This is a genomic window from Pseudoalteromonas undina (assembly GCF_000238275.3).
Taxonomy (GTDB): domain Bacteria; phylum Pseudomonadota; class Gammaproteobacteria; order Enterobacterales; family Alteromonadaceae; genus Pseudoalteromonas; species Pseudoalteromonas undina.
Window position 1 is genome coordinate 1,730,143 of the sequence record NZ_AHCF03000003.1, and the last position, 57,671, is coordinate 1,787,813.

At 41.1% G+C, this 57,671-nt stretch carries 38 protein-coding genes, 11 tRNA genes and 3 rRNA genes (2 of these 52 only partly in view); 11 read left to right on the forward strand and 41 right to left on the reverse strand.

Annotated features, from left to right (window positions below; translation table 11 throughout):
- Nucleotides 1-357: the 3' portion of a hypothetical protein gene (locus tag PUND_RS11595; protein WP_010392834.1), read on the forward strand. The gene continues 240 nt to the left of window position 1, outside the view; only the last 357 of its 597 coding nucleotides appear in the window; its start codon lies off the left edge, out of view; its stop codon occupies nt 355-357.
- A gap of 47 nt (nt 358-404) precedes the next feature.
- On the opposite strand, the gene PUND_RS11600 is transcribed toward PUND_RS11595, so the two are convergent.
- Together PUND_RS11600 and PUND_RS11605 are read right to left on the reverse strand one after the other, a co-directional pair.
- The gene (locus PUND_RS11600) at nt 405-956 is read right to left on the reverse strand and encodes a flavodoxin family protein (RefSeq protein WP_010392837.1); all 552 of its coding nucleotides are present in this window, start codon (nt 954-956) and stop codon (nt 405-407) included.
- Between the two features lie 111 nt (nt 957-1,067).
- Entirely contained in the window at nt 1,068-2,774 is a 1,707-nt protein-coding gene (locus tag PUND_RS11605) for a cyanophycinase (protein WP_010392839.1), read from the reverse strand.
- Nucleotides 2,775-3,126: 352 nt separating this feature from the next.
- Here PUND_RS11605 and PUND_RS11610 point away from each other — a divergent pair, with 352 nt between their 5' ends.
- The 3 genes from PUND_RS11610 to iadA all read left to right on the forward strand — a co-directional run bounded on the left by PUND_RS11610 (nt 3,127) and on the right by iadA (nt 8,786).
- Entirely contained in the window at nt 3,127-6,063 is a 2,937-nt protein-coding gene (locus tag PUND_RS11610; protein WP_010392841.1) for a TonB-dependent receptor domain-containing protein, read from the forward strand.
- 140 nt (nt 6,064-6,203) lie between these two features.
- A complete protein-coding gene (gene yfcC / locus PUND_RS11615) occupies nt 6,204-7,607 on the forward strand; it encodes a putative basic amino acid antiporter YfcC (RefSeq protein WP_010392843.1) in 1,404 nt (467 codons plus the stop codon).
- 12 nt (nt 7,608-7,619) lie between these two features.
- Complete coding sequence (gene iadA / locus PUND_RS11620; RefSeq protein ID WP_010392845.1) at nt 7,620-8,786, forward strand: beta-aspartyl-peptidase; 1,167 nt, start codon at nt 7,620-7,622, stop codon at nt 8,784-8,786.
- 50 nt (nt 8,787-8,836) lie between these two features.
- Here iadA and PUND_RS11625 read toward each other — a convergent pair whose 3' ends face one another.
- From PUND_RS11625 to PUND_RS11635, 3 genes are read right to left on the reverse strand one after another with little or no spacing between them, the layout of a single operon-like run.
- Complete coding sequence (locus tag PUND_RS11625) at nt 8,837-9,142, reverse strand: DUF3240 family protein (protein ID WP_010392847.1); 306 nt, start codon at nt 9,140-9,142, stop codon at nt 8,837-8,839.
- Nucleotides 9,135-12,206: an efflux RND transporter permease subunit gene (locus tag PUND_RS11630; RefSeq protein ID WP_010392849.1), complete on the reverse strand. Its 3,072-nt coding sequence runs from the start codon at nt 12,204-12,206 to the stop codon at nt 9,135-9,137. The genes PUND_RS11625 and PUND_RS11630 overlap by 8 nt, the downstream gene beginning before the upstream one ends.
- Nucleotides 12,207-13,283, reverse strand: a complete 1,077-nt coding sequence (locus PUND_RS11635; RefSeq protein WP_157600350.1) for an efflux RND transporter periplasmic adaptor subunit — start codon at nt 13,281-13,283, stop codon at nt 12,207-12,209.
- Nucleotides 13,284-13,441: 158 nt separating this feature from the next.
- Here PUND_RS11635 and PUND_RS11640 point away from each other — a divergent pair, with 158 nt between their 5' ends.
- Complete coding sequence (locus PUND_RS11640; protein ID WP_010392853.1) at nt 13,442-13,969, forward strand: helix-turn-helix transcriptional regulator; 528 nt, start codon at nt 13,442-13,444, stop codon at nt 13,967-13,969.
- Nucleotides 13,970-14,291: 322 nt separating this feature from the next.
- Here the strand turns inward: PUND_RS11640 and PUND_RS11645 are convergent, their stop codons facing one another.
- Nucleotides 14,292-17,195: a TonB-dependent receptor plug domain-containing protein gene (locus PUND_RS11645; RefSeq protein ID WP_010392856.1), complete on the reverse strand. Its 2,904-nt coding sequence runs from the start codon at nt 17,193-17,195 to the stop codon at nt 14,292-14,294.
- Nucleotides 17,196-17,805: 610 nt separating this feature from the next.
- On the opposite strand from PUND_RS11645, the gene PUND_RS11650 reads away from it, so the two are divergent.
- Together PUND_RS11650 and PUND_RS11655 are read left to right on the forward strand one after the other, a co-directional pair.
- Entirely contained in the window at nt 17,806-18,720 is a 915-nt protein-coding gene (locus PUND_RS11650; RefSeq protein ID WP_010392858.1) for a M14 family metallopeptidase, read from the forward strand.
- Between the two features lie 35 nt (nt 18,721-18,755).
- Nucleotides 18,756-19,172, forward strand: a complete 417-nt coding sequence (locus PUND_RS11655; RefSeq protein WP_010392860.1) for a hypothetical protein — start codon at nt 18,756-18,758, stop codon at nt 19,170-19,172.
- A 21-nt stretch (nt 19,173-19,193) separates the two neighbouring features.
- Here the strand turns inward: PUND_RS11655 and ccoG are convergent, their stop codons facing one another.
- The 10 genes from ccoG to PUND_RS11705 form a co-directional block, all read right to left on the reverse strand.
- Nucleotides 19,194-20,576, reverse strand: a complete 1,383-nt coding sequence (gene ccoG, locus PUND_RS11660; protein ID WP_010392863.1) for a cytochrome c oxidase accessory protein CcoG — start codon at nt 20,574-20,576, stop codon at nt 19,194-19,196.
- Nucleotides 20,577-20,729: 153 nt separating this feature from the next.
- On the reverse strand, nt 20,730-22,148 hold the full coding sequence (locus PUND_RS11665) for a sigma-54 interaction domain-containing protein (RefSeq protein ID WP_010392864.1): 1,419 nt from the start codon (nt 22,146-22,148) through the stop codon (nt 20,730-20,732).
- A 56-nt stretch (nt 22,149-22,204) separates the two neighbouring features.
- The gene (locus PUND_RS11670) at nt 22,205-23,506 is read right to left on the reverse strand and encodes an ABC1 kinase family protein (RefSeq protein ID WP_010392867.1); all 1,302 of its coding nucleotides are present in this window, start codon (nt 23,504-23,506) and stop codon (nt 22,205-22,207) included.
- 64 nt (nt 23,507-23,570) lie between these two features.
- Entirely contained in the window at nt 23,571-24,125 is a 555-nt protein-coding gene (locus tag PUND_RS11675; protein ID WP_010392868.1) for a YceB family lipoprotein, read from the reverse strand.
- 90 nt (nt 24,126-24,215) lie between these two features.
- Nucleotides 24,216-26,900 (reverse strand): DUF349 domain-containing protein, encoded by a 2,685-nt coding sequence (locus PUND_RS11680; protein WP_010392871.1) that lies wholly within the window; start codon nt 26,898-26,900, stop codon nt 24,216-24,218.
- Complete coding sequence (locus PUND_RS11685) at nt 26,890-27,171, reverse strand: YeaC family protein (RefSeq protein WP_008114080.1); 282 nt, start codon at nt 27,169-27,171, stop codon at nt 26,890-26,892. The genes PUND_RS11680 and PUND_RS11685 overlap by 11 nt, the downstream gene beginning before the upstream one ends.
- Nucleotide 27,172: 1 nt before the next feature.
- The gene (locus PUND_RS11690; RefSeq protein ID WP_008114079.1) at nt 27,173-27,499 is read right to left on the reverse strand and encodes a hypothetical protein; all 327 of its coding nucleotides are present in this window, start codon (nt 27,497-27,499) and stop codon (nt 27,173-27,175) included.
- A 123-nt stretch (nt 27,500-27,622) separates the two neighbouring features.
- Nucleotides 27,623-29,125 carry an alanine/glycine:cation symporter family protein gene (locus PUND_RS11695; protein WP_010392877.1) on the reverse strand — a complete coding sequence of 501 codons (1,503 nt, stop codon included), beginning with the start codon at nt 29,123-29,125 and terminating at the stop codon, nt 27,623-27,625.
- A gap of 372 nt (nt 29,126-29,497) precedes the next feature.
- Complete coding sequence (locus PUND_RS11700; protein WP_010392879.1) at nt 29,498-30,625, reverse strand: M14 family metallopeptidase; 1,128 nt, start codon at nt 30,623-30,625, stop codon at nt 29,498-29,500.
- Between the two features lie 192 nt (nt 30,626-30,817).
- Nucleotides 30,818-32,260, reverse strand: a complete 1,443-nt coding sequence (locus PUND_RS11705) for a glyceraldehyde-3-phosphate dehydrogenase (protein ID WP_010392881.1) — start codon at nt 32,258-32,260, stop codon at nt 30,818-30,820.
- A 173-nt stretch (nt 32,261-32,433) separates the two neighbouring features.
- Between PUND_RS11705 and PUND_RS11710 the strand changes: the two genes are divergently transcribed.
- Nucleotides 32,434-33,231, forward strand: a complete 798-nt coding sequence (locus tag PUND_RS11710) for a DUF2989 domain-containing protein (RefSeq protein WP_010392883.1) — start codon at nt 32,434-32,436, stop codon at nt 33,229-33,231.
- A 41-nt stretch (nt 33,232-33,272) separates the two neighbouring features.
- On the opposite strand, the gene ihfA is transcribed toward PUND_RS11710, so the two are convergent.
- From ihfA to PUND_RS11750, 8 genes are all read right to left on the reverse strand, one after another.
- The gene (gene ihfA, locus PUND_RS11715) at nt 33,273-33,569 is read right to left on the reverse strand and encodes an integration host factor subunit alpha (protein ID WP_008114070.1); all 297 of its coding nucleotides are present in this window, start codon (nt 33,567-33,569) and stop codon (nt 33,273-33,275) included.
- A 2-nt stretch (nt 33,570-33,571) separates the two neighbouring features.
- Nucleotides 33,572-35,959 carry a phenylalanine--tRNA ligase subunit beta gene (gene pheT, locus PUND_RS11720; protein ID WP_010392886.1) on the reverse strand — a complete coding sequence of 796 codons (2,388 nt, stop codon included), beginning with the start codon at nt 35,957-35,959 and terminating at the stop codon, nt 33,572-33,574.
- Nucleotides 35,960-35,974: 15 nt separating this feature from the next.
- Nucleotides 35,975-36,955, reverse strand: a complete 981-nt coding sequence (pheS, locus tag PUND_RS11725) for a phenylalanine--tRNA ligase subunit alpha (RefSeq protein ID WP_008468473.1) — start codon at nt 36,953-36,955, stop codon at nt 35,975-35,977.
- Between the two features lie 82 nt (nt 36,956-37,037).
- Entirely contained in the window at nt 37,038-37,748 is a 711-nt protein-coding gene (hda, locus tag PUND_RS11730) for a DnaA inactivator Hda (protein ID WP_010392888.1), read from the reverse strand.
- Nucleotides 37,748-38,803 (reverse strand): DUF2066 domain-containing protein, encoded by a 1,056-nt coding sequence (locus PUND_RS11735; RefSeq protein WP_041709573.1) that lies wholly within the window; start codon nt 38,801-38,803, stop codon nt 37,748-37,750. Before PUND_RS11735 ends, hda begins: the two co-directional genes overlap by 1 nt.
- Before the next feature lie 324 nt (nt 38,804-39,127).
- A 5S ribosomal RNA gene (gene rrf, locus PUND_RS11740) occupies nt 39,128-39,242 on the reverse strand.
- A gap of 137 nt (nt 39,243-39,379) precedes the next feature.
- Nucleotides 39,380-42,264: ribosomal RNA gene (locus PUND_RS11745) — 23S ribosomal RNA — on the reverse strand.
- A gap of 287 nt (nt 42,265-42,551) precedes the next feature.
- A 16S ribosomal RNA gene (locus PUND_RS11750) occupies nt 42,552-44,087 on the reverse strand.
- The 16S, 23S and 5S rRNA genes sit together here, the layout of an rRNA operon.
- A gap of 613 nt (nt 44,088-44,700) precedes the next feature.
- Here PUND_RS11750 and PUND_RS11755 point away from each other — a divergent pair.
- On the forward strand, nt 44,701-46,119 hold the full coding sequence (locus tag PUND_RS11755) for an alanine/glycine:cation symporter family protein (RefSeq protein ID WP_010391487.1): 1,419 nt from the start codon (nt 44,701-44,703) through the stop codon (nt 46,117-46,119).
- Between the two features lie 774 nt (nt 46,120-46,893).
- Here the strand turns inward: PUND_RS11755 and PUND_RS11760 are convergent.
- From PUND_RS11760 to PUND_RS11830, 15 genes are all read right to left on the reverse strand, one after another.
- A tRNA-Leu gene (locus PUND_RS11760) sits at nt 46,894-46,980 on the reverse strand.
- Nucleotides 46,981-47,017: 37 nt separating this feature from the next.
- A tRNA-Cys gene (locus PUND_RS11765) sits at nt 47,018-47,091 on the reverse strand.
- 18 nt (nt 47,092-47,109) lie between these two features.
- Nucleotides 47,110-47,185: transfer RNA gene (locus tag PUND_RS11770), tRNA-Gly, on the reverse strand.
- Between the two features lie 128 nt (nt 47,186-47,313).
- Nucleotides 47,314-47,400 (reverse strand) — tRNA-Leu (locus PUND_RS11775).
- A gap of 36 nt (nt 47,401-47,436) precedes the next feature.
- Nucleotides 47,437-47,510: transfer RNA gene (locus PUND_RS11780), tRNA-Cys, on the reverse strand.
- Nucleotides 47,511-47,528: 18 nt separating this feature from the next.
- Nucleotides 47,529-47,604: transfer RNA gene (locus PUND_RS11785), tRNA-Gly, on the reverse strand.
- Between the two features lie 128 nt (nt 47,605-47,732).
- Nucleotides 47,733-47,819, reverse strand: a tRNA-Leu gene (locus PUND_RS11790).
- Between the two features lie 39 nt (nt 47,820-47,858).
- Nucleotides 47,859-47,934, reverse strand: a tRNA-Gly gene (locus PUND_RS11795).
- A gap of 63 nt (nt 47,935-47,997) precedes the next feature.
- Nucleotides 47,998-48,084, reverse strand: a tRNA-Leu gene (locus PUND_RS11800).
- A 36-nt stretch (nt 48,085-48,120) separates the two neighbouring features.
- Nucleotides 48,121-48,194 (reverse strand) — tRNA-Cys (locus PUND_RS11805).
- A gap of 28 nt (nt 48,195-48,222) precedes the next feature.
- A tRNA-Gly gene (locus PUND_RS11810) sits at nt 48,223-48,298 on the reverse strand.
- Between the two features lie 141 nt (nt 48,299-48,439).
- Nucleotides 48,440-48,985, reverse strand: coding sequence for a CDP-diacylglycerol--glycerol-3-phosphate 3-phosphatidyltransferase (gene pgsA / locus PUND_RS11815; protein ID WP_036933597.1), 546 nt, complete (start codon nt 48,983-48,985; stop codon nt 48,440-48,442).
- A gap of 42 nt (nt 48,986-49,027) precedes the next feature.
- Nucleotides 49,028-50,851: an excinuclease ABC subunit UvrC gene (gene uvrC / locus PUND_RS11820; protein WP_010391485.1), complete on the reverse strand. Its 1,824-nt coding sequence runs from the start codon at nt 50,849-50,851 to the stop codon at nt 49,028-49,030.
- Nucleotides 50,852-50,860: 9 nt separating this feature from the next.
- Nucleotides 50,861-51,511, reverse strand: coding sequence for a UvrY/SirA/GacA family response regulator transcription factor (gene uvrY, locus PUND_RS11825; protein ID WP_010391483.1), 651 nt, complete (start codon nt 51,509-51,511; stop codon nt 50,861-50,863).
- A 167-nt stretch (nt 51,512-51,678) separates the two neighbouring features.
- On the reverse strand, nt 51,679-52,830 hold the full coding sequence (locus tag PUND_RS11830; RefSeq protein WP_010391481.1) for a dicarboxylate/amino acid:cation symporter: 1,152 nt from the start codon (nt 52,828-52,830) through the stop codon (nt 51,679-51,681).
- A 377-nt stretch (nt 52,831-53,207) separates the two neighbouring features.
- On the opposite strand from PUND_RS11830, the gene cysK reads away from it, so the two are divergent.
- Nucleotides 53,208-54,176, forward strand: coding sequence for a cysteine synthase A (cysK, locus tag PUND_RS11835; protein WP_010391479.1), 969 nt, complete (start codon nt 53,208-53,210; stop codon nt 54,174-54,176).
- 145 nt (nt 54,177-54,321) lie between these two features.
- Nucleotides 54,322-54,771 carry a hypothetical protein gene (locus PUND_RS11840; RefSeq protein ID WP_010391478.1) on the forward strand — a complete coding sequence of 150 codons (450 nt, stop codon included), beginning with the start codon at nt 54,322-54,324 and terminating at the stop codon, nt 54,769-54,771.
- 74 nt (nt 54,772-54,845) lie between these two features.
- Here the strand turns inward: PUND_RS11840 and PUND_RS11845 are convergent, their stop codons facing one another.
- Both PUND_RS11845 and PUND_RS11850 read right to left on the reverse strand, forming a co-directional pair.
- Nucleotides 54,846-57,122 (reverse strand): acyl-CoA dehydrogenase, encoded by a 2,277-nt coding sequence (locus PUND_RS11845; protein ID WP_010391477.1) that lies wholly within the window; start codon nt 57,120-57,122, stop codon nt 54,846-54,848.
- A 226-nt stretch (nt 57,123-57,348) separates the two neighbouring features.
- Nucleotides 57,349-57,671, reverse strand: the 3' portion of a protein-coding gene (locus PUND_RS11850; protein ID WP_010391475.1) for a putative porin. The gene runs 466 nt beyond the window's last position; the window shows 323 of its 789 coding nt (coding positions 467-789); its start codon lies beyond the right edge, outside the window; it ends in the stop codon at nt 57,349-57,351.

Genomic DNA, 57,671 nt, shown 5'->3' on the forward strand with positions numbered 1-57,671 from the left:
GAAGTAATTGACACTAAAGGTATTCAGCGCAGCTGGCGGTTGAGCGAATTAAATATCCAAAGCCAAGGTTTTTGCATTGAATCTATATCTAGCACAGGAATATTTTTAAAACCCACATCAGTACACAGTGAGCTTGATGAGTTGCAGAATATGCAATTTATTTTACCCAACGAAGCGGCGATATCATTAGATATAGAGCCGGTTAGGCAGAGTAAGTGTGGCATAGCAGCAAAAATTAAACACATTCACCATGGTAAAGAGCAGCTAAGAGCGTATTTATTTGAAGTTCATAAACGTCAATTTTCAAGCCTATACCAGCTAGAGCACAAACAACAAAAATTGGAATTATCAAACTAAAAAAGCCACACAATGTGGCTTTTTTAACTTATTTTATCGAGTGACTTTTACTTTAAGCGTTTGGCTATATCAGCTACACGTTCGCCGTATAAACGGGCCGTTTCTAAATCGCCTGATGGAATTGCAGATTCATCTGCATCAGTAGGTGATTGCACTAATACGCCAACTGAACCGCCTAAGTTATTGATGTCTTGACGAGTTGATTCCAGTTTATTGGCCGGTGGTAACCCTAGGCTTACCCAAATTCCACCATGTTGCGAAGCCAATGTTTGCATACTAATTAGAGTGACTTGTTTATCGCCATTTAGGCTGCCGCTATTAGTAAACCCGCCAAATATTTTGTCTTTCCACCCCATGGTAAACCATACTTTAGAGGTAGCATCAACAAACTTTTTAAACTGCCAAGGATATGAGCCCATATAGGTAGGTGCACCAAAAATAATGGCATCTGCATTGTTTAATGCATCCCAATCGGTGTCTTTTATGTCGCCATTCTCATCGATTGCAATAAGCTGAGCGTTTGCTCCATCAGCTACAAATTCAGCCACTTTTTTGGTATGGCCATATCCCGAAAAATAAATAACCGCTACTTTACTCATGAACCTTCCTTTTGTTGTGATTTAATAAACACGCTTTAAATATAGTATGGCCGCTAAAGTTAAAATCAACTAAGCAGTGTGTTTAATTAAATTAGCTTGCGTGGCATTAAATTAAAAGGTACTCACTGCAATTTCTAAATTACTCACCGCACAGCCATACTGCGCAGCACTAATACGATGATATGCCGACTCAGGCGTGGTAGATAAACTAATAATAAACTCATCTTGCTGGCCAACAGCCGTTTGTTCTTGGCTAAGGCACATGGCTTGCGTTAAAGAGCGTAATTTTGCATCCGTTAAAATGCTGCCAAAACGCTGAACTGGTAAAGGCGGTATTTTAATTGCTGGCAATGCTTGGCTAATACTGCGCTGACTTAAGGTAAAATCGTTATTTTTAATATCAATCACACTGCCCACAGGCCAGTAAGAGTAACTGTAGGTTTTAGTTTTAGTTTCAGCCTGAGCTTGCTCTGTTGATTTAACCATCACCACACCATTTTTACCAATTACGGTCATTAAATTGCCAGCTTCAGATTTAATCACCACTAAGGCTGTGGTTTCGTCTACACCAAAACCGAATGTCGGCTGATCTTGGTTTGCGCTTAAGTCGTCGAGCAAAGTGCCTAGTCTTAATGTACGGTTTCGCTCGCTAAAGTGTGTATCGAGTACACCGTAACTAAATGTGCCTAAACCCCCAAAGCGGTTGTAAGTTAAACTATCGCTGTTTGAGCGTTCACTTGGGGCATCAATGGCTTGTGCGCCTTCTTTCAATGCCGACAAGCTAGTGCCATTGGTGATCATCACCACATTCCCGGCGTGGGCTTGCCCACCACTTTGCACCGCGGTACCTGCACTTGTTCCAACAATAACAGGGCGAGACTGTAATGCTTTTGTCCAAGGGTAAGGCTGGTTATTTTCATCAAATAATACTTTTCGGGTTAAGCTTTGATCGCCACCATTAAACATCACACCGGTACTGTTTTTTATTAGCTCTACTAAAGCGTCGGTGCCTTTTTTACACAATTTATATTCAGCTTGTGTGCGATCAGGGTAAATATGTTCGCGTTGATATAGCCCCATTTCGGAGTGCCTAAGCGTGGTTAAATCATCACACTTGTTGGTGGTTATTGCTTTAGCAAGCGCAGGGGTTAATGCAAGCCATTGCGAATTTACATTAGGGAAGCTTAGTAATCCTTCGTAAAAATCAGCAGATTCATAAGGGTCTCTACTTGAGGCGGTAATGGCCAGTATACTCGGGTTGGAGTTATTAACTTTTAAACTACCAGATATAAACTGCAAAATCTCTGTCGCCGCCGATTCGCTATTAAGCGCAGTATTTACCTGCTCTTTTAGTCGCTTGTTGTCGCTTTGGATTTGCGCTACTTCAAGCATATCTATTACAAAATTGTATTCTTGATCCGATAAACTATTGAGCTGTTTACTATCAATGTCACGCCATAGCCATAACAACTCTTTTTTCGATAATGTGGGCGATGACTTAGCCTGCATTGTTGCTAAATTTTTAATAGTGTTATTTTTAGCTTGGCTATTTTTACTGGGCCATTGTTGCTTTATTTGGCTAATTTTAGTGTGAGAGAGCGCAAATACATTATGCGTTTTACCCGAGATCTGAGTATTTTTTTCACAGTTTTCAGGGCTTAAACTGGCACATGTTGTGAGAGCTCCACCCACTAAAACAAGAGTTTGACTAGGCTCTTTTGCGCTTAACTGTAGCGAAAAAGCAATTAAAATTGAGTAAAAAGCGGTTATTATTCGCGATTTAACTAACCGCTTGTTTGGTAAATTTATTCGTTCCATTATGTTACACTCATGTAAAAAATTATAAGAAATAACTTGCGAGAGCGTCTCTCACTTGCTATAAAAAAAAGGAACTTTAAAACGCGAGTAAGCTAGCACCCATTTGCTAGCTTTGTCAAAAACCTTTTTGGAAAGAGAATTATGTTTAAAAAAGCAACATTGCTTACAACATATTTCTACTCACCACACTACCTTTCGGAGTGGTTTGACGAGTAGCCCACCACCTCACTAATTTCTGTGAGGGGCTCAGCGTGTCATTTCACCATTGCCCTGTCTAAAAACCATAATAATTAAAGCCTTAAGAAATATTAAACCTATTTCTGCGCGCTTAAAAAAGACAAAAGGTACTACAATGTTTCGTCAACTAACTATTGCGGCCACAGTAAGCGCTTTACTGAGCCCTGTCACTTGTGTGTATGCACAAGAAACTCAAACTGATACCAACATTGAACGAGTAGAAGTAACAGGATCTCGCTTAAAAGGCGTTGATCTGGAAGGCACTATTCCACTAACCGTGTTAGACCAAGATGCAATCAAACGCTCTGGTGCTAATACCATTCATGAATTACTCAAAGATTTATCTGTATTTAAAGGCGGAAGCGGTACGTTCTCAACCTCTGAAAGTGGTGGTACGTCTACCTCTACACCAGCGGGTCAATCAGCAGCGAGCTTGAGAGGCATGGGGCCATCAGCAACGCTGACATTAATAAATGGGCGAAGAGTTGCGCCTAGTTCATTTGCTGCAGGTACTGAAAACTTTGTAGATGTGAATTCTATTCCTCTAGCGGCCATTGAACGTATTGATATTTTAGCCACCGGTGCATCAGCCGTTTATGGTGCCGATGCTGTAGCGGGTGTTATTAACTACATTTTAAAAGATGATTTTGAAGGCGCTGAAATCAATACTTCGTTTGCCGATAGCTTTGATCAACATGACGAAAGTAAAAAACAATTAAACTTAGTGTATGGTACAAAAATAGGCGAGAGTAACTTAACGGTATTTGCAGATATATATGACCGTAACGCTTTTAAAGCGACCGATCGTAATTACACGGCCTCTCCCTCTTTAGTGAATGGTTACTCCTATTTACCTAAGCTGGAGAACTCACCTAATATTTATTATTTCAGCAGCCGAGATGGTAACGAACTTCCATCACCAAACTGCAAAACCGAGTTAGTTACTACTGAACTTGATGAACAAATTTGTGCTTACTACCCTAATCAAGATGATTACCTAGAAACGCCATTTGAAAGCCTTTCAACCGGCTTTATGTTTAATAGTGAGCTTGGTGGTCTACAATGGCATACTGACTTTTTTTACAGCCAGACCAAGGCAAAAGCGTACTCATCGCCCTCACCTATTAACCAAATTAATGACGACGACGGCCCGTATGTTTTAGAAGACGCCTTATTTATTTACGATAATGCCGATGGTAGTAATGATTTATTAGATCAACTCTACATTGACCCATTTGATACCCAAAGTGGTCGAGAAGTGTATGGTTTTGCATTTGATGCGCGCTTTAATGCCCCAAGAACGGTGGAAGTAGAAACGAAAAACTTTCGCTTAGTAAGTAGCCTAAGTGGTGAAATTGGTGATTGGGGTTGGGAATCTGGTGTTACTCTTTCTCGCTCACGTTCAGAGCAAGAAGCGATTGCAGGGGTTTATAATCGCTACCAGTTCCATGGCGCGATTACAGGCGAGCTATGTTCAGACGGTACGCTGGCAAGTTATGACGGTACTGACTTAAATTGTGCATCTGGGGAGTTGCTACCTTTTTACAACCCTTTCCTTCAAGGCGACGCCGCTAATGATGCCGTTTTGGCAACAGCGCAAGCTCGCCCAACACGCAGTGGAGAAAGTACTGTTTACGGCTGGGATGCTAACTTTAATGGTGAACTATTTACCTTTAACGACCTACCAGCCTATGCCTCATTTGGGGTAGAAGCACGACGTGAAGAGCTAAGCGACATTCCTTCGCTTAATTCACAAGCTCAAGCAGACAAAGACTACCTTGTTGATGTATTTGGCTTTGGCTCTAGCTTATCAGAAGCCGATCGCACTCAATATGCCGCCTTTGCTGAATTAAGTATTTCACTGAGTGAGCAAATAGAGCTACAAGCAGCGGGTCGGTACGATCATTATGATGATTTTGGTGGCACCTTTAATCCTAAAATAGGTTTGAGCTATCGCCCTACTGACTCGTTAGTTGTTCGTGGCTCATGGTCAACCTCGTTTAGAGCACCATCGTTAACGCAAGCAGGGGTTAAATTAAGAACCACTCGTTCAACATTTGATTGTGGCGCTAACCAAGCGGTTTCAGAACTATACTGTGCAGGTCAAGGTACTGAGGTCAGTGTTAATTCACTTGAGTTGGGTAATAAAAGCCTAAAAGCTGAAGAGTCAGAAGCCATTAGTGTTGGTTTTGCGTGGAGCCCAAGTGTTGATACTAACTTAACCGTTGATTATTGGCAGTTTGATCACGAAGAAGTGATTGATACCAACATGACTGCAGTACTCGATCGCGCCATTACTGATGCATCACTGCGCCATTGCGGTATTGTCCCAGAAGGCGAGCAAGGTATTTCTTACGAAAATGAGTTATGTGGTATAACCGATGGAGAAAATGGTAGCGGCTTAACAATCGAGCAAGATGGCGCTAATTTAACTGGAATTTTAGATAACTATCTTGAAAAGTTTCCCCAACGTAAAGATGAAGAATACTTACCTTTATTCCGTGACCACGTCATTCAACTTGAAAACACTGGTACACAAACATTAGCTGGCATAGACTTTAAGTTTGATCATAGGTTTGTATTACCAAGCGGCGATTTAACCTTTGCCTTTGACGGTACTCATTACCTTGAGTTTGAACGTAATAAACCGGGGTCTGACTCGTTAGAGAAGTTGGTAGGAACTTATCGTTATCCTGAAAATATTGCGCGTATGTCAATAGATTGGGAAGCGCAAAATTACTACCTTAACTTAGGTGCAAACTACACCAGCAGCTACGAAGATGATATAGAAGGCCTGCGTAGCCGTGAAATTGATGAGCTAGATTCACTTGGCGTATTAGACTCAAAAGGTGAGCATCAGGTTGATGACTGGCTCGTTTGGGATTTATCAGCGGGTTACTATGTTAATAAATCGCTGACTTTGCGCGCGCGCATCAATAATATTTTTGATAAAGAGCCACCCACTCTTTATGGTTCAAGCCGTGGCTTTGATTCAATCAACCATAATGCCCTAGGTGCTAATTACAAATTAAGTATTAGTTACCGCTTTTAACCACTTAGCCGCAAAGCAAACGCTTTGCGGCATTCCTTTTATTACAGGTCATGGCTACAGTGACACTGCCTATTAAGTGCTAAAGTACGTTTAAGCGTTTTTTACGCATCAACACAATGACCTTTTATTAAAGTGAAATTATGAAACAAAAACAATTTTCTATGCCCGATGCCAGCATTATTTTGCTGTGTGTGGCAGTGATTGCCTATACAGCCACGGTATTTATTACCCCCGGGGTATTTAATGCAGAGCCTGACAGCCATACCGTACAGCTTTCACAATATCAAGCCGTTAACGACCAACAATCACCACCTGTTTTTGCACAAGGTGGCGACATTGGTTTAGCAAATGTATTGTTTGAAGGCTTAGTGTCGGGTGATAAATATGGTGCAGCGATTGGCGTAATGGCGTTTATTTTAATCACTGGCGGTGCCTTTGGCATTATTATGAAAACCGGTGCGATTAATAACGGCATTATGGCACTTATTAATAAAACCAAGCGGGTTGAATGGCTGTTTATTCCCTTACTGTTTTTACTATTTTCGTTAGGCGGCGCGGTATTTGGTATGGGCGAAGAGGCTATTGCATTTTGTATTGTGCTGCTCCCTATTATGCAACAACTTGGCTACGACGCTAAAGTCACTGTACTTACAACTTACGTGGCCACGCAAATAGGCTTTGCCACCTCATGGATGAACCCTTTTAGCATTGCTATAGCGCAATCGATAGCTGAAATCCCAGTATTTTCTGGTGCGGGCTTTCGTATGTTAGCGTGGGCTTGTTTTACCCTTGTAGGCCTCGTGTTTACAATGCGCTATGCAAAACGGATAAAAACACAATCCCAAAAAACGGGTGATCAGCCAACGATTAAACTCAGCCTAGCCGATGCACTCACATTATTAGTGTTTGTATTGGGCATAGCTTGGGTCGTATGGGGGGTGATGGCGCGCCAATATTATATTCCTGAGCTTGCTGCACAGTTTTTTTGTATTGGCCTTATCAGTGCAATAATTGCCATCGTGTTTAAAAAGCTAACCGCGAATGAGTGCGCGGATGCGTTTAAACACGGTGCACAAGAATTATTGCCAGCGGCGTTATTAGTCGCACTGGCTAAAGGCATTGTATTACTATTAGGCGGTAGTGATTTAACCACTCCCTCAACTCTCAACACCCTGCTTTATTACTGTGCAAGTAGCATAGCCAGTGTGCCAGATTACATTGCAGCTTGGGGAATGCTGGTGTTTCAAAGTGTATTTAACTTTTTTGTTTCATCGGGTTCAGGGCAAGCTGCCATCACTATGCCGTTAATGTCTCCACTTGGCGATTTGCTCAATGTATCAAGGCAAATTGTAGTATTGGCCTTTCAATTAGGCGATGGATTAACCAACATTTTAACTCCCACCTCAGCTAGTTTAATTGGTTGTTTAGGGGTCGTGAAATTAGATTGGGGAGAATGGGCTGCGTTTATTTGGCGCTTTGCTCTAGCACTTTTTGTATTAGCAAGCGGCTTTATATTTCTTGCTTACTTTATTAATTATCAATAAAAAGAATTTGTTATGTTAACTTTAATTCAAGGTGCAAACGTTTATGCACCTACCTACCTAGGCACACAAGATGTTTTAATTGGCGGTGGTAAAATCATTGCTATTGACGAAAATATAATCCTCGACAGCAGTGTACTCGTCAAACGAATTGACGGTAAAAATAAGCTTGTTACGCCGGGGTTTGTTGACTCGTTAGTGCATATTACCGGTGGCGGTGGCGAAGCTGGATTTGCCAGCCGCACCCCTGAAATGAACCTAACCGATGCAACCTTATCGGGCACTACCACAGTGGTGGGCGCACTGGGTACCGATTCAAGCTCACGTACGCTTACCAATTTGGTTGCCAAAGCAAAAGGCCTAAAAGAGCAAGGGCTGAATGTATTTTGCCATACCGGTTCGTATCATTTACCCGCTAAAACTCTTACTCACTCAATCACTGACGACATCATGTATATAGAGGAGTTTATAGGTGTTGGCGAAGTGGCTATTTCTGATCATCGCAGTAGCCAACCTACGGTCCAGCAATTAGCAGAATTGGCAGCCGAGGCCAAAGTAGCCGGTATGCTCAGTGGTAAAAAAGGCACCGTGAGTATTCATGTCGGCCCTGTTGATAGTCACTTGAGTATTTTGCATCAGGTGGCTCAGCAAAGTGATATTAAGCTTAAACAGTTTTACCCTACGCATATGAACCGCAATAAAGCACTTCTTGATGCCGGTATTCACTTTTGTGATCAGGGCGGTACTATCGACTTTACCACCAGCACCACCGACTACGATTTAGCACATGGTGAATATGCAGCAGCCCATGCCCTTGCCTACTGCTTAGAACAAGGCGTAGCACCAAATCAACTCACTATGAGCTCAGATGGCCATGCTAGTTTACCTATTTTTGATAAAGACTTTAATTTATTAGGGCTTGAGGTGGGCAAAGAGGCATCCCTACTGAGTTCGTTTCAGCAAGCAGTCAAAGAATATAACGTCCCTATTGAGCAGGCTTTAATGAGCATAACCAGTAACCCTGCCGATATTTTAGGACTTGATAAAGGCCGCCTTAAAGCAACAAGCGACGCGGATGTTGTGCTTCTTGATAAAGAGACCTTAACCCCTGAGTATGTATGGGCTAACGGCACTTTAATGGTGCAAAACACCCATGCAGTCATAAAAGGAGTGTTCGAGTAACACGCAATGCTGCTGAGAATGCTCAGCAGCATAAAATGCTAGATACTGAGTTATCCTAAGTGCCCACTTTCATAAATTGGGGTTACCCAATATTTTAACGGCGTGTACTTACAAACAGGACTTAGCGCCGTTTTTACTATGGCAAGTTCTGATAATAAAATATGCACCTCAAATTGATAAAAACTGCGATGCCCTTCTACTTGCTCGGCAATATCAAACTCGCTGTGCTCTTTGCTATAGCCTTGAATTTTTTTTAAGTTAAAGCCGGTTATACAGTCTATGCCTATTAATATATCAACTACGTCATCTTTTATATTTGTGGGTGCATTTAGGGTAAAAAGTAACTGTTCAGCCATGTTTCTTCTCCAACCAACCATAAAAGATAGGTAATAAATAAAGTGTTGTAATAGTGGAGGTAATTAACCCGCCAATAACTACGATAGCTAATGGCTTTTGTATTTCAGCCCCTGGACCTGTTGCAAACACCAACGGCAATAAACCAAACATAGCGGTTGTCGCGGTCATTAATACAGGGCGTAGCCGCCTACTAGCACCATCTAAAATGCACTGCGTTACATTTGCAGCAAACATTTTAGTTTGTTCAAAATAGCTGATCATCACAATCGCATTAAGTACGGCTACCCCCAATAGGGCAACAAACCCTACCGATGCAGGCACCGATAAATATTCATTACTAATATACAAAGCAATCACCCCGCCCATCAGCGCAAACGGGATATTGGCAATAATCAGCATTGATTTAGATAGCGATTTAAAGGTAGTAAATAAAATAATAAATATTAATATTAACGCCACAGGAATGAGTACTAATAAATTTTGCGTTGCGCGTTGCTGACTTTCAAACTCGCCACCAAAAGATAAAGTAAATCCACTGGGTAACTTTATATTACTGCTAATTTTAGCTTTAAGTTCATTCACGTAACTCACCACATCACGGTTATCTACGTTGACGCTAACTGAGGCAAAGCGCTTAGCCTTTTCGCGCTCTATTAACAATGGCCCTGTTTTAAAACCAATACTAGCAACGTCTTCAAGCGGCATTAAGCTATTATCTGGCATTAAAATAAGGCTACTTTTTAGCGCTTGAATAGAAGATAAATCCACTAATTGGTTTTTAGCTGTGGCACTATTAAATACAATAGGAATAACACGGTTACCCTCTTGCAGCGTAGACACCTGTAATCCTTCAAGCTGAGACTTTAAATACTCACTTAATGTTTGCGTTGTTAAACCAAATTGACTCGCAACCTCAGGGTTAAGCTTAATATTAACGTATTTGCCCCCTTCAATAAGCGCCATTTGCACATCACTTGCCCCCTCAATACGATTTGCAAGCGCAGTGATTTTTTCTGCAAGCGATGACAAGGTTGCAATGTCGTTACCAAACACTTTAATTGAAATATCGCCAGTGCCACCCGTTAGCATTTCTGATACGCGCATTTGAATAGGTTGAGTAAAGCCAATATTAACACCTGGAAATTGCGCAAGCGTTTGGCGAATATGCTCTATTAGTTGCGCTTTTGTAGCAAAGCGCCATTGCTCTTTTGGTGCCAGCTCCATAAACACATCGGTTTCGTTTAATCCCATAGGATCAAGCCCCAGTTCATCCGATCCAGTACGCGCGACAATTTGCACTATTTCAGGAGTGTTTTTTAATAAGGTTGCTTCAATCTGCTTGTCTATATCAAGGGAAGCTTGCAATGAAATACTGGGAGATTTTTCAAGTTGAACAATAATGTCGCCTTCATCTAGCACTGGCATAAAGCTTTTACCAAGTCCCTGAAATAACACGCCACTGAGGATCAGTACCATTATTGAAGTAACACTTATTAGCATTGGCTTTTTAATCGCCTCAGCAAGGGTTTTACTATAAAAGCCTTGTAACAACGTCACCATTTTAGGCTGTTTTACGGGTTCATTTTTCAACAATAGCGAGGCTAAAATAGGAATAACTGTAAGCGATAACAATAGCGCACTTAACATAGCAAATACGATAGTGAGCGCTACAGGGGTAAATAATTTCCCCTCAAGCCCGGTGAGCATTAACAGTGGTGAAAATACAATAATAATAATGATAGTGCCTGAAAAAACCGGTGCAGCAACCTCTTTACAGGCGCGATAAATAACATGTAGCCTAGGTAAATGTTGATTATTAGCCAGCCGATTTAAAATATTTTCAACAATGACAACCGATGAATCCACCAGCATACCAATTGCTATCACTAAGCCCCCTAAGCTCATTAGATTGGCTGATAAATTAAACTGTTTCATCATAATGAAAGTTAACAGCGCCGACATAGGTAATGATAACGACACCAATAAAGAGGAGCGAATATCCCCTAAAAACAACGCCAATAATATAATTACTAAAATGATAGCTTGGCCTAATGCGCCGGTAATTGTGCTAATTGCGGTGTTAATAAGATTAGAACGATCGTAAAACACGTTTATGCTGGTACCTTGCGGCAGTGAGGCTTCGATTTGGCGCAGTTTACTTTTTACCTCTGTCACCACTTGCGCTGTGTTACTATTTTTAAGCGCAATAATTAGCCCTTGAACAGCTTCTTCGCTATTTTTAGTCACAGCTCCATAACGAGTTAAACTTCCGACATCAACATTGGCCACATCGCTTAAGCGGATCACTTTATTTTGTGTTGATTTAACGACTGTATTTTTGATGGCCTCTAAATCGCTATATTTACCCTCAGTACGCAAAATTAACGTATCGTTGCCTTTTTCTAAGCGCCCTATGCCACCATTTTGATTGGTTTGCACTATCGCCTCTCGCAGTTGTAAAAAGCTAACTTGATGCTGCTGCATTAATAAGTTATCAGGGGCGATAGTAAACGTTTTTGCATAACCGCCTAAGCTATTTACATCGGCTACGCCACTCACGGTTCTCAATAATGGCCGTATTTGCCAATCAAGTAACTCTCTTTTTTCAATCAGCGATAAGTTAGGGCTTTCTATGGTAAACATAAACACTTCAGACAGCGGCGTACTCATTGGTGCCATACCACCACTAATATTGGCAGGTAAGCTAGGTAAAATATTTAACAGCCGCTCGTTTACCTGTTGGCGCGCCCAGTAAATGTCAGTACCTTGTTTAAAGTCAATGGTAATATCGGTAATCGAATACTTGGTGGTAGAACGCAACATATGCTGAGCAGGAATGCCCAGTAGTTCGGTTTCAATAATGCGCGTTACTTGGGATTCAATTTCAAGGGCGTTCATACCCGGTAATTTATAAACAATTTTTACTTGGGTAGGCGATATTTCAGGAAATGCATCCACCGGAATACTCAACCACGAGCGAGCCCCTATAACCATAGCAATAATGGCAAAAATACTAACAAACAATCGCTGCGTTAGTGAAAACTTAATAAGCAGGTTCAACATTTATTCTCTCCCTAAATGCAACAGCATTCCCTGCAATGCACTTACTGAGCTAATTAATACTTGTCGGTTATTTAAGGGGATATTGGCGCTAAAAATAAAATCTTGATTACGTGAACCAATTAACTGTACAGGCACAAACTCAAGGTGTTCGTCAGCTTTAATGGCAATATAATTGGTATTTTCAAACTCAAATAGTGCCGATTTGGCAACGCTGTAACCCGTTATTTTTTTAACCGGAACCGCTTTAATACTCTGCCCTATAGTTAAGTTACATTGTGCAGAGCTTGGTGATGCCCAAATAGTTTGATGGTACTTATTAGCAATATTGTCTACGCTTTTAATTTTGAGTTGGCACTGCTCAGAAACCCTAAAATAAGATACCCCTTTGCCCAAGCTAATAGGAACAGTAAACTTAACCTCAATACTATTAGGGTCAAGAATGTCGAATGCTCGTTCGCCTAACATACGATTTGCCGCTTGAGTAGGAAATTGTAATATCCCTGTTTTTGGGCTGATCAAGCTCACGTTTTCTTGCTCATCAACCTGCAAATAGCGCATTTGGTGATTTAAATGCTCAAAGCTCAGTTTAGCTGCATAGTAACTTTGCGTAATAGTGACCCACTCAGAGCTCCTAATAATTTTATTTTTAAGGTGCACCTTGTTTATATCATAATGGCTCTTAGCTACATTAAGCATGTCTTTTGCTGATTGGTAAGTGTCTAAAAAGTGCTGAACATCACTGCCTTGAACAGTTGCAACAATAGCGCCTTTTTTTACATGACTCCCGTTAGCGTATAGATAATTAATTTGCGCGACATCAAATGCAAACAATACCGTGTAATTTATACCCGGCTTATAACTCACTTCCCCCATTACACTTTGAGCATCAATAAAGTCTGTAGCATGAGTGGTGGCAAATTGAGTATCAAACCCGCTTAATTCGCTAATCGGAATGGGAGCAAGCGTTTGCGCGGCTGACACACGGCTAATAGTTAAACAGGTCAGCATAGCGATAAATAATAACGCGTTAGAGTGTTGAACAAAATTACATCGTATTTTTGTATAATTTAACTGCATTTGGTTTGTTCGCATGTGATTAATTTTATAGAATAACCATGCCTTTTTTACGGGGTTATCGCATCAGGCAAACGCCTTAACATGCCAATAAACCTTAATTTTTGTATCACAGTACATATGTCCATTGTAAATTTAACTTACTGATAATAGAGAATTTAATGAGAGATAAAATAATTGCAGCAACACTATTGATGATCATGGTGTTAAATTTTTTTGACGTGATCATGGATTTAAAATTAGGAGTGCCGCAGTGGCATATTTTTACTGAGAGTTTAATTGTGGTTATTTCTGGCTTGGGTGCTCTGTATTTAATTAAAGATATTAACGCACGAACCAAAAAAATTAATAACCTCAAGCGCGAGTTAAACAACTCTATGACTCAGCTAAACAATATATCGCAGGAAATGAAAGACGCGCGCCATCAATACAGTGGTGTTATACAAACTCAATTTTCTCAGTGGACACTCACTCGCAGCGAGCAAGAGGTCGCTATGTTATTACTCAAAGGACTTAGCTTTAAAGAAATTAGCGCACTTAGAAGCACTAAAGAAAAAACAGTACGCCAACAAGCTTCAGATATATATAGTAAAGCGGATGTAGAGGGCAGACATGAGTTTGCCGCATGGTTTTTGGAAGACTTTATGCAGCAAAGGCACTATGCGCATTCAAGCTCAGCCATTAACTAATGCAGTGACTATCGCATTTACTTGTGCGCTATTTTAGTCAGCATTAAAGTGGCAGCTAAATTTCGCCATTATGACTCAGGACTTTAAAGCTCAAGGTCATATTTTAGAAAATAGTAATTACGTTGTATTAGTAGTTAATTATATCGTTACAGAAACGATTATGTTTTTAATAAAAATGGGCCCAATTACAGCAAAGCCTCAATCTGATTTAGACTAATAATAACGCAGTTTTTAACAATACTCGTTTTTGAAAGTTACTTTTACCTATAAAAAAACGCCTTAGCTTAATAAACTAAGGCGTTTTTAGTGTTATACGCTTAAATTAAAAAGTATATTTTGCACCTAAAGATAGGCGGCGTCCTTTAACATCGAAAAATTCTCCATCGTCGTAAGTGAACGGGTTACGTGGTGGTTCACGGTCAAATATATTGTTAACACCAACACGTAACTGTAGCTCATCCATTAGATAAGTTTTGTACATGAAATCAAATGTTGTGTAAGACGGGATATCATTGTAGTTGTTGTCTTCAATGGTCCAGTCGTTATCATTAACAGTTGCATGACGATAGTTCATGGTTAGCACATACGCTGAGTCATCATGAGAATAAACGGCATTAAAACGGCCCTTCCAACGAGGTGAAGCTATTTCGCCTACATCAGTTCTAAAATCTTCAGCACGGCCAGTTGAATTACTATTGTCATCAATAAGGTACGTTGCCGTTAATTTTAGTGCTAAGTCACCAGAGAACAGTTCAGTACGGTATGCAGATTCAACATCTACGCCTTTTTTGTTAATAACAGCGGCATTTATAGGACGAGTAAAGAAGTTTTCAATTTCACCCGTTTCTTTATTACGCACAACGTTACTGCAGAAAGGGTTATCTAACGATGATGACTCATAACAAAGCTCAACACTGTTACGGCCAAAGTATTCAATAGCGCCTTCTACTTCGAATGACCAGTAATCAAGCGTTATATCTAGCCCTTCCACGAACTCAGGTGTATAAATTAAGCCAATGGTGTAATCGTTAGATGTTTCATTTTCAAGGTTTTGGTTACCTTGAATATAGCCTGGTAAGCTACCACCTGAAAGCCATTCATCTGATGGCATCCAGCCTTCAGGAAGCCCTGCTGCTTGGCAGTTTTTGATTACATTATCTTTATATTTACTGCCTGATTCAGCGATAGAGTCAGCTCTACACACATCCGCGCGACCTGAGCTAAACGTTTTTGAGTTAGGCGTGAATAAATCCCCTAGGTTGGGAGCGCGTACTGATTTAGAACGGTTTAAGCGTATACGTAACTCATCAGTTACACCCCAGTTTAGGGCTAATTTCCAGGCATTATCTTCACCCGTTACCGAGTAATCCATGTAACGAAATGCTGTTTCAAGGGTTAAATCCGTTGTTAGGAAGGTTTCTTCTAATAATGGAATTGAAATTTCAGCTGAGAGCTCATTTACATCAATCTCACCATCCATTGGAAGGCTTGAATTACCAAAAATTAAGCCTTTTTGCATATTTTCAGACGGTGTAATAGTTGCTGACTCACGGCGGTGCTCAGCGGTAAATGCAGCTGCAACATAACCGGCAGGTAGCTCAAATAAGGCGCCATCTAAAGTAACAGCAAACACGGCTTGATCGTGTTGTGCAAAGCGCGTTGCATCAGTCGCTATATAGTCTAACTGTGCTTGTGTTGCCGAAGTCGCGCCCATTGTGTTAAATGGTGTACAACCAGAGATAGCCCCAATAACTTCGCCGTCTGCATTACGCTTAGCACATACTACATTGCCTTGGTATTCAACGGCATCAATAGAGTTAGCCAAGTTTTGCGTTAATACTTCGCCAGTCCAAAGAGTATCTTGCTCGATGCGACCAAATTGTGCGTAAGCAGAGTAGCCCCAGTCATCACTTAATATACCTTCAGCGCCTATTGAAGTACGGAATACTTCACGCTCTTGGTTATATGCACGATCGCCCCATAAGTTTTCGTTAGCTTGGCGAAGTGTGACTGATGTCAGCCCATTGTCGTCCATTACTTTAGCCATATCGCTTTTTATAAATGCATTGTCGCGACGTATTGTATGGCGGAAGAAGGCTGGAGAGCTCTCTGTGGTTGCATCAGTTTTTGAATAAGTAAAGTCAAAAGTAAGTGCATGGTCGTCATTAAGTTCATAAGTACCATACGCTGAAGCAATCATACGATCTAGTGGCGTTTGAAAGTACTCTTTATAGCCGTGGCCAAAAACACCATCGCCTTGATTTTGACCATCTTGGAAGTAGCCTGTAGCGTCTCGCCCAACTCCTGGGTTTGGAATACGACCTAAACCATAGTCAAACGGTTTTAGGTTACCATTTGCATCAAAAGTGTAGTGGTGATTGTCATAGCCGTTATCAGCAAAGGCGTCTTTGGTAAAAAAGTCACCACCTTCTGAGTAGTAAGCAAGGCCAGTTGGTTGACCTAAAACAACACGTGAAGGGATACCGTCGTCACCACTTGTATTTGCAGGGTTTGCGAATGAGTTCACAGGGTTACGGTAAAAATCACGGCTCAGCTTGCCATAGCTTTTGTTTTCTGTGTAATTAAATGAAGCAATAAAAGAGAGTTTATCGCCTTCCATACCACCTGTAATTGAGAAGTTGTTTTGCTCGCCGCCACTTTGCTCTGGACGTACAGTAGAAACATCAAGTTCAATCCCATCCATTGATTTTTTAGTAATGATATTTACAACACCAGCTACAGCATCTGCACCGTAAACGGCTGCAGCACCACCTGTAGCAATCTCGATACGCTCAATCATTGTGGTAGGAATGTTGTTTAAATCAACTGCAGTGTCACCCACAGAACCAGGCACAAAGCGACGGCCATTAACAAGCACTAATGTACGCTCTGATCCCAAACCACGAAGATCGGTTGTGTTAAGACCTGACGCATAAATAGTGTTAGTCGTTGTTTCTGGTGATAGGCCAACCGTCGCTTGTGGCATTTCTGCAAGCAAATCATTAACGTTAGTAATACCTTGGTTTTCCATCTCAACGCCGCTGATCACAGTCACAGGCGTTGGCGAGGTTAGGTTAAAGCGCTTAATTTTTGAACCAGTCACTTGAATGCGTTCAACTGGTTTAGCATCTGCTGTTGACTGAGCGAATGCACTCGATGCGCCAATAGCACCTGTTACAAGTACTGTATTAACTGCTGCTGCGATAAGATTTATTTTTTTCAACATAACACCTTTCTTTTTACAGAGTGACTTAGTTTGTGATCTCTGCTAGTTAGCCTGAGGAAAAGTTACTTTTGCTAAGCCATTATTTACATGAACGTTAAATATATGCCTTACAATGTAACCAAATGTAATTTATCAGCATTTTTAACACAGGAATAAAGTTGAGTCTCACCAGCCAACAATGTGTCAAATGTTAAAGATAAGTTTTTTATGTTTTTTTTATGAATAATTATTGGTAACACGCTAATTTAAAATGATTTTTTTTGTAAAAATAGATTTACGAACCCAGCATTAACGTAAATAACACCAAAAAAAACAAGCCAAATTAACCTCTTGATAATATTATATAAATATAAAAGCTTTATTTTTAATCAATAATGTTAAAAACGCTCAAAAACTAGCGTTCACTTTTTGTGCGCTTGGTTCTTTTTAGGGAACTTTATTTAGAGGGCTTACTTTTAATGGTTAATTAAACCTCGATGCGCGCACTTTTTAACCGGGCGTTTCTTCGTTAACAACATCGTTTATAGCAAAATCGAGTTTGATACTTGCACTCGTATTTTTTAGCAATTTAGGTATAGTTGCTGCAATATTTTAATAAATCGGATTTTACATGACTCACTCTACTTATCCTATTGGCACACCCGGCAAGCAATGGAATCACGAGGATAAAGCGCATTGGCTGGCATGCCAAAGTATCAAGCGAAGCTATCAACAAGAAGTCGTAACATTAATTGATGAACTTAAAAGCACTCTAGAAGTACAGCAATACGGTGAGCTTAATTATGCCGCAGGTAGCTACCCTTTGTACGCGTTAAAAACCACTGATTTTGATACAAACAAAGCCACTGTTTTAATTACTGGCGGCGTACATGGCTACGAAACCAGTGGTGTTCATGGCGCTTTAAGGTTCGCTAAAACATTGGCAAATAAGTACGCTGAGCACTTTAATATTGTAATTACCCCCTGTATTAGCCCATGGGGCTATGAAACAATTAATCGTTGGAACCCTGATGCGGTCGACCCTAATCGCTCTTTTTATCAGGGCAGCACAGCACAAGAATCAGCGGCAGTGATGAACTATGTGCAATCTTTAAATACTGATTTAATCGCGCATATAGATTTACATGAAACAACAGATTCGGATAACAGTGAATTTAGACCTGCACTTGCAGCACGCGAAGGCAAAGTAAACACCAATTGGAATATTCCAGATGGCTTTTATTTAGTGGCTGATAGCAACAAACCTGAACCCGCTTTTCAAAAAGCAATTATTGAACACGTTGAAAAAGTAACGCATATTGCACCTAGTGATGAAAACCAGCAGTTAATTGGCGTTCCACAAACACAATTTGGGGTAATTAATTATGCAGGGCGTGATTTAGGCTTATGTATGGGATTTTCTGAAGCTGCGTATGTCACCACCACTGAAGTATATCCAGACAGTGCAACGGCTAACCCTGAAGAGTGTATATTAGCGCAAGTTGCTGCAATTTCAGGTGCCTTAGACTACATTATTAATAAGTGACCAATGCAGTAGATAATGAATAAAAGGGGCGGCTATTGAAATTTGAAAATAACTACGGCAGTTATAGCTTGCGCGTTGAAGGTAATATAGCTATTGGGCAGTTTAAAGGTAACTTAAACCCTCAGTTATTAAATCATTTTAAAGCCGCTTTATTAAATACCATTGAACCGTTTAAGCATTTGCCTTGGGGTTATATTAGCCACTCTCCCGAAGTGATTGCTGCTACCCCCGATGCTGAAAAAAACATGATAGATGTAAGCCAAACAATGGGGATTAATAACTGTTTGATCAGTGCGTTTGTCCTCACCTCGCCTATTGCTATAAGACAACTACAACGGATTATGCACAGCTCAGGCCGTGATGCTCATTTACAAGAATGCCTGTTTGCTGATTTTCAAAGCGCCAAAAAATTTGTAATTAAGCAGCTAGCCCTAGCCGAGTCAGGTTGTTAACTGGCTAGGACTCATACTTTATTAATTTTTATAAAACTGACTGTCTTTGGTAATAGTAATTGCAGGATCTTCTTGCGAAGTGATCACAAAACTCAGCTTACTCACTTTGCGTGCTAAGTCGTAACCGTCTGCGGTCACCGTTACCGGCACACTTTTCATCAGCCCAGGCTCTACTAATATAGCATTTGGGCTTTGCAATGTAGCCCCCTCTAAACCGCTAATTGAAATTGAATAATGCAGCGGTTGCTGAGTTTTATTGATAATAGTAAGTGTGTAAGGATTTTCAACTAAGCCTTCGTAATTTACCCGATACAATGCGTTTCTATCTCTAAGCACCGAAGCTTCTATAGGGGTGCGTTGTAACATCCAAGCAAACATAGATAAAATTAATAGCGCAGTTAACGCCCCATAACCTACAAGTTTAAGCCTAAATGGATTAGTTTTTTGCCCTGCCATTTGCTTTTCACTAGCGTATTTAATTAAGCCTTTTTCGTAGCCAAACTTATCCATGGTGTCGTCACAAGCGTCAATACATAAACCACAGTTAATACATTCATATTGCAAGCCATTGCGAATATCAATCCCTGCAGGGCATACCTCCACACATAAGTTACAGTCTACGCAATCACCTAAATTAAGCGCTTTAGGTTCAGCTTTGCGTTTACGTGGGCCACGATTTTCACCCCGCTCACTATCGTAAGTAACTACCAGCGTATCTTTATCAAACATCACCGATTGAAAGCGAGAATACGGACACGCCACAGTACACATTTTTTCACGTAAAAAGCCCGCATTTCCATAAGTACAAAACGCAAATAAAAATACCCAAAAACTGGTGATCCCAGACCACTCTAAATTTAACATTTCGAGGTACAAGGTTTTAGCGGGGATAAAATACGCTAAAAATGAGGTCGCCGTGAGTACCGAAATAACCAGCCAAGCACTGTGCTTAGTGATTTTTTTTCGCCATTTGGTAATATCCCATGGGCTCTTATCAAGCTTAATACGCTGGTTACGCGTACCCTCTATACGTTGCTCAACCCAAGAAAACATTAACATCCAAATGGTTTGTGGGCAGGTATAACCACACCATACTCTGCCAAGCCAGTTGGTAACAAAAAATAGGGCAAACGCTCCCACCATAAACAGCATGGCTAAAATCATAAAGTCTTGAGGGAGCAAGGTAAGGCCAAAAATAGTAAATTTTTGGGTGGCCACATCCAATAAAACCGCTTGCTGACCGTTATATTGAATCCATGGAATGGCAATAAAACTCAGCATTAACAACCAGCCTAAATTGCGACGTATACGTTGAAAAAAACCTTTTTGCTCGCGTATATAAATTGGCCCCTCTTCTTTATAGGGCTTAATGATCATGTCTTCTTCTTTAATATCAAACTTCATGTTACTTACTTCATAGTGACGGGTATTAAGCAAGCATTTGCAACTTTCAGACCACACTGAAAGCTAACTTAAAACATTGATATTAAATGATTTTAATAATAAAACCGGACTACAATATCGCGACATTTAGCGACTGTCGCGATATATCACGGATTAACTCTGGCGACGCAGTCCTAATTTTTGCATTTTTGAGCGTAAGGTGCTCTCTGGTAAGCCCAACTTATTTGCCGCGCCTTGTTCACCTGCAATTTTCCAATTACACAGTGCTAATACGCTGCTTATATGCTGTTTTTGTGCTTCATCAAGTGTAAGCGTTGGGTTTATGGCGTTATCACCGCCCGCTTTAAGCGATTGACTTAACTGTAATGTAGAGTGTTTAGATAAAATAGCTTCTCGTTCGAGTACATTTTGTAGCTCTCTAATGTTACCTGGCCAGTCATAGGCTTGTAATTGCCTGATCGCTTTTGTACTTAACCCTTGCAATTGCTTACCTAAGCGCTTGTTTATTTGTGCAATTAAGTTTTGACACAAGTAAGGAATGTCTTCTTTTCGCTCTTTAAGTGCAGGCACATGAATAGGAAACACATTTAAACGGTAATATAAGTCCATTCTAAACTGCCCTGCTTGTACCATTTCCCACAAGTTACGGTTGGTTGCAGCAATGATGCGAATATCAACCTTTAGGGTTTGACTACCGCCAACGCGTTCAAATTCACGCTCTTGTAATACCCTTAATAGCTTACTTTGGGACTCTAACGGCAGCTCTGCGACTTCATCTAAAAATAAGGTGCCGTGATCGGCAAGTTCAAAACGTCCTTTACGACGCTCGTTAGCGCCAGTAAACGAGCCCCTTTCATGCCCAAAAAGTTCTGACTCTAATAAACTTGGGGTGAATGCCGCACAATTTACTTTTATAAATGCTTGTTCGTTGCGCTTACTGAGACGGTGCAAGTTACGCGCTACCAACTCTTTGCCAGTGCCATTTTCACCAAGAATGAGTACGGTGCTATCGGTTTCACTCACTAACTGTATTTGATCTAACATGCGTTGGAATACAGCGCTGTGGCCAACCAGTCCTGAATCTTGCCAATCCTCGTTAAGCTCGGCAATAAGGTAATCGTTCTCATCTTTTAGCTGCTCGCTTAGATGCTTTACTTGAGCTAACGCTTCGTGCAACTGGGTTTGCGTTTGCTGTTGTGCTGATATATCGCGAAATACTGCCACAGCACCAATAAGCTGGTTATTTTTATAAACGGGAGTGGAGGTGTACTCAACTGCAAAGGCACTACCATCTTTGCGCCAAAATACTTCGTTTTTTACTTCGCGGCGTTTGCCATCAAACATAGTGCAATAAATTTTGCACTCATCGGCAGGGTAAGGGGTGCCATCGGCATGACTATGATGATGATATTGATGTATTTTTTTTCCTAATAATTCATCGGCCGTCCACCCAGTCATTCGCTCTGCAGCTGGGTTTACAAATACCGCATTACCGGACAAATCAAATCCATATATACCCTCACCCACCGCATTGAGCAATAAGGTGGGATCGTTTAAAAAGTTTTTTATCATAATAAAAGCTCGCGAAATATCGCGAGTATTATGCCAATTTTATCCTGCTTTAGCACTTAATAATGGCTAAATAACGCCTTAATATTTATTTTGGCGTCTAAACGCGCTGCAATTAAATATAAGCCGGCTAATTTACGATGAATAAACAATGCATCCACAGGTGGAGTATGCCACTGCTGCGACTGTGCGCTTAACTGTAATCCGGCATCTTTGATGTTGCTAGCAAGTTCACTGTTTTTAAAATCAAACTCACCATTATAGCGAAGTGGCTCGCAAGCCATTAAAAATAGATCAATTACTTTTTCTTTATAGTCATCTTTTAGAGCGTCTTTAAAATAGCCAATAGCAGTGGCAGCATTGAGCACGCCTTCACGATCATTATTACTGCCAGCTTTAAACAGGGCTAAATAAGCATCACTAAGGGTAGCCGTTATTTCTCGGGTGGCACCAAAATCAAATAACACAATTTTTTGTGACTCTGGTTGGTAATGGTAATTAGCAAAGTTAGGGTCGGTTTGAATTAACTTAAACTCAAACATTTCTTTAAAAAACAAATCAATTAGTTGCTCTGCAACAAAGCATCGCTCAGCAGCCGGTAAATCACAAATACTTTCTATGGGTTTAGCGTCAACATACTCCATTGTAAGTACCTGTGAAGTACTGTGCTCTACATACACATTAGGCACTTTAAAGTGGGTGTTAGTCGATAATAAGTTTTTATAGCGTACTAAATACTGAGCTTCTAGGGTGTAATCAGCCTCAGCTAGTAACTGCGCTTTCGCTTCTTCAACTAAGGGTTTTATATCCAATTCTTTAGGTAATAATCGCGATAAAGTAAGTAAAGTGATCACATTATCCACATCGCTTACCACACTTTTAGCAATACCTGGATATTGAATTTTAACGGCTAATTGATCACCATTTTCTATATAAGCTAAATGAACCTGCCCAATTGATGCAGCTGCAAACGGTCTTAGTTCAATATGAGAAAAACGCGATAACCAGTCATCCCCCCATTGCTCTTTTAGCACGCTCACTAATTGCTTATGTGGCATTGGGTTTGCGTCGGCACGCAACAAAGACAGTAACTGCGCAAGCTCGGGAGTTAATAAGTCGCCAGCATCCATTGAAAGTAACTGCCCAAGCTTCATTGCCGCACCGCGAAGATGCGACAGCTGAGTGGCTAAGTTTTCAATATTTTTAGGCTGGAGTAATAAGCTCTTATTATCCCAACCTTTACCACTAAGCGCACTTTTGGCACCGCCCACTAACATATTTGTGGCAACGCCGGTGGCTAATGAGCCTAACTTTGCAAATCGTGAAAGTCGAGAGGTGGGAACGGATCGCTCATTAGCCATAATTAACCTAATCTATTAATAATAAGGTCAATTAATACGTTTTATTACGCTTATTAGATCTAAATTATAACCGAGGTACTAGCTTAATCGCGCCTTCGACTACTTTTAAATCTAAGGGTAAATTACTTAACAGTGCCATTTTAGGGTCGTTCATATTTAACTTATAAACAGGGTTAACCGCTAAAAATGCATTCATGACATCCATCGCTTCGTTATCCAGCACTTCTAAATTACCTTTAAAACCCCCGGCATCGATACTTGAATCGCGTAACTTAACATTACGTAAAAATACGGCTTTTTTCTCGCTATCATAAAAAGGCGTGCCTTGTATTTGTAACTTTAAACGCACAGGATACTTTAATGCAAAGGCATTAATCTCGGCGCTCGAATCAGCACCTAATAAAACATAATCACTGTTGTCGGGACCAATATTAACGCTTAAATCATTTACATCAAACTGCACAGGTAAGCCCATCAGGCTAACTTTTTCACTTAATTTAGGTAACTCTTTATTTAGTAACGACTCAACCTCTGAATTTGTAAATGAATAAACCGAAATACCCTGAGTGCTGTTACAGGCAGTTAAAAATAATAGTGAAATAAAAACAAAAATTTTCATGCAAAACCCTATTCATTAATCATATTGGCAGTAAGTAGCCATAATAAGAAACCGCTTTAATAGCGGTTTTTTTATTTTAGTTGATAAAAGTTAATTTACAGCAAAAATAACTTTTAACCTTGCTAGTGTGTCAGTTGTGACTGAACCTTCGCTGAGTGCAATTAATTGCTTTAAATAATAGTTTAAATCAGCGTGGTCTCCACGGTGCTTGTCATCTAGCATTGCCACTTGCTCAACCATTCTTTGCACTGAGTCATGCGAACTAACGTTGGCTAGTATTTCCATACGCGTTAGCAACTGCTCGATACTTAATGACGTTTTTACCACACCAGTATACTGACTTGGCACTGGTTCATTATTCTCAAGCGCAACAAATAATGCGTTTAAGTTAGCTTGTTCGTTTTTGGCAGCTAATCCGGTTAGCTTTTCATCTATAGCTGACAATAAAGCGGATACTTTAGGCGTTAACGATTTAAATGGCATATACCCTTTAACTTTGGTTTGCAGATCCAGTAATTGGGCTTTACCTTCAACACTATTTAAAACCGCTTCGAGCTCATTTAGTTCGGCTGTTGCTAGCTTATCTGATTCACCTTGCTCGCGTTTTTGCTGCTCAAACTCTTCGCTGCGTTTAGTGAATGTTGCATCATTAAACTCACGGAATTTTTGCCATAGTGCATTCTCAGCTTTTAAGCCAGCAAACCCTATACTCTGCCATTGTTGCTGTAACTGCTTTAACTGCTGACACGCCTCTGCTAGGTTTTCACTTTGAGATAGCTGTTGCGCTTGCTCAACGAGCTCATTTTTAAGTGCGGCATTGCCTTTATGAAACGCATTAAGTGAAGATACAACTAGCTGCTGTTCTGCCTTATAACGCTCGTTTAAAATTCGGTATGTTTTAGGATCAACTTTACCTACACTACGCCATGCTTTTTGTAATCGGTTGTAGTGGCTTTCAAATTGTTTCCAATCTAAATCAGCATCCTCTGTCGCTTGTAAATGCAGTGCATGCATTTGCGCTATTAGTTGCTCACGCTCTACTTTAGCCGCTTCACGCTGGATTTCTTGCTCTGCGAAATAACTACGACAAGGTGCGAACAATAGCTCAATTTTTTCATCAAACTCATTTCCTTGCTGCTTTTCTTGCTCTGTATCAAGGCGACCTAGTTCATTCCAACGCTTACGCAATACTTTAACTTGGTCAGCACGCTGTTGCGGATCGTTACAAGGCTCATCAACTAGCAGTGTTACTTCTTCTAAAAGTGCAGTGCGTTTAGGGGCCGCTGCATACTTTTGCCAATCTTTAGCATCAGCTAGCTGCGCTTCTAGATCAGCTTTTAAGTTAACCAGCGGCTGTTGGTATTTCTCAGTTAGGGCATTAAATAGCTCTTCGAAGCCTTTAAATACACCAAATGCAACATTAAAACGCCCTTCTTCAATTAAACGTTTAACATCACGCGCTTTTCGCTTAGCTTGGCTTTGAGTTTTTTCTAGCGGCTTAGTGAGTTCGCTCATTGAAGCTAAGAACTGCTTCTTATGCGCATTAAGCTGAGTTTTGAATGACGCTTGTAAATCAGCGCTAAGTAAATTTAAGTGGCTGCGTGCAGTTTTAAAGGTATTATTGAATGCTGTTAACTGTTGATCGTAATCGCTAAGTTGCTCTGCAGGTTTTATTTCACTAAGCGCATTGTAGGCAATTTTATATTCTTTAATCGCCGCAGTTAGCTCAGGCAACTTAGCAACTTGTGAGAATAATTGCTCAAGCTTATTAATCACTTGTTTTGATTGCTGATCAGCCACCAGTTCCGTTTTATCTAGCGTGTCTTTCGCTTGCGCTACTTTTGCATTAAGCCAGTCTTGCTGAATTTGCTCTGGCGTTTCTAACCCTAACTGTAATGCATTCTCAATTTCTTCATTTAATGCTTCTAACGTAGCTAACGCTAACACTTGGCGCTGTTGCTGAGCTAAACGTTGCTGCTCTACTTCGTGCTGCGCTTTTAGTATGGCAATGTGGGCATCAAGCTTATCGGTAATTGAAATATACTTAGCATCAAGGGTTTTTACATGTTCTTCACTTAGCCATTTTAATTCTAGAGCTTGCCATTGTGCCATGAGCTCTGCGGCTTGTGGGTCAACAATGGCGTAGTCGTGTTTATCACGCAATGCATTAAGCTTGGCTAAAATAACACGGGTTGCGTTTTCAACTTGCGATGGCATTTCAAGTGCTAAACGCTCGTTTTCAAGATGACTTTCAAGCGCTACTTTAGCTTCACCTTGAGCATGCTTTAACAGTGCTTTAGTTAACTGCTGAGTAATCACTAAATCAACTAACTGCTTTTGCAGCTCTTCATTGGCTTCTTTAAAGGCTTTTTCAATCAGTTTAGGGTTTGCTAGGCGTTTTAAGAGCTTAACTCTCACTTGCAGTTCTTTTTCTGCAAATGCTAGTTTTTCAAGGGTTTTAATCGGTGCAAAGCGTTCAATATACTCATTTTTAATCTGTGCCGATAAGCTACTTTCACTGTTTAATACAGCAGACGAAATTTGTTGCTCAGCCACATCTTTTAATGCCTGATCTTGCTTGTAAGCTTTCCACCAAAGCGGTAAATCGTTTACTTTTTGCAGTGCTTTACGACGAATTTCAGCCGATGAGTCTTCAAGCGCTAAGGTGCTTAAAATTGTTACGTCGCGTGCTACATCAAGTTTTTCAATCGCATCTAAACGAACTTGTTGCTTCGGGTGTTTCCATTTTGGTGTAAAAAGGTGTTTAAAGATCATTTTCACTGAACCTAGCTATTTCGTTATCTGATTTAAATTCTTTTTGTAGTTGCGCTTTGGTTTTTTGGATCATTTCTCCATCTGCACCAATGGTAAACTGCTCGTTTGATTGTGCTACTTTTGCTTGATACAACATCACAAGTTGGACTGTTTGTTGTTTTTGTTCATCTGATAAAGGTGTGCCATCTGGCCACTTTCCTGTTGATGCGCCATATTGTAGGCGCTCAAATAATTCTGGAGTAATATTCTGTACTAAGTTGTCAATATTCATGTCATTTTTTCTTTTTCAGAGTCACTAAAATAATACGGTTAATAAGGTACCAAATACAGCCAATGCCTATAGCTGAGGTATACGCATACCACTGAAGTGTTTTTTCTTGAGGTTGTAGGAAGTACAAACAAAAGAAGCCACCTAAAAATAAGATCAGCGCTAAAAAGGAGTGGTTCATAAACATTTGCTGCTTTTTAATTCGCTGCTCACGTTGAAGTTGTTGAACTTGCTCGGCATTTAATTCAGCAACGTTACTTTGGCAATGTGGACACTGCGGATGTTTATCTGAAATTGATTTTGCACATTTGGGGCAACGAATAATCGCCATACATCTCTCTCCATACTACGCATAAAAAAAGCGCCTTTCGGCGCTTTTCATTGTACTTGTTTTATTGCTCTTTGTCTTTTTTGAATTTAACCCAATAGTTCATATTAGGTTATTAGGGTCTGTTTATTCAGCGTCTTTTGATTGCTTTTCAAGGCGCTTTTCCCAGAAGGTAGCATTTTTAATCCCTAACTTAACGGGATCAAATATGATTTTTCCACCTTTTTTCTTTTGTTCTTCATAATCGCTCAAACATGATAAGGCCGGTTTAGCGACAAAGAAAATGGCTAATATACCCAATATGTTGATCCACGCCATTAAGCCAACGCCTATGTCGCCAATAGTCCATATATAACCGGAACTGTTAACCATGCCGTAGGCTACCATAAACATAATCATAAGTTTTACCACTACAAGCGGAATACTTCCTTTAAAGTAGCGATTTAAGTACGCGATATTAGTCTCAGCAATGAAGTAATAAGCAAGTATAGTGGTAAAAGCAAAGAAGAATAAAGCGATACCTACAAACGCTTCTCCAAAGCTACCAAATACACTAAACAACGCCATTTGGGTAAATGCTGCTGACCCCACTTCAGTTGCCGCATCAACATTTTGTATAATGAATTGACCCGCAGGTAATTCACCAACAATGTTGTATTGCTGCGTTATTAAAATCATTAATGCAGTTGCTGTACAAACAAAAAGTGTATCAACATAAACAGAAAAAGCTTGCACTAAACCTTGCTGTGCAGGGTGATCAACTTCTGCTGCCGCCGCAGCATGAGGACCTGTACCTTGACCGGCTTCATTAGAATAGATACCACGCTTAACACCCCAAGCAATTGCAGCACCAAAGCCTGCTTGGGCTGTAAATGCATCACCAATAATAAGCGAGAAAATGCCTGGTACTTTGTCTATGTTTAAAAATACGATAATTAAGGCCAATACGATGTAACCAAGCGCCATAAATGGCACTACAATTTGGGTAAAATTAGCAATGCGCTTTATACCACCAAAGATAATAAACGCTAAAACGATTAGAATAATGGCCAATGCAACGAGTTTAAAACTGCCTACGTCACCAAAAGTTGTAGAGACCATAGTGCCATCACCAAATACTTGAGTGAATGCGTTGCCCACAGCATTTGCTTGCACGCCCGGCAGAAAAACTCCACAGGCTATAATTGCCGACACAGCAAATAAAACAGCCAGCCACTTTTGCCCTAAACAACGGTCAAAATAATAGGCTGGACCACCGCGGTATTGCCCGTCTTCTTCTAGTTTATAAATTTGACCTAATGTTGACTCAGCGTATGCAGTGCTTGCACCTAAAAAAGCAACAACCCACATCCAAAAAATAGCGCCAGGGCCACCAAAACCGATTGCGGCTGCAACACCGGCAATATTACCAACCCCTACTCGGCCAGACAATGAAACAGCAAGAGCTTGAAAAGATGAGATCCCTTTTTCTGAGGTATTAGGGCTAAATAGTAGCTTACACATTTCTTTAAAATGTCTAACTTGAGCAAATCGAGTTAGTACGGAGTAAAATAAGCCTGCGCCTAGGCATAAATAGATGAGTGCATTACTCCAAACAACATCATTAACGGCGCTTACAAAAGCTTCCATGAACATCCTCACAGTTATATTTATTATTATTAATTACCATACTCTGCTACTCAGAATACCTGTCATAAGCTTTACGAAATAAGGGGTTAATCTTTTTCGTCTTTCTTATTGCTCAATCGATATTAACTTAAGTACCCAACCTTGTTAACAGTTAATTTTCAAACAACTTATTGTTTATTTATATTGAGCCTGCTAAGACAACGTTTAACTGAGTGGGAATTGATTAAAATTATAGGTCATTAAATCTGTCGAGAAGGTGTATTGAAACGTTTTAGTGTTATGGTGGGAAATGATTTTTATTTTTTGATACGGCCGGTTTAGCCTAAAATAAAAAGGGCATCAAAATTATTGATACCCTTTAAAACAAGCGTTTTATCTTAAGTTGTCTACAACATTAACAATGGCTGCTAAGGTATCTTGACCAAATTGATATGAACGACGATCTGACCAGCCGTAATCTGGATCAGGTAAGTCATTATTATCTTTAAATGGCATTTCAACGGTGTAAGTTAGTGCTTTAAATTCTTCAGCGGTCGCTGATGAGCCTACTGTTAAATTAGCTTGACCTGGTTCGTCTTTATCGTAGCCATGCGTATCTTGAAACTCTGGAGTAATAGTTAAAAGCGCGGCTTTAAAGCTGTCTTCAAGGCCTTTTAGGCGTGCATCATAGCTTGGTATGCCTTCACTACCGGCAACAAAGTTATATGGAATGGCTTCATCCCCGTGAATGTCAAGGTGCATATCTAAACCTGCTCCTCGCATTTTATTAAGCACTAAGTAAACTTCAGGACTATTTTCCATGCTTGGTGTTTGCCATTCACGGTTTAAGTTAACCCCTTTAGCATTAGTACGTAAGTGACCACGTGCACTGCCATCTGGATTCATATTTGGCACTACATAGAATACCGCTTTTGATAGTAAGGCTGCTGCATGTGGGTCTTCATCATCAAGCAGCTTGTGTAATAAGCCTTCTACAAACCACTCTGCCATAGTTTCACCCGGGTGTTGGCGAGCCGTGACCCAGATGATTTTTTTATCTGCACTTGGCTGACCAATTTTAAGCACGCTCATATCACGGCCATCAAGGGTTTGACCTAGCGTCTCTAACTGACAAAGCTCTTGGCTTTGTGCCCATGATAATAAGTCTAAATGGCGGTCGTAGCTGTAAGGAGCAAAATAGGCAAAGTAAACGCTGCTACACTCAGGCTCAAGCTCAAATGTTAGTGTGCCATTTTCATACGAAGACGGTACACGAAACCATGTTTGACGGTCGTATGAGGCAACAGCTTGGTAGTCTACCCAACCATCTGGGTATGCAGACTTATCAAGATTATTAATATTTAACTGATGTAATTGATAAGGCGTTGTTTCAAGACGAAAGTGAAACCACTGATAAAACTCAGACTGATGATCTTTATTAATTTCTAACTGAATATTTAACGGATCGGTGGCTTCAATAACTTTAATATTACCACTGTCAAAATTGCTACTGATTTTCATTACAACAAACCTATTAGTTAACTGTGTGTCTTGACCAAAGGATTTAGCCAAGAGGTAAGTACGTATTAATGCACTTTAAACGGTTATTACTACGTACTCAATTTAATAAAGCGTACCATAACCACTACACTTTAAAAATCTTCAGACCTAAAAAAGCCAGCAAGTGCTGGCTTTTTTTAATTGCTCAAGTGTTTATCGAGGTAAGCTTGGGAATGAGACTTCTGCCATATCGCGCATACAGCGAACTACCTGACAGCTATAACCAAACTCATTGTCGTACCATACGTAAAGTACAACACGGTTTTCATCAACAATCGTTGCTTGAGAATCAACAACACCTGCGTAACGACTACCCACTAAATCGGTAGACACGATTTCAGTTGATGCTGTGTAATCGATTTGATCACGTAGGTCTGAGTGAAGTGCTGTTTCACGTAAAAACGCATTAAGTTCTTCAACCGTCGTGCTCTTTTCAAGATTCAAGTTTAAGATAGCTAACGATACGTTTGGTGTAGGTACACGAATTGCGTTACCTGTTAGTTTACCTTCAAGCTCTGGTAATGCTTTAGATACCGCTTTAGCTGCACCTGTTTCAGTGATAACCATGTTAAGTGCCGCAGCACGACCACGACGTTCTGCTTTGTGGTAGTTATCAATTAAGTTTTGGTCATTAGTGTATGAGTGAACTGTTTCAACGTGACCATTCTTAATACCAAACTGATCGTTTAATGCTTTCAATGTTGGCGTTATTGCATTAGTTGTACAGCTTGCAGCACATACAATTTTATCTTCAGGTAAAATATCTTGGTTATTTACACCGTAAACGATATTTTTAATGTTGCCCTTAGCTGGCGCTGTTAATAATACTTTTGCAGCACCTTTAGATTCTAAGTGTTGACCAAGGCCAGCTTCATCTTTCCAAATACCTGTGTTATCAACAACAAGTGCATTTTCGATACCGTAGGCACTGTAATCAACTTCGCTTGGCGAATTAGCGTAGATAACTTGAATGTAGCTACCGTTAGCTTTAATAGCATTACGTTCTTTATCAATAGTAATTGAACCATTGAACGGACCGTGGATAGAATCACGACGCAATAAGCTTGCACGTTTTTCTAAATCGCCGTCTTTACCACCACGCACAACAATAGCGCGTAGGTTTAAGTCGGCGTATGGGCCTGATTTTTCAATTAACAAACGTGCTAATAAGCGGCCGATACGACCAAAGCCGTAAAGTACTACGTCACGTGGCGCTTTAGGCTCAGAATTAACAATTTCAGCTAGCTCGTCTTTAACGAACTCTTCTACTGAACGGCCATTCGCAGCATCTGTGTATAAATAGCTGTATGCTAATTTACCAATATCGATACGGGCAGAATTTAATTCCATTTTGCTGATAGCTTCTAAGAATGGGAAGCTTTCACGTAGGCGAAGTTTAGTTCCTTCAAACTGGGCTACTGATTTATGAGACTTAATAATATCAATAGTGCTTGAGTTTACTAATGGACGGCCGTAAACAGCGATTTCAATACCACGATTACGGTACAATTTACCAATAATTGGTTGCATGCTTTCAGCGTAATCTTGACGTTCTTGCCAGCTACTTGTGTATTCTAACTCGTGAGATGAGGTCATTTTTTTTACCTAATTAAACAATTTTGAACGGATAGCCTAAGAATGTATCGAATTTTGAGAGCAACACATTCATTCGGGCAGGCCTATTCTAATTTAATCTCATTTTATTCTCTACTGTTAGAGACTAAAGTTTAGGCTAGAATAATACTTTCATTGATAATTGAGAGATTCGGATGGCTTTTAAGCACATAACCCTCACTTTTGCATTGTTGCTTGCAGGATGTGAAGAATCTTTTACCGTTGAAGATATTTGTGTGCAATCACCCGCCATGTGCAATGATCTTAACCAAGATGGCCACTGTAAAGCACAACGAGAACATACAATCTTTTATCGCTACCTCGAATCCTTACAACCAACCGATGAGAACAAATATCAACTACTCAAAGCGTTTGAGCATTACAACCAATGTATTGGCTTAGCCGCTAATATTCAGCATATAAAACTAAAAGGTAAAACTACCGCCCGTCGACGAGCCTACCTCACCAGTAATAGAGAAATGGCACGTATTTATCAGCAAACACAAGCAACCACTCACCCTGGCCTACTCTATTACCATTGGTCAAGAAACAATGATGAAACGGCACTCACCCGGCTACTTGCTCTAGAAAATACCCCCGAGGTGGAAACGAGTGCTGAAATGCAATTTTATTTAGCGTCTTATTACATTAAAGTTGATGAGCAAAAAGCAATTGATTTTTTATACAACACATTGGCATTAAATCAAGCTAAGCAAATACCTGATCCGGAAATATACACCTCTTTAATTAGCCTTTTCTATAAGCACCATCAATATAAGCACGCGTACATTTTTGCCAAAATAGCAGAGCTTTCTGGGATAAAAAATATCGATATATTATTAATTGAGCAGCAATTAATAGCACAAGAAAAGAATTTAGACAGTTTAGATGCCCTCGCCGAGCAAACATTACACCAAATAAACCAAGGAAAATTTATTTCTCCCCGGAAATAATACAACAGATACAAAAAAGGCAGCTTGCGCTGCCTTTTTGTTTATTTTTTGCTTGTGCCTACTTCGACACGGGTCTTTAACTTTTGCCCCGGCCTAAAAGTAACTACGCGACGCGCTGAAATTGGAATATCTTCTCCCGTTTTCGGATTACGTCCCGGTCTTTCTTTCTTATCTCGAAGATCAAAGTTACCAAATCCAGAGAGCTTAATCTGCTCGCCTTTTTCAAGCGCTGAGCGGATTTCTTCAAAAAACGCTTCAACTAAATCTTTGGCATCTTTTTTATTGATCCCGAGCTTTTCAAATAGGTGTTCAGCTATGTCGGCTTTAGTAAGCGCCATATCTAGTCCCTCAACGATGCATTAAACTGTTCGGCCAGTGCGGCCACCACGTTATCAACTACCTGATTGATATCTTTCTCTTCGAGTGTTCTATCAACCGCCTGCAGTGTTAGAGCAATCGCCAAACTCTTATAATTTGGCTCAATACCTTTGCCCTTATACACATCGAATAAGTTTAGGTCAACCAATTGATTTCCGCCAACTTTTCCGATGACGTTTAAAATATCACCAATTTTAACGCTGTCTTGTACTAAAATCGCGATGTCGCGGCGATTTGATGGGAATTTAGACACCCCTACAGCTTGAGGTAAATTTCTTTTTTCTAATGCCGACATTTCAATTTCAAACACAAAAGTAGCATTGTTGATATCTAACGATTTTTGCGCTTGAGGATGTAATGCACCAAAGAAACCTACTTTTTTACCATCAACATAAATAACGGCAGACTGACCCGGATGAAGACCATCCGATTGCTCAGCTTTAATTTCAAAGCGGCTAACATCGTTGGTAATTGCAAGCAATGCTTCAACATCCCCTTTTAGGTCATAAAAATCAACGTTACGTTTTTCTTCAACCCAATGCTCACCATGAACCAAACCAGTAATAACGCCACCAATAACAGGCACTTGGTATACACCATTTTCAGCATTTTCATCACTGATAAACTTAAGGCCGTGTTCAAATAAGCGAATACGAGGTTGTTGGCGGTTTTGGTTATACGCAACAGATGAAAGCAACCCTGGCATTAAACTTACACGCATCGCTGACATTTCAATTGAAATTGGGTGCGGCAATACCAATGCATTACACTCAGGGTGTAAAATAGCTTGCGCTTTAGGGTCAACAAAACTGTAAGTAATGGCTTCTTGATAGCCACGTGTTACTAAGGCATTACGAAAACGGCTCAGGGCAACAGTTGACTCATCATGCGTGGTCATTTTCAGTTTTGCAGTTGGTGCAACATTAGGAATGCTGTTATAACCGTATACACGTGCAACTTCTTCAATTAAATCTTCTTCGATACGAATATCAAAACGGTAGCTTGGTACATCAGCACTCCAGCTATCATTGTCAAATTTAACATCAAGTCCTAAACGCGTCAGAATATCGGTTACTTTCGTATCTTCAATATGATGACCAATAACGCGGTCTAAACGTGAACGACGTAAACGTACTTCAGTTACTTTTGGTAACTTATCAGCAGCAACAGCTTCAACAACAGGGCCCGCTTCACCACCAACAATTTCAAGCAGTAACGCTGTAGCGCGCTCCATTGCGTCATGTTGTAGCGCAAAGTCTACGCCACGCTCATAGCGATGAGATGCATCGGTATGTAAGCCGTAGCTGCGTGCTTGACCAGCAATAGCCACAGGGTTAAAGAATGCGCTTTCTAACAGGATATCAGCTGTTTTGTCAGTAACGCCAGATTGCTCACCACCAAAAATACCAGCAATGGCTAGCGCTTTATGATGATCGGCAATCACTAATGTCGATTCATTTAACTTTGCAGTGTTACCATCAAGTAAAACTAATTCTTCACCTGCGTTTGCACTACGTACTTTAATTCCACCCTCAATCGCATTTAAATCAAATGCATGCATTGGGTGACCAAGCTCTAATAACACAAAGTTAGTCACATCAACTACCGGGTCGATTGAACGCACACCACTACGGCGTAGCTTTTCAACCATCCATAGAGGTGTTTCAGCATTAAGGTTAATGCCTTTGATAACACGCCCTAAATAACGAGGACAAGCTTCATCGTTAACCAACTCTATTGATACTTTATCTTCAATTGTCGGTGCTACCGCTGGAATACTTAATGTATTAACATCAATGCTGTTCAGTACGCCAACTTCACGAGCTAGGCCTTTAATACCTAAACAGTCACCACGGTTAGGGGTTAAATCTACATCTATGATATTGTCATCTAACCCTAAGTATTCGCGTAAATCTGTGCCAATCGGCGCGTCAAGCGGCAATTCCATAATGCCATCGCCTTCTTCGCTAATGCCTAGCTCATCAAACGCACACAACATGCCGTGTGATGGTTGACCACGAAGTTTGGCCTTTTTAATTTTAAAATCGCCTGGTAATACTGCACCAACAGTGGCAACAGCAACTTTAATACCTTGGCGGCAATTTGGTGCACCACAAACAATATCAAGCAGTTCATCACCACCAACATTAATTTTTGTTACACGTAGTTTATCTGCATCAGGGTGCTGGCCACATTCAACCACCTCACCTACAACAACACCATTAAATTTGGCTGCTGCCGGCTCTACGCCATCTACTTCTAAACCAGCCATTGAAAGCTGTTCCGAAAGAGCTTGCGTATCAATTGCAGGATTTACCCACTCTCTTAACCACTTTTCACTAAATTTCATTTTATTTCTTCACTCTTAACGGAACTGGTTTAGGAATTTTAAGTCGTTTTCGAAAAACGCACGTAAATCGTTTACGCCGTAACGCAACATAGTTAAGCGCTCTACACCCATACCAAAGGCAAAACCGGTGTATTTTTCAGGATCGATACCAACAGACTTAAGTACGTTAGGGTGAACCATGCCACAGCCTAATACCTCTAACCATTTACCATCTTTACCCATTACATCAACTTCGGCTGAGGGCTCTGTAAATGGGAAGAATGAAGGACGGAAACGAATTTCCATATCTTCTTCAAAAAAGTTACGTAAGAAGTCATGTAAAATACCTTTGAGCTCAGTAAAGCTAACGTCCGTATCGACCATTAAACCTTCCACCTGATGGAACATAGGTGTATGTGTTTGGTCGTAGTCATTACGATATACACGCCCTGGTGAAATTATACGAAGCGGCGGCTGCTCTGTTTCCATGGTACGAATTTGCACACCACTAGTTTGAGTACGCAACACCAACTTAGGATTAAAGTAAAAGGTATCGTGGTCGGCGCGAGCAGGATGGTGCTCAGGAATATTTAGCGCATCAAAGTTATGAAAATCATCTTCAACTTCAGGGCCTGATTTAACTTCAAAGCCTAGTTCACCAAAAAAGCTTTCAATACGCTCAATTGTTCGTGTTACTGGGTGAAGGCCACCAGAAGGCATAACGCGCCCTGGTAAAGTTACATCGATAGTTTCAGCAGCTAGTTTTTCTTCAAGTGCTTTACTCGCTAAAAGCTCACGCTTGTCATTAATTGCGCTTTGCACATCTTGCTTAGCTTGATTGATTACCTGGCCTGCTTCTTTGCGTTCTTCAGGAGCAATTTTACCCAGTGTTTTAAGTAAGCTGGTGATCTCGCCTTTTTTACCAAGGTAGTTAACCCTGATCTCTTCTAGTTGCGCGATTTCACTGGCACTGGCAACTGCCTCAAGTGCTTGCGCTAATATATTTTCTAAGTTCATTCGATACCTGATCTTTCAAAGAAGGTGATTACAATTTAGTTAGCTAATGATAACTGAAAGCGGGGTCTAGATTCTAGACCTACTACAGCTTTAGCGTTGATTTTATGAAAGGAATAGTTAATTTTCGCTGTGCAGCCATGGATGCGTGATCTAATTTGTCTAATACATCCAATAAAGCGCGCATATCACGACTTAAACGGGTTAATAAAAACCGCGCACATTCGTCGCTAAGTTCAAGTCCACGCATATTCGCACGTTTAACCAGCGCTTGTGCTTTATCATCATCACTCATAGAACGAATTTGAAAAGTGGTACCCCACTTCAAACGTGATTCTAAATCGGGCAAGCTAATATTAAGCATATTTGGCAGTAAATCAGCGGTTACTACCAGCATTTTATTAGGCTCATTAAAGCGGTTAAAAAAGTTAAATAACGCTTTTTCCCATGCATCATTACCTGCCACTAGGTGAACATCATCAATACATAATACGTCTAGCGCCTCAAGGCCATCTAAAACCATCGGCCCAAAATGAAGAACCTCTCGCATTGATAGCAGCATATTCGATAAGCCGCGCTCCTGGGCTTGAATACAGGTGGCGTATAACAAATGGGATTTACCTGAGTCTCCTAAGCCACACAAATAAGTATACTGAAAAGCTTGAGATAGCTTAGAAAAGCTATCTTTAAGGTGGTTAACCTCTAATGAGTCTTCTCCCCCAAAATAAGAGGCAAATGTTTCATCATCCGGTAAAGTAACCGGTAGTGCCATTTGCATTGGCTCTTGAGTTAGCATTAGTTTTCAACCCATTGATACTCTAGGCTTTGCTTATCAACTATGTGATAAAAAGCACGGGGGTCGACGTAATCTTTAAAGGCATTATCAAGACCAAGAGCTTTTTTAAGGTCGTTAACAGTGCCGGTATGATCTAGCTTAAATTCAACAGAATCGGGAGTTTTACGTATAATAACCGCTTGGGTGACAACACTTAGGTTGAGTAGACGGCGCTTTGCCAACTCTATATCCACAAAATTATCTGTCCCTTTTAAGGTCAAATTGGCAGTACGTTGCTCATAATACGCATTCGGATCGATCGCATATTCGCCAGCTAAACCTTGTGCTAAATCATCAATCATTTGCGCAACGATTTGCTGTCTATAGCCAATAATTCGGTTAGATTCAAACATTTCGTCATTAGTAAAACGCCAATCTAATACCCAATTATCGGAGTTAAACTCTTGATACATTCTAGCAGTAATACTTCGCTCAGCACTGTAACGTTTAGATGCCTCTTCTACTGGTTCAGAAAAGTTCCCCCAAACCTCAGGGACACCAACAAGGCGTCTATCTTGTAAATCAAGCAAAGGTACAACGACAGGTAATCCACGACGGCTTGCCTTATCATAAATGAGCTGCTCTAACTGTGGGTAACTTTCTTGAGTTACTAGCTCTCGTTGCCTGTTATCTTCAATCCCTAACCAGATTGCAACCAGTGGTCGTTGCATTCCCCATAATGGCAAATTAAGCTCTTTGATTAGTGCATCGATTTTTCGTGCTTCAAACTTAACTAATAATTTAAGCTCTCCGGGGATACGCTCATCATATTCAAATTTCAGCATATAATCGGATATATCTTTAGTGCGTTGCTTAGCGACTCGATTTTCATCTGCGCTTTTGTTACCACTCACTTTTACTAATACGTTAAGTAACGCTTTGCGGCTAGCGTCTAAACGAGTATCACGAGATTTATCTTCTACGACCAAAATATCTTGATATAGATCAGTTACTTCAACTGCTGATACAGAAACACAAAAGAAAATGGATAAGGCGCTAATTAATAATCTATACACAGGCAAATCATTCATGGTTTTAAACTGTTTTGATCCTAAATCAAAGCCACTAACAAAGCAAAATTATATTTTTCTCAGTCACTAACGCCATTAAGCTCGCTTTAATGATCATAAAAAACCTCAAAGTAAATACCGACTAATTGAAGTCGGTTCTCTACTTAATTACGGCAATCACCTAGAATATTGTCGAGATACTCAACCCACGCTACGATGGTCAGGTTAACGCAGTGCAGCTGATAGCTGACGGCTGACGGCTAATATTTTCACTTTCCTGCAGACGTAAAAAAGCCCGACTCTTTCGAATCGGGCTTTCTCTTATTTGGAGCCTGGTAATGTCCTACTTTCACATAACAAATGCTACACTATCATCGGCGCTGTTTCGTTTCACTACTGAGTTCGGCATGGGGTCAGGTGGGTCCAAAACGCTATTGTCACCAAGCAAATTTGGTTGTCAGTCCGTATCGCTACGCACTAACTAAAATTTGGAATTCTGATAATAAAGTCTTCTAGTATCTACTTTAGTTATATTAACTTCTTCGCTTGTTTCACTATCACATAAAACGCGTTTGGCGTTGTATGGTTAAGCCTCACGGGTAATTAGTACAAGTTAGCTTAATGGCTCACACCACTTCCACATCTTGCCTATCAACGTTGTAGTCTTCAACGGCCCTTCAGAGACTTTAAAAGTCTAGTGAGAACTCATCTCGAGGCCTGCTTCGCGCTTAGATGCTTTCAGCGCTTATCAGTTCCGAACGTAGCTACCGGGCAATGCCATTGGCATGACAACCCGAACACCAGCGGTTCGTTCACTCCGGTCCTCTCGTACTAGGAGCAACCCCTCTCAATTCTCAAACGCCCACGGCAGATAGGGACCGAACTGTCTCACGACGTTCTAAACCCAGCTCGCGTACCACTTTAAATGGCGAACAGCCATACCCTTGGGACCGACTTCAGCCCCAGGATGTGATGAGCCGACATCGAGGTGCCAAACACCGCCGTCGATATGAACTCTTGGGCGGTATCAGCCTGTTATCCCCGGAGTACCTTTTATCCGTTGAGCGATGGCCCTTCCATTCAGAACCACCGGATCACTATGACCTACTTTCGTACCTGCTCGACGTGTCTGTCTCGCAGTTAAGCTGGCTTCTACCATTACACTAACCGTACGATGTCCGACCGTACTTAGCCAACCTTCGTGCTCCTCCGTTACTCTTTGGGAGGAGACCGCCCCAGTCAAACTACCCACCAGGCACTGTCCGTAACCCCGATTCAGGGGCCAACGTTAGAACATCAAAACTACAAGGGTGGTATTTCAAGGACGACTCCAACAAAACTAGCGTCTCATCTTCAAAGTCTCCCACCTATCCTACACATGTAGGTTCAATGTTCAGTGCCAAGCTGTAGTAAAGGTTCACGGGGTCTTTCCGTCTAGCCGCGGGTACACAGCATCTTCACTGCGATTTCAATTTCACTGAGTCTCGGGTGGAGACAGCGTGGCCATGGTTACACCATTCGTGCAGGTCGGAACTTACCCGACAAGGAATTTCGCTACCTTAGGACCGTTATAGTTACGGCCGCCGTTTACCGGGGCTTCGATCAAGAGCTTCTCCGAAGATAACCCCATCAATTAACCTTCCGGCACCGGGCAGGTGTCACACCGTATACGTCATCTTGCGATTTTGCACAGTGCTGTGTTTTTAATAAACAGTCCCAGCCACCTGGTCACTGCGGCTCCAATCAGCTTAGAGAGCAAGTCTCATCACCAATCGGAGCGTACCTTCTCCCGAAGTTACGGTACGATTTTGCCTAGTTCCTTCACCCGAGTTCTCTCAAGCGCCTTAGTATTCTCTACCTGACCACCTGTGTCGGTTTGGGGTACGATTCGGTATAATCTGAAGCTTAGAGGCTTTTCCTGGAAGTATGGCATCAGCAACTTCATCACCGTAGTGACTCGTCTCGTGTCTCAGCCTAACAGCAACCCGGATTTACCTAAGTCGCTAGCCTACACACTTTCACATGGACTACCATCGCCATGCTTGCTTAGCCTGCTCCGTCCCCCCATCGCAATTATACCAAGTACGGAAATATTAATCCGTTTCCCATCGACTACGCCTTTCGGCCTCGCCTTAGGGGTCGACTTACCCTACCCTGATTAACATGGGATAGGAACCCTTGGTCTTCCGGCGTGCGGGTTTTTCACCCGCATTATCGTTACTCATGTCAGCATTCGCACTTCTGATACGTCCAGCATACCTCCCGGTACACCTTCAACCGCTTACAGAACGCTCCCCTACCACTCAGAATAAATTCTGAATCCGCAGCTTCGGTGCATAGTTTAGCCCCGTTACATCTTCCGCGCAGACCGACTCGACCAGTGAGCTATTACGCTTTCTTTAAAGGATGGCTGCTTCTAAGCCAACCTCCTGGCTGTCTGGGCCTTTCCACATCGTTTCCCACTTAACTATGACTTTGGGACCTTAGCTGGCGGTCTGGGTTGTTTCCCTCTTCACGACGGACGTTAGCACCCGCCGTGTGTCTCCCGGATATTACTTTACGGTATTCGGAGTTTGCAAAGGGTTGGTAAGTCGGGATGACCCCCTAGCCTTAACAGTGCTCTACCCCCGTAAGTATTCGTCCGAGGCTCTACCTAAATAGATTTCGGGGAGAACCAGCTATCTCCCGGTTTGATTAGCCTTTCACTCCTAACCACAGGTCATCCCCTAACTTTTCAACGTTAGTGGGTTCGGTCCTCCAGTTGATGTTACTCAACCTTCAACCTGCCCATGGCTAGATCACCGGGTTTCGGGTCTATACCTTGCAACTATTCGCCCAGTTAAGACTCGGTTTCCCTACGGCTACCCTAATCGGTTAACCTCGCTACAAAATATAAGTCGCTGACCCATTATACAAAAGGTACGCAGTCACCCTCGAGGGGCTCCTACTGCTTGTACGTACACGGTTTCAGGTTCTATTTCACTCCCCTCACAGGGGTTCTTTTCGCCTTTCCCTCACGGTACTGGTTCACTATCGGTCAGTTGGGAGTATTTAGCCTTAGATGATGGTCCACCTATATTCAGTCAAAGTTTCACGTGCTCCGACCTACTCGATTTCACTTAAAATGCGTTTTCATGTACGGGACTATCACCCTGTATCGTGGCACTTTCCAGAGCCTTCCATTAACACATAATAAGCTTAAGGGCTGTTCCGATTTCGCTCGCCGCTACTATCGGAATCTCGGTTGATTTCTTTTCCTACGGGTACTTAGATGTTTCAGTTCTCCGCGTTCGCCTCGTTAACCTATGTATTCAGTTAACGATACCTGCAAGCAGGTGGGTTTCCCCATTCGGAAATCCTAGTCTCAAGTGCTTTTTACTAGCTTGACTAGGCTTATCGCAAGTTAATACGTCCTTCATCGCCTCCAACTGCCAAGGCATCCACCGTGTACGCTTAGTCACTTAACCATACAACCCAAACGGGTCTTTGTTTCGTGACAGTTTAACTTCGCCAGAAGTTAATATTGAATACTAAAGTAGATACCAATTAATCCGAAGATTAAATTGGCACTGAATGATACTGCTATCATTCTTTTTTACTTTTGAAAACTCTGTACAAATACAATGTATTCATACGAATTTTATTATCAGCTTTTCCAAATTTTTAAAGAGCATATTAATTAGTTAACCCAGAGGGTAAAACTAACTAACAATCATCTGTGTGGACACTACGAACAAATAAGTTCTAAATCGTATAAGGAGGTGATCCAGCCCCAGGTTCCCCTAGGGCTACCTTGTTACGACTTCACCCCAGTCATGAATCACTCCGTGGTAAACGTCCTCCCGAGGGTTAGACTATCTACTTCTGGAGCAACCCACTCCCATGGTGTGACGGGCGGTGTGTACAAGGCCCGGGAACGTATTCACCGCGTCATTCTGATACGCGATTACTAGCGATTCCGACTTCATGGAGTCGAGTTGCAGACTCCAATCCGGACTACGACGCACTTTAAGTGATTCGCTTACCTTCGCAGGTTCGCAGCACTCTGTATGCGCCATTGTAGCACGTGTGTAGCCCTACACGTAAGGGCCATGATGACTTGACGTCGTCCCCACCTTCCTCCGGTTTATCACCGGCAGTCTCCTTAGAGTTCTCAGCATTACCTGCTAGCAACTAAGGATAGGGGTTGCGCTCGTTGCGGGACTTAACCCAACATCTCACAACACGAGCTGACGACAGCCATGCAGCACCTGTATCAGAGTTCCCGAAGGCACCAAACCATCTCTGGTAAGTTCTCTGTATGTCAAGTGTAGGTAAGGTTCTTCGCGTTGCATCGAATTAAACCACATGCTCCACCGCTTGTGCGGGCCCCCGTCAATTCATTTGAGTTTTAACCTTGCGGCCGTACTCCCCAGGCGGTCTACTTAATGCGTTAGCTTTGAAAAACAGAACCGAGGTTCCGAGCTTCTAGTAGACATCGTTTACGGCGTGGACTACCAGGGTATCTAATCCTGTTTGCTCCCCACGCTTTCGTACATGAGCGTCAGTGTTGACCCAGGTGGCTGCCTTCGCCATCGGTATTCCTTCAGATCTCTACGCATTTCACCGCTACACCTGAAATTCTACCACCCTCTATCACACTCTAGTTTGCCAGTTCGAAATGCAGTTCCCAGGTTGAGCCCGGGGCTTTCACATCTCGCTTAACAAACCGCCTGCGTACGCTTTACGCCCAGTAATTCCGATTAACGCTCGCACCCTCCGTATTACCGCGGCTGCTGGCACGGAGTTAGCCGGTGCTTCTTCTGTCAGTAACGTCACAGCTAGCAGGTATTAACTACTAACCTTTCCTCCTGACTGAAAGTGCTTTACAACCCGAAGGCCTTCTTCACACACGCGGCATGGCTGCATCAGGCTTGCGCCCATTGTGCAATATTCCCCACTGCTGCCTCCCGTAGGAGTCTGGGCCGTGTCTCAGTCCCAGTGTGGCTGATCATCCTCTCAAACCAGCTAGGGATCGTCGCCTTGGTGAGCCATTACCTCACCAACTAGCTAATCCCACTTGGGCCAATCTAAAGGCGAGAGCCGAAGCCCCCTTTGGTCCGTAGACATTATGCGGTATTAGCAGTCGTTTCCAACTGTTGTCCCCCACCTCAAGGCATGTTCCCAAGCATTACTCACCCGTCCGCCGCTCGTCAGCAAAGTAGCAAGCTACTCTCTGTTACCGCTCGACTTGCATGTGTTAGGCCTGCCGCCAGCGTTCAATCTGAGCCATGATCAAACTCTTCAATTAAAAAGTTTTATGTCTTTCGACAGCTCAATGAATTCTGAATTTATTTAATATCTTTCGATATTGAATTGACTGTGCTGCAATTCCTACCTAAGTAGTTATTGCTGTTGGTCACTCAGTTTCAATTGAGACTCTAAATTTGTTTGCCTCACTTAGTAAACTAAGCTTGGCTGTTAGAACTCAATCTGTACGAGTGCCCACACAGATGATTGCTTTATATTGTTAAAGAACGTTGCGATTAAAGCGTTAAACTTTATCTCGCTAGGGCTGCGCATATTACGCTTTCCTATTTTTTTGTCAACACTTAATTTTAAAATTTTTAAAAAATCTAAACTCAAGTTTTACTCGACTTACTAAGTGACTTGCTTGCCTCGCTAAGCGTTGCCTGCTCTGCCGTCTCAGTGGGGTCGCATTATAGGGCGAATCAATTTTAACGCAAGCGTTTTTAAACGCTTTTTTGCATTTAATTTTTACCCCAAAGATACCCCACCCAGACACACAAGATACCCACAAAACCTTGTGGACAACTCATTTTTTTGCGCTGTTTACTAAACTATTTACCTTGCTTGTGGTAAGTTGCGGCGCATATTTACAACTCGTTCACTAGGCAACACACATGACAGATATAATAAATAGTATAAGTGGTCTCTTATGGGGTCATATTTTAGTGTACTTATTAATAGCCGCTGGGCTATTTTTTACCATACGTCTTGGTTTCATCCAATTTGTACAATTCCCACACATGATTAAAGTCATGTTTCAAAGTCGCCAAGGGTCAGATGGCGGTATTTCCTCTTTCCAAGCATTTTGTACTTCTTTAGCCGCCCGTGTTGGTACCGGTAATATGGCAGGTGTTGCAGTCGCACTTTATTTAGGTGGTGCTGGTGCTATTTTTTGGATGTGGTTAATTGCTTTGATCGGTATGGCCACTAGTTTTGCAGAAAGCACATTGGCTCAAGCTTACAAAATACGTGATGAAGAAGGCAACTTCCGTGGGGGCCCTGCTTATTATATGGAGTACGGACTTGGCAAGCGCTGGATGGGCATAGTGTTCTCACTATGTTTAATTTTAGCCTTTGGTTTAGTTTTTAATGCGGTACAGTCAAACTCTATCGCTGCAGCTTTTGAAGTCGCCTTTGGTATTCCTAACTATATAGTAGGTATTGCACTTGTAATTGGTTCAGGCATCATAATATTTGGTGGCCTAAAAACAATTTCACGATTTGCTGAATTAGCAGTGCCATTTATGGCCGCTGCCTACTTAATTGTTGCACTGTATATATGTGCTGTAAATTACACTGAGTTGCCTGATGTGTTTATGCATGTAATTAGAAGTGCCTTTGGTCTTGAACAAGCTGGCGCTGGTGCAATTGGTTATGGTGTAATGCAAGCAATGATCCAAGGGATCAAGCGCGGGTTATTCTCAAACGAAGCGGGTATGGGTAGCGCAGCTAACGCTGCAGCAACTGCAACTCCTAACCCACCTCACCCTGCATCACAAGGTTATGTACAAATGCTAGGTGTCTTTGTAGATACCATTATAATTTGTACAGCTACCGCTGCTCTTATTTTATTATCAGAACAGTTAGTACCAGGCTCTGATGTAACGGGTATAGCACTTACACAAGCAGCGCTTGAGGAGCATGTTGGTAGCTGGGGCGCAATATTTGTTGCAGTCGCTATTTTGTTTTTTGCTTTTACATCAATTGTAGCTAACTACTCTTATGCAGAAACGAACTTATTGTTTTTAGAGCATAACCACGCATCTGGCATGCTGATCTTCAGATTATTAGTGTTAGGTATGGTGATGTTTGGTGCCCTTGGTGAATTACCATTAGTGTGGACTCTAGCTGATGTGTCTATGGGCCTAATGGCGATTGTAAACGTAATCGCGCTATTTATGCTCTCAGGAGTTGTGGTATGGCTTGCCAAAGATTACAACGCTCAACGACGTGCTGGAAAGTTACCGACGTTTGATCCAAGTAAAAACAACAAGCTTAATAAAACTATTCCGAAAGGTATTTGGCACAAATAACTTTAAAGAGATTTAAGTTAAAAACCCGAAACGGCCATGGCCATTTCGGGTTTTTTATTGTCTAGTACCAATTCACTTAATTAAGTAACCTATATTGAGCTAGATAAACCTGTTAATGGCAAAGCAAAAATTTCGATGTTTAGTTGTTCTATATGAGGAGTTTTTAACTCAACTAGCGTCTGGTTTGGCGTCTCAAAATAATTAAGTATTATTGCGGATTGATGTAAGTCTCGCCGGTATATTCCTAATAACAGTATTTACCTAGTAAGACTCTTAACAAACGCATTAGTATTATCAAGCGCCTCGTCCCCTCTCTTTATAAATAATTAGTGAAGCAATTTACATTAACGCTATTAATGCTGGTTATGGCTTTGTAATGGTGTTAATACAAATAACAGTATGCGACTTTGGTTGATGCATATTACGAAACAAACCCATCAACGCCATTAAAAGCCTTATATTACTGCTTTTATATAAACCTCTTAAATTGGCCAGCCTGTTTTGGGGTGGATAGTTCATCGATAGCAAGGCGTAAATTTAGTGTTTTGTTCTAAATGAGAGGTTTTTTCGTGGCTAGAGTCAGGTTTGAGCTATAAAAATGATCAGTGGGAATATATTGATGGGATAAGCTTTTGAAAAATGTGAGACTTAAAGATCTCAAACAAACGAAATAATTTAGTGTAAGGAATAAGATACTAGTTTGATAATGCGATTTTATAATTAATGGTTTAATAAAATAATGGTTAAACTAGAATAAACAAGGAAAGTATAAAGTGGTGCCCGAGGCCGGACTTGAACCGGCACGACTTGTTAGTCGAGGGATTTTAAATCCCTTGTGTCTACCAATTCCACCACTCGGGCATCGAGTTTGCTAATTAAAGCGTGTGGAGTAATTATTTGGAGGCGGAACCCGGAGTCGAACCGGGGTAAACGGATTTGCAATCCGGTGCATGGCCACTCTGCCATTCCGCCTAAACATATCAAATAATTTGGAGCGGCACACGAGGCTCGAACTCGTGACCTCGACCTTGGCAAGGTCGCGCTCTACCAACTGAGCTAGTGCCGCATAAAACTTTATCAGTAATTTGTACGTTGGTGCGCGACCATGTCGCGGTAAAACGTTCTGGCAACTGAGTTAGTGCCATAAAATAAGTATTTATCAAACTTTTAATTAACTTGGTCAATAATTAAAAGTGGTGCCCGAGGCCGGACTTGAACCGGCACGACTTGTTAGTCGAGGGATTTTAAATCCCTTGTGTCTACCAATTCCACCACTCGGGCATCGAGTTTGCTAATTAAAGCGTGTGGAGTGTTGATTGGAGGCGGAACCCGGAGTCGAACCGGGGTAAACGGATTTGCAATCCGGTGCATGGCCACTCTGCCATTCCGCCTAAACATATCAAATAATTTGGAGCGGCACACGAGGCTCGAACTCGTGACCTCGACCTTGGCAAGGTCGCGCTCTACCAACTGAGCTAGTGCCGCATAAAACTTTATCAGTAATTTGTACGTTGGTGCGCGACCATGTCGCGGTAAAACGTTCTGGCAACTGAGTTAGTGCCGTATAAAACATATTTATCAAACTTTTAATTAACTTGGTCAATAATTAAAAGTGGTGCCCGAGGCCGGACTTGAACCGGCACGACTTGTTAGTCGAGGGATTTTAAATCCCTTGTGTCTACCAATTCCACCACTCGGGCATCGAGTTTGCTATTTAAAGCAAGTGGATAAAACTAATATGGAGCGGCACACGAGGCTCGAACTCGTGACCTCGACCTTGGCAAGGTCGCGCTCTACCAACTGAGCTAGTGCCGCATCATATTAATTCTAAATAATTTTTATAAGTTACATATTGGTGTATGTAACCAAACCACAAAGTGGTGCCCGAGGCCGGACTTGAACCGGCACGACTTGTTAGTCGAGGGATTTTAAATCCCTTGTGTCTACCAATTCCACCACTCGGGCATCGAGTTTGCTAATTAAAGCGTGTGGAGTGTTGATTGGAGGCGGAACCCGGAGTCGAACCGGGGTAAACGGATTTGCAATCCGGTGCATGGCCACTCTGCCATTCCGCCTCAATACTAGGTTAGCTTTAAGATAAACTGGAGCGGCACACGAGGCTCGAACTCGTGACCTCGACCTTGGCAAGGTCGCGCTCTACCAACTGAGCTAGTGCCGCTTTATGTTTATCTAGGGGGCTATGCCCTCTCAACACGGACGCATTCTACAGAGATTATTAAACGCGTCAACACAAAAAATGCTACTTTTGAACTGTTTGATTATTTTTTATCTAAAATGGTGCGTTATTAGACGTTTACAATCAATTTTTGGTCAATTCTCCCCATGCTGCAACTAAATATTGCACCATAGAACTAAGCGTTAAAAATGTGGCTATATAAAGCAAGCCATAACTTAAATACATCATCCAGCTATCGTACTGCCAAATTAAACCGATAATGGCTAACATTTGAGCTGCGGTTTTTAACTTACCCATATCGGATACAGCTACGTTACCGCGTTTCCCCTGTTCAGCCATCCATTCGCGTAGCGCCGATATAACAATTTCACGGCTAATAATAATAAGCGCGGGTATGGTCATATACAAAGATTGGTAATGCTCAGATAATGCAACCAAGGCAGCACACACCATTACTTTATCAGCAACCGGGTCTAAAAATGCACCAAAAGGCGTTGATTGCTCAAGTTTACGGGCTAAATAGCCATCAAGTATATCTGTGATCGAAGCCAGCCAAAAAATAAAGGCAGCAACAAAGAATGCCCATGAATAAGGCATATAAAATATCACCAAAAAAATGGGGATAAGAAAGAGTCTAAACGTTGTGAGTGTGTTTGGAATATTCCACATAACTACTTGGATATGTCTTTTTTTCTATATTCGCACATAGGGCTAGCCCTTGTCATGCAAATGGTTAAATATCTTCTCAGCCATGTCAGGACTGATCCCAGGAACTTTCTTTAGCTGTTCTATATTAGCAGCTTTTACACCTTGCATGCCCCCTAAATATTTTAATAATGTTTGTCGACGCTTTGAACCAACGCCATCTATTTCTTCTAGTAACGACTGAGTGCGTTGTTTTTGCCGCTTATTACGGTGCCCTGCAATTGCAAAACGATGGGATTCATCGCGTATATGCTGGATCAAATGAAGCGCTGGTGCATCAGAATCCATAGGAATTGTTTTACGCCCGCCATCTATAAGCAAGGTTTCAAGACCCGGCTTACGGCTAGTGCCTTTTGCAACACCGACTAATAGCGGCATTTTTGTATGCGGCCAGTTTTCGAAGTATTGCTCTGCTCTACCTAATTGACCTTTACCACCATCGATAAAAATAACATCGGGAATTTTCTCCTCATCAACCAACTTGTTGTAACGTTTGTTTAGTGCAAATTCCATAGCGGCGTAATCATCACCACCGGTAATACCGGTCACGTTGTAACGACGATACTCTTTATTGTTAGGGCCTTGAGAATCAAATACAACACAACTGGCCACTGTGTTTTCACCCATGGTGTGACTGATATCAAAACATTCCATGCGATTAATATCATCAAGACGCAAAGTAGCCTTTAATTGCGCATAACGCTTGTTTATCGAGTCTTGAGTGCTTTGCTTAACCGTAATGCTATTTAATGCATTTTTATTCGCTAACTGTAAGTACTGTGCTCGCTCACCACGGGTTACCACTTTAAGCGATACCTTACGTTCACTAATTTGGGTCAAGGCTTCACCTAGTGCATCACTTTCTTCTATTTCAAATGGTAAAATGATTTCTTTAGCAATGCGCCCTGTCGCACCTGGAGCTAAATAATATTGACCTAAGAAAGAGGTTAAAATTTCTTGCTCTTGTGAGTCTTTAGGCACCTTTGGAAAATAAGTTTTACTACCCAGCACTTTATGATCGCGAATCATTAATAGATGAATCCCATTTAAACCGTTTAAATGGGCAAAGCCGACCACATCCATTTCCGCAAAATTGCCAGAGATAGATTGCTGCTCCTGCATTTTACGCAGCAACATAATTTGGTCGCGAACTTTAGCTGCAAGTTCAAAATTAAGCTGCTCACTGGCTTTTTCCATTTTAGCAATGAGATCGGCTATTACTTCATGAGATTTACCAGTTAAAAACTTGCGGACATAATCAACTTGCTGCGCGTATTCATCTTCAGAGACTTTATTAACACACGGCGCAGAACAACGTTTTAATTGATACTGTAAGCAAGGGCGACTACGCGCACGGTAGTAGGCATCTTCGCATTGACGTACCGGAAATATTTTTTGCATTAAGCGTAAGCTTTCAGAAACCGCCCCCGCGCTTGGAAACGGACCAAAATATTCACCTTTTACTTTTCTGCTACCACGATGAAAGGCTAAGCGAGGATGCTTATGATTTGTGAGCAGTATATAAGGGTACGACTTATCATCACGTAACAGAATATTATAACGTGGCTGATATTTTTTAATGAGGTTGTTTTCGAGCAGTAAAGCTTCTGTCTCTGTATTAGTAAGCGTGACTTCAATATTACAAATATTACTTACTAAAACACGGGTTTTACTATCGGTTATATTACTACGAAAGTAACTACTTACCCGCTTTTTTAAACTTTTAGCTTTACCGACATAGATAACTTGGTTGTCATTATCGAGCATGCGATAAACGCCAGGCTCACTCGATAATGTTTTTAAAAACTGGACATGATCAAATTCAGACATATATACCGACTAGTAAGAGATATCTATATCAATCATTTTGTAACGTATGGCTAAATGAGTAAGCTCTACATCGCCTCCTACGTTAAGCTTTTCAAACATGCGATAGCGATAACTGTTTACTGTTTTAGAACTTAAATTTAAGCGATCAGCAATATCCTGTGCTTTTTCACCTTTGGTGATCATCAGCATAATTTGTAGTTCACGCTCGGATAGGCTTTGAAATGGGTTTTCATCGGTACGCCCGGTTACCTGCGCAAGTGCAATCTGTTGCGCTATTTCTGGAGCAATATAGCGTTGTCCTGCATGCACACAGCGTATAGCGCGAACCATTTCATCAGATCCAGCACCTTTGGTTAAAAAGCCATGAGCACCAATTTGCATGACCTTACTTGGAAATGGGTCTTCGCAATTAACAGTAAGCACAATAATTTTTACATCAGGGCAGTAACGGCAAATCTTTTTAGTTGCCTCAAGCCCGCCCATACCAGGCATGTTCATATCCATTAATACTATATTTGGCGCATGCTGACGACAAAACTGCACAGCCTCTTCGCCTGTTTTAGCTTCACCTATTACTTTAAAACCACGTATATCATCAAGAATACGTCTGATCCCTGTGCGCACAAGTTCATGGTCATCAACTAAAAGTACGTTAATCAATGGAACACCCTCACTAGCCTAATAAGATGCAAGTTAACAAAATTAATTTTCAACATTAGCATAGATACTACGAAACCATAACTAATATTATGCTTTCGTAATCGGTCTTTATGACCGATATGATTAAAAGCGCATTTACCTATAGCAGGTAAATACGCGCCAATGATTTATGCTGACGCTTTTTCACTAAAACGGTCTACCCATAAAGCAATAATACCATCGCCAGTTACATTACATGCAGTGCCGAAGCTATCTTGCGCTAGGTAAAGTGCAATCATTAGTGCCACAGCACCTTCGTTGAAACCAAGCATGCTAGTTAATAAACCTAACGCCGACATTACTGCACCACCAGGGGCGCCTGGCGCTGCAATCATCACAACACCTAACATCATAATGAATGGCAACATAGCCATTAATGAAGGTACTTCCATGCTAGGCGATAAAAACATCACAGCCATAGCACAGGTAACTATTGTAATTGTTGAACCTGACAAATGAATAGTGGCGCATAATGGCACTGTAAAGTTAGCTACATCCTCTTTAACGTTATTTGCTTTACTTGATTGCAAAGATACTGGAATGGTTGCCGCACTCGACATGGTTCCTAATGCAGTAAAGTACGCAGGTAACATATTTTTAATTAGCTCAATAGGATTACGCTTAAGTAATAGGCCTGAGGTAATGTATAAAACACTCAACCATAACCAATGCATCACTAATGCAGCAATAAGTACTACACCAAATGCTTGTAATGTATCAACAACGGTGCCTGCTACGGTCATTTCAGCAAATACACCCGCAATGTAAAACGGTAATGCCGGAATAATTACTTTTGAAAGTAAACCATCAATAATATCGCGCCCCTGATCCGACACAGTTTTTAATGTGTCTAAGCCAAGCTGGCTCATACCAATACCAAATACAAATGCTGTAACTAAAGCAGTCATTACACCCATTAATGGTGGAATTTCTAAGTCAATAAAGCTTCCTACTTCGGTCACTGCTTCAGCTTCAAATGAAATACCGCCGCTTAAAAACGGAATAACCGCTGTTACTAATAAAAACGCTAAGGTACCGGCTATAATTGTTGAGCCATACGCAAAACCCACCGTTTTCCCCAGTAGATGCCCTGATCCTTTAGGAAGCCCGGCAATCCCAGAGGCAATAAAAAATAAAATAATCAGTGGAATTGTAAAACTAATAAGCTGGCCGATAAGCTCTTTTACTGTGTATAAAAGCTCAACGCCAGTTAAGGGAATGTAGAGCCCGACTAAGATACCGGCCACAATACCGGCAATTAATTTTAAGATTAACTTCATGGTGATTACTTTATTGAATTTAGATAATGTGTTTTTACCATGTTTTGAATAGTTTGTGTCAATAAACTGTTCAACCGCAGTTCATTTGCACAATTAAACAACAAAATATAAGTGTGTTGTGTTGATTTGTTTAAATAACGACTACATAAAGAAAAGATAAAGTACAAAGTTAAAAACGAACAAATGATTTCAAGTTTGCCTTTTTAATAACTAAAAAATTAACAGATTGAGTTTTTAGTTCAATCCGTTATAAGCGTAATTAATATATGTTATAGCCAAAGCTTACTTTAACTTTTTTTATCTCACAGTAAAGTAGGCTTATAAAGTTAACAGAATAGCTGTTAACGTGTTGATCAGATTGTACCTAAAGGAACATTATGTCTACTATTTTTGAAGATAACTCACTAAGCATCGGTAACACACCGTTGGTAAAACTTAACCGTGTTACAGGTGGGAATGTATACGCTAAAGTTGAATCACGTAATCCTAGCTTTAGTATCAAATGCCGTATTGGTGCATCAATGATTTGGGAAGCTGAAAAATCAGGTCAACTAACCAAAGACAAAGAACTTATAGAGCCAACATCAGGCAATACGGGTATTGCATTGGCATTTGTAGCGGCTTCTCGCGGTTACAAACTAACGCTTACAATGCCAAACACCATGAGCTTAGAACGTCGTAAACTATTAAAGGCACTCGGTGCTAACCTAGTGCTCACAGATGGCGCTAAGGGTATGAATGGCGCTATTGCTAAAGCCAAAGAAATTCAAGCAGCAGATCCAGATAAGTTTATTTTGCTACAACAGTTCGAAAACCCGGCAAACCCAAAAATTCACTTTGAAACAACGGGTCCAGAAATCTTTAAAGCACTCGATGGCAAAATCGATTTCTTTGTTGCAGGTGTTGGTACTGGCGGTACGATTACAGGCGTTAGTCGTTATCTTAAAAAAGAAAAAGGCTTAAATGTAAAATCAATCGCTGTAGAACCAAGCCACTCGCCAGTTATTAGTCAAACGCTTGCTGGTGAAGAGGTAAAACCAGGACCACATAAAATACAAGGCATTGGCGCAGGCTTTATTCCTGGGAATTTAGACCTATCAATTATTGATGGCGTAGAACAAGTGTCTAATGATGAATGTATCGCAATGTGTCATGAACTAATGAAAAAAGAAGGGATCTTAGTCGGTATTTCATCGGGTGCAGCCGTGGTTGCAGCAAAGCGTATTGCTGAGCGTCCTGAAAATGCAGATAAAAGCATTGTGGTTATTTTACCAAGCGCAACAGAGCGTTACTTATCAAGCCCCATGTTTGATGAAGAGTTTTCCGAGCAAGAGCTTGTTCAGTAATCGAACAACACTATTAAAAAAGGATGTTTTTTAACATCCTTTTTTATTGCTTTTTTAATAAGTTAACACCTATTTAGTCCTATCCTCTTTACATCTCCTCCATTCCATCACACACTTTGTGTATGAGTAATCAACCTGACCAAATATGAAAACAATTTTAACTTCTTTTGTGCTCATTTTTAGTATTCTGATCGTTGGCTGTAATGACAATACTAAACCTAAAGAACAGTACATTGACAATGATCGTCCAGGCGATACCGCCACAGTGTATTTTGATGCGCTTTATAATCAGCATAACTTGCAAAAAGCCAGTAATTTCGCAACGCCTAAGCTAGCTCGCATAATGAAATCTTACGGTACAGCAAAACAATTTGCCCGTAGTCTTATTAATTTACAATTCGATGAGGTGGTAATTGAAATTGATATGTCAAATTCAAGCCTGCGAGAACAGTACGGTAATCACGCTAAGATAAATATTGTATTTACTGGTTATTTTAATGGAAAAAAAATTGATGACTTTCGCAGTATCGAAATGCTAAAAATAAAAGGTAAATGGTACGTAGATAAAATCATCGCCGATCCTTACGGGCGCTGATCAACGTTCAATCTAAAAATATATAAAAGCCTTAAATTATAAGTTTAAGGCTTTTTTAGTGCTTGAGTACAATGTTAGAAATCTTCAGGTTTAAAATTATCTACCGCAATAGCCTGCATTCGTAATTTATTAGCATGATGCATAGCTTCAGCATCTAATTTAGTAAGTAACTCATGCCCAAGAGCGTACTCAATAGCTTGTTCGATATCAAAAGTTGCAGGTACCTTACCTTTTCGTTGCCACTGTTTTAACTGTTTAAATTGATTTTGCATATCGTGCATCGCTAAAAAAGCATTTTCCATCACCCCTGTGCCTGCATTCTCATCAACGTAACACAAATGAGTAAGCCTGTTTCGAAACACGCCTGGTTGAGTCATGTGTTCACAAATACTTTGTGAAGTGGCATCACTTGGTTTGTGATAATGATTACCTAACGGAAACACAATGCGTTTAAGGGCAAAGTTAACCACCGGGTTAGAGAAATTTTTAAAGAAGCCGTCAAATGCTTGACCTATTTCATACAATGACGTCTCTATTGCATACTTAACAAAAGGTAAATCAGCTTGTTGGCGCCCTTCATCTTCAAAACGTTTTAACACGGTAGAAGCAATATACAAATGACTTAATACATCGCCTAAACGTGCCGATATCATTTCTTTGCGTTTAAGTTCACCACCTAACATCAACATTGCAACATCTGTTGTAAACGCGAGTCCTCGGCTCATTCTCCCTAATTGTTTATAGTAGGCCGCGGTTTCTCCGCACACAGGTGCTTTGGCAAAGTGGCTGCGAGTTAAACCATGCACTAAAGCCATGCTTGCATTGCCAATAGCAAACACTATGTGGTTCATCAATAGACCATCAAATTGCTCTAATGCCGCGTCATCATCTTCCATTGAAGCCGCTTCCATTTCTTTTAATACAAACGGATGACAACGAGTAGCGCCTTGGCCAAATATCATTAAATTACGAGTTAAAATATTAGCGCCCTCAACCGTAATCGAAACAGGAATACCCATATAGCCATGTGCTAAATAGTTATTAGGCCCAACCTGAATCCCTTTACCTGCATGAATGTCCATCGCATCATTCATTACTGTTCGACCCATTTCGGTCATATGGTATTTTGCAATAGCTGTTACTACTGATGGACTTAGTTTTAAATCAATAGCACCAGCTGTCATTAATCTGCACGACTCCAGCGCATAAGTTAGGCCACCAATACGTGCTAACCCTTCTTGAACCCCTTCAAATTGACCAATTGACACACCAAACTGTTGTCGAACAACAGAGTAAGCCGAAGTCATTTTAGCCGCTAAATGCCCTGTTGCAGTGCTTAATGCCGGTAACGAAATACCACGCCCTGCACTTAAACATTCAACTAGCATGCGCCAACCTCGTCCTGCCCCTTGCTGACCACCTATAATCCAATCAAGCGGAATAAATACGTCTTTTCCGTACGTTGTGCCATTCATAAACGCCATATTTAGGGGGTAATGACGCTCTCCTGTTTTAACACCTGGATGATCGGTTGGAATGAGTGCACACGTAATGCCAAGCTCTTTTTCATCGCCTAACAACCCATCTGGGTCGTACATTTTAAATGCAAGCCCTAACACAGTCGCAACTGGCGCAAGTGTGATATAGCGTTTTGACCAATTTAAACGCAGCCCCAACACTTCCTTACCATCATGCTCGCCTTTGCACACCACACCAGAATCAGGAATACTGCCAGCATCTGAGCCAGCCTCAGGGCCCGTTAATGCAAAACAAGGCACATCGTCGCCTTTTGCAAGGCTAGGTAGCCAGCGCTCTTGTTGCTCAGTTGTTCCGTAGTGCAGTAATAACTCACCAGGACCTAAGCTATTGGGTACCATGACCGTCACGGCGGCTGTTAAGCTTTTAGTAGCTATTTTTGACACTATGGTGGAATTAGCAATAGCAGAGAATTCAAGACCCCCAAATTTTTCTGGGATGATCATTGCAAAAAAACCTTCGGTTTTTAAAAAGTCCCAAACCTCTTTAGGTAAATCTTTGTCTTTTTGTACAATTTTATAGTCATCAAGCATGGCTAATAAAGTTTCAACTTGATTATCTATAAATACAGTTTCTTTTTCACTTAACTGTGGACGCGGATAGTTGTGTAATTTTTGCCAATCAGGATCACCACTAAATAGCTCGCCATCCCACCAAACATCGCCTGCTTCCATGGCTTCTCGCTCTGTTTGCGATAATGGCGGTAATACTTTTTTAAACATTTTAAAAGTGGGTCGGGTAATTAAATTAAGGCGGATATCTTTAATTGCAAACACCACGATCACCACAACCAGCAATATAATAAATACTGACATAAACACATTCCTTTACAGTTATAAAAACATTGATTTAATTATGACCGATCTTAATTTAAATACAATGGGCTGTCAGAGGAGTGCCACTAAATGATGAGCCGATTCTATTGTAATTAAAATATAACGATAAAGTAGAGTTACGCATTTATTACACACAGCAAAAAGCCCACAAAGTGTGGGCTTTTTACTACTTAACTGGTTTTAATTTATGCGATTAAACGCTTAATTAAAACTGAAAACGCATGTTAGCAAAGTAAGCATCGTTATCTGAGTCATCTGCGTTGTTGCCGTAACCCACTTTTAAACCAATGTTTTTATTGATGAAGTGTTGAGCACCAAAGCTGTAGTTGTCTTCTTTATCGTAAGATGCAAATACAGAAGTCGCTTTAGAGAAGTAGTAGTTTGTTTCTACGTTCCATTGGTCATCTGCTTCGTCAAGGCTTACAAATGTACCTTCTACTGTTAAGTAGTTACCTTGTTGTAAATCAACAAAGTATTTAGCAGCTACTGAACGAGAATCAAAATCATCATCTGATTCTACAGTGATAC

Coding starts and splice junctions, on each gene's coding strand:
- PUND_RS11705 (WP_010392881.1), bottom strand. CDS start 32,260: ATGACCTCATCTCACGAGTTAGAATACACAAGTAGCTGGCAAGAACGT.
- pgsA (WP_036933597.1), bottom strand. CDS start 48,985: ATGTGGAATATTCCAAACACACTCACAACGTTTAGACTCTTTCTTATC.
- PUND_RS11840 (WP_010391478.1), top strand. CDS start 54,322: ATGAAAACAATTTTAACTTCTTTTGTGCTCATTTTTAGTATTCTGATC.
- PUND_RS11695 (WP_010392877.1), bottom strand. CDS start 29,125: ATGGAAGCTTTTGTAAGCGCCGTTAATGATGTTGTTTGGAGTAATGCA.
- PUND_RS11625 (WP_010392847.1), bottom strand. CDS start 9,142: ATGGCTGAACAGTTACTTTTTACCCTAAATGCACCCACAAATATAAAA.
- PUND_RS11610 (WP_010392841.1), top strand. CDS start 3,127: ATGTTTCGTCAACTAACTATTGCGGCCACAGTAAGCGCTTTACTGAGC.
- ihfA (WP_008114070.1), bottom strand. CDS start 33,569: ATGGCGCTTACTAAAGCCGACATAGCTGAACACCTATTTGAAAAGCTC.
- uvrC (WP_010391485.1), bottom strand. CDS start 50,851: ATGTCTGAATTTGATCATGTCCAGTTTTTAAAAACATTATCGAGTGAG.
- ccoG (WP_010392863.1), bottom strand. CDS start 20,576: ATGAAGTTTGATATTAAAGAAGAAGACATGATCATTAAGCCCTATAAA.
- pheT (WP_010392886.1), bottom strand. CDS start 35,959: ATGAAATTTAGTGAAAAGTGGTTAAGAGAGTGGGTAAATCCTGCAATT.
- PUND_RS11645 (WP_010392856.1), bottom strand. CDS start 17,195: ATGTTGAAAAAAATAAATCTTATCGCAGCAGCAGTTAATACAGTACTT.
- yfcC (WP_010392843.1), top strand. CDS start 6,204: ATGAAACAAAAACAATTTTCTATGCCCGATGCCAGCATTATTTTGCTG.
- PUND_RS11600 (WP_010392837.1), bottom strand. CDS start 956: ATGAGTAAAGTAGCGGTTATTTATTTTTCGGGATATGGCCATACCAAA.
- PUND_RS11680 (WP_010392871.1), bottom strand. CDS start 26,900: ATGATCTTTAAACACCTTTTTACACCAAAATGGAAACACCCGAAGCAA.
- PUND_RS11650 (WP_010392858.1), top strand. CDS start 17,806: ATGACTCACTCTACTTATCCTATTGGCACACCCGGCAAGCAATGGAAT.
- PUND_RS11665 (WP_010392864.1), bottom strand. CDS start 22,148: ATGATAAAAAACTTTTTAAACGATCCCACCTTATTGCTCAATGCGGTG.
- PUND_RS11635 (WP_157600350.1), bottom strand. CDS start 13,283: ATGCAGTTAAATTATACAAAAATACGATGTAATTTTGTTCAACACTCT.
- PUND_RS11630 (WP_010392849.1), bottom strand. CDS start 12,206: ATGTTGAACCTGCTTATTAAGTTTTCACTAACGCAGCGATTGTTTGTT.
- PUND_RS11675 (WP_010392868.1), bottom strand. CDS start 24,125: ATGAAAATTTTTGTTTTTATTTCACTATTATTTTTAACTGCCTGTAAC.
- PUND_RS11755 (WP_010391487.1), top strand. CDS start 44,701: ATGACAGATATAATAAATAGTATAAGTGGTCTCTTATGGGGTCATATT.
- cysK (WP_010391479.1), top strand. CDS start 53,208: ATGTCTACTATTTTTGAAGATAACTCACTAAGCATCGGTAACACACCG.
- PUND_RS11605 (WP_010392839.1), bottom strand. CDS start 2,774: ATGGAACGAATAAATTTACCAAACAAGCGGTTAGTTAAATCGCGAATA.
- iadA (WP_010392845.1), top strand. CDS start 7,620: ATGTTAACTTTAATTCAAGGTGCAAACGTTTATGCACCTACCTACCTA.
- hda (WP_010392888.1), bottom strand. CDS start 37,748: ATGCTAACTCAAGAGCCAATGCAAATGGCACTACCGGTTACTTTACCG.
- PUND_RS11690 (WP_008114079.1), bottom strand. CDS start 27,499: ATGGCGATTATTCGTTGCCCCAAATGTGCAAAATCAATTTCAGATAAA.
- PUND_RS11640 (WP_010392853.1), top strand. CDS start 13,442: ATGAGAGATAAAATAATTGCAGCAACACTATTGATGATCATGGTGTTA.
- PUND_RS11830 (WP_010391481.1), bottom strand. CDS start 52,830: ATGAAGTTAATCTTAAAATTAATTGCCGGTATTGTGGCCGGTATCTTA.
- PUND_RS11710 (WP_010392883.1), top strand. CDS start 32,434: ATGGCTTTTAAGCACATAACCCTCACTTTTGCATTGTTGCTTGCAGGA.
- PUND_RS11700 (WP_010392879.1), bottom strand. CDS start 30,625: ATGAAAATCAGTAGCAATTTTGACAGTGGTAATATTAAAGTTATTGAA.
- pheS (WP_008468473.1), bottom strand. CDS start 36,955: ATGAACTTAGAAAATATATTAGCGCAAGCACTTGAGGCAGTTGCCAGT.
- PUND_RS11670 (WP_010392867.1), bottom strand. CDS start 23,506: ATGGCTAATGAGCGATCCGTTCCCACCTCTCGACTTTCACGATTTGCA.
- PUND_RS11845 (WP_010391477.1), bottom strand. CDS start 57,122: ATGTCAGTATTTATTATATTGCTGGTTGTGGTGATCGTGGTGTTTGCA.
- PUND_RS11685 (WP_008114080.1), bottom strand. CDS start 27,171: ATGAATATTGACAACTTAGTACAGAATATTACTCCAGAATTATTTGAG.